Genomic DNA, 54,794 nt, shown 5'->3' with positions numbered 1-54,794 from the left:
TCGAAACGGTTTTTCGAAATCGATGAAGAGGCAGCCGATCTCGGGATTAGAGGCGATGTTGCCGACGGAATAGTACATGCCGTTGCCGTCGTAGCTCGGAAAGGCGAGCGTCCTGGAGTCGAGCGCGCGCACAAAGCCGGGGTCGCCGCCTTTGTAGGAAACCGTGGGCCGCCCGTTGTGGTCGACCGACGACAGGAAGAACATGTCCCGGCTTTCGATGAAGGCGCGCGCCATGTCGTCAAGCTCGGACTTGGCCGCGATCAGCTCGATGCGGTCGGCCATCGCGCGGCTTTCGAAGTGATTCTGCAACTCACGATGCTGGGGGCCATAAAGTCGGCTCATCCGGTTTCCTCCTCCATATCTTCGTTCTTGTTCTGCTGTTGCAGCTTTGACGGCTGCATTCGCGACGCGCGAGCGGCTATTCTAGGGGCCATTAGATCGAAGGGCACGGTCCGGATTCGGAACCGTGCCCATTATTTTGAAGCTCAACCGTGCCGGCTTGCGCCGATCCTACTTCTTGTCGTCGTCATCGTCGTCCGAGTTGCCGTATTTTGCCTCGATGGCGTCGATGCCGTCCTTGAAGATGCCGTCGATGACCTTGCGGGCTTCCTTGGCGTCGGTGCCGTCGGCCGGATCGTAGGTGGCGCTCCAGCCGACGTTGATTTCGTCGAGGTCGTCATCATCGGGCGTGACCGAGAACTGCGCCTCGTAATTCTTCACCGGCAGGGGACTCTCGATGATCTCGTAGCGGTAGCTCGTGCTGCCGGTATCGACGAGCTTCTCCTTGATCTTGCCGCCGTCCTTGAGCGTCAGGGTTCGGAAGGTGTCGTCACCCTCCTTGCTCTCCTCGCATTTCTCGACGACAGGGTGCCATTCCGAGATCGCGCACCATCCCCCGACTTTGGCCCAGAGCGCCCGGCGCTCTTCCTCGGTCTTTGTCTCGTCGACGTTGATCTCGAGCTTCTTGGCCGAGACGAGGCTCGCGGCTGATGCCGTCCCGGCTCCTACCATCAAAGCCCCGGTGGCCAGCATCAGGCCAGCAGTCCAATTTCTCATAGTGTGTTTCCTCCACGTGCCTCGTTCGGGTTTCACATGGTCCCCATGTAACACTGTAGCGTATAATTCATCACGGGTGCGGACGGGAAGTCCTGGCAATCACACATGTTCGTGTGCAGCCCCTAGGGGACTTTTCGGAAGCTCTAGAGGGCGTTGGGGAGGTATTGCGGCCAGCGGCGCCCGATCAGGAACAGGATGTCGAAGCCCAATTCGTGGGCCTGATAGCGCGGATTACGGGCGAGCCAGAGATCGGCGGCGCGGCGAATGCGGGCGCGTTGGGTTGGGTTAATTGCGGCCTCCGCCGCCTCGCGCGTTGCACGGCGCTTGACTTCCACGAACGCCAGGCGTCGGCCCCGCACGGCAATAAGATCGATCTCGCCAAGCGGGGTCTTGGCGCGCCGTGCCAGAATGCGGTAGCCGCGCAGTGAGAGCGCGACGGCGGCGATCCATTCCGCGCGTCTGCCGTCGCGGTTACGGGCACGACGCTCCGCCTCCCAGTCGCTCGGTGAGGTCGGGCGCTTTGGCATCAGAGTTCAGCTCTCGGCGCGACGCTTCAAGGCGAGGGCCACGTCATAGACCCGGGCCTTGGGGACGTTCAGCGTTTCCGCCACGACGCGGGAGGCGTCGCGCAGGCTCAGTTTTTCGAGTGCGGGTGCGAGTTCAATCTCGATCATCGTATCGTCGACCTCGGCGGGCTGTGGCGGGCCGACCACGATCACGATCTCGCCTTTCGGCGGCTCGGTCGCAAGGGCGTCGGCCAGATCGGGGAGACGACCGCGGCGGACCTCCTCGTGCAGCTTCGTCAGCTCACGGGCCACGGCCGCTTCACGTTTTCCGAGCACGGTGGCGAGATCGGTCAGTGTTGCGGCGGCCCGCGTCGGGGCTTCGAAAAAAATCAGCGTGCCGGGGACGGCGGCGAGTTCCGCAAGGCGAGACCTTCGCGCGCCTTCCTTGGCCGGCAGGAAGCCCGCGAAAAAAAAGGCGTCCGTCGGCAAGCCGGCGACGGTCAGTGCCGTCAGCGTGGCCGAGGGACCAGGGATGGCCGTCACTTGATGACCGAGCGCGCAACATTCTCGCACGAGCTTGAAACCAGGGTCGGAGACGAGCGGCGTGCCCGCGTCGCTGATCAGCGCTACGGCCCGGTCGTCGGCCAACTCTCGCAGAATGCGCGGCCGCTGCTCGTCGGCGTTATGCTCATGATAGGGCCTTAGCGGCACGTGGATCGCGTAGTGCGAGAGAAGCGTGCGGCTGTGGCGCGTGTCCTCGCAGTAAATCACATCGGCGTTCGCCAGCGTGGCGATGGCGCGCACTGTCATATCGGCCAGATGACCAATGGGCGTTGCGACGAGGTAGAGCCCCGGGGCCAGCGGCAGGCGGAGCTGACGCTCGATCTCCGAGGCGACGCGACCGGTGATGGCTGACGCGTCAGGCTGTCGGGTCTCGGAAGACTCCTTGCTCATATCTCGGCCTCTTGTGGGGGAGCTGGCGCGCCAGGGCGGGCGGGGGCGCCCCGGTGCGGAGCTTCTCTTTCACTCCATGCCCTGGTGAAAATCCAGGAGATATTGATCGGGCCTCCATATTTCACTTCACCCTCGCGGGGGGACCTTGTTACCAATCTCATGATGACGAGGGCCCGGGGCCGCAAGCCCATTTAGTGTGCGTGTCTCTAATCTGCTCATGGGGCTTTCCGCGTGACGACCTATTCGTGCCGGCTGCAAGGGGCCGCTGAAATGGTCAAAACCGGGCTTGCGCGGATGACGCAACGCGTCCGGAGCCGAGCGCGCATGATCTGCCGTCTCGGCGCGATAACGGCGGTGCCGCTGCTCGTCGCGGCCTGCGCCACGAACTTCGGCGCCTCCGAAGGGGTGACCTCGGCGTTCACCGAGCAAGAAAAGCCGGGCGCCGTTGGCCAGCCGAAGAAGCCGGTTCGTATCGGGCTCCTGCTTCCGCTCTCCGGTTACGGCTCTCACACGGTGACGGCCAAGGGCCTGAAGCAGGCGGCGGAGCTCGCACTCCTCGATCTCAACAATCCGCTTGTGCAGCTCATCGTCAAGGACGACAAGGGCACGCCGCAGGGGGCGAGCCAGGCGGCGCAAGAGGCGATCGGCGAAGGAGCCGAAATCATCGTCGGGCCGATCACAGGCGAGGGTGCGAAATCCGCGGCGGCTGTCGCGCGCGGCTCGAAGGTGCCCGTTCTCAGCTTCTCCAATGACCGCAATGCCGCCGGTGATGGCGTCTATCTCATGGGCGTGCTGCCGGAGCAGGAGGTCGAGCGCATCGTCGCGTTTGCGGCCGGTCGTGGGAAACGGCGCTTCGCGGCTCTGGTGCCGGATGACGGCTACGGTCGTGTGGTGGCTTCCCCATTCAAGGAGGCCGTCGCGCGCAATGGAGGTGCGGTAGCGGCCGTCACTTCTTTCCCACTCGAGGCCAACGCCATGCTTGAGGCCGTGCAGCCGCTTGCGGGCGAAGTGCAGCAGAGTGGGGATTCCACAACGCCGATCGACGTATTGCTGGTGGCGGCGGGTGAGACGGCGTTGCCTCAGCTCGATCCGATCCTCACCTACGCTGGTATTCGCAGCGATCGCCTTCAGCTGATCGGCACCGGCGCGTGGGATTTTCCGAGTGCGGGGCGCAGCCCGGTCTTCGTGGGTGGATGGTATCCCGGTCCTGATCCGCACGGCTGGACGGACTTCGTGCAGCGGTTCTCGCGCGCATTCGGGCAGGTACCGCCGCGACTCGCGAGCCTCTCCTACGATGCAGTCAGCATCGCCATCACGCTGTCGTCGGCGGAGCCGGGGCAGCGGTTCACGGCAGCGGCGCTGACGCGTCCGGCAGGTTTTACCGGCGTCGATGGGGCGCTGCGGTTCCGCGCCGATGGCATTTCAGAGCGGTCGCTAGCGGTACTCGAGCTGCAGACCTTCGGCGGCAACGTGCTCGAGCCGGCGCAGCCGCAGGAGGCACCGGCCGAGCGTTCGTCGTTTGGCGGAATGCGCCTTCCCTGGCAGTAGGCTTCGTATCCACTGTTCGATGAAGCGGGCGTCAGGCTGTGACGCCGGGCCGTGGCGGTGGATGGCCGAACGGGCGCACAGGCATCGTGTAGATGTCGGCGGCCGGCACCGAGACGATCTCACGCTCCGGCCAGCGAAGCGCTGTCAGCTTGCCGCCAAAGCAACAGCCCGTGTCGATGCACAACGTATTGTTGACCCAATCGGCGTCCGGTACCGGAGTATGACCATAGACGACCGACGTATGGCCCCGGTACTCGACGGCCCAGTGATACCGGATCGGCAGCCCGAACTTGTCTGTCTCTCCCGAGGTTTCGCCGTAGAGGCAGAAGCGCCGTATCTCGCCCGAGATGCGGCCGAGCATGTCTTCCTTGATACCGGCGTGGGCTACGGCGAGCCCGCCGCCGTCGAGCCAGACATAGATCGGGAGGTCCTTCAGGAATTTGCGCACGGCGATGCGGAACGCCTTCGGCTCCGGCTCGAACTGCGCGATCGTGCGGTCGAGGCCATGGCTCGGCTTGACGTCCTTGCCGTCAAGCCAGCGCTGGAACTTCACGTCGTGGTTTCCGGGCACCGCGTAGGCGGTTCCGGCCTCAACCATGCTCATGACGATGCGCAGCGTGTCCGGCACGCGCGGGCCGCGGTCGACGAGATCGCCGACGAACACCGCTCGCCGTCCGCGCGGAGGAACGACGGTCACCTCCGCCGCGCTCGGCGTACCGGTCCAACGCACGTGGTAGCCGAGGCGCGCAAGGAGCGCTTCAAGCTCGCCTGCGCACCCGTGCACGTCTCCGATGATGTCAAACGGACCGCTGTCGCTCCGCCTGTCGCAGCGGGCAAGCTCGTCCCCATCAGTGTTTGTCTGGGTCATCCTGATGGTCATTTAACGCGCTTGCGGAAAAGTGGAAGTCGGATTTGCGCCAATAACCTCATCAATTGGCATAGGCCTGTCGATTGTGTCTGGGTGGGCCCATAACCGGGCGATCTTCAGGCCTGGGGGCGTTCTAGGCATGCGGCGTGTCGATGGCGTGACGCCTATGGATCAGGTCTCGATGTAGTCTTCGATCTGGCGCTTTGGCTTCGGCACGTCCGTCACGAAGCCCGCCAGATGCTCGAGACCGGGCGGCGCAGGGCCGCCGTAGGCCCAGTCGAGAAGCTGGACGGTATGCGTGAAGGGCGTGTCGCTCGAAGGTTCGAGCTGCGTGATGCAGCCGATGTTGCCGGCGGCGACAACGTCCGCCCGCGTCGAGCGGATGTGGTCTAGCTTCCGTTTCTTGAGCTGCCCGGCGATCTCGGGCTGCAGGATGTTGTAGGTTCCGGCCGAGCCGCAGCAGATGTGCCCTTCCGGCACGTCGACAACAGCGAAGCCCGCCTGCTTCAGCAATGCGCGAGGCTCGTCGTGGATGCGCTGGCCGTGCTGCAGCGAGCATGCCGAATGGTAGGCGACGCGTAGCGACGACCAGCGCTCCGGTGCGCCCAGCTGATAGTCATAAAGAAATTCCGAGACGTCCTTGGCAAGCGCCGAGATCCGCTTGGCCTTCTCGGCGTAGGCCGGATCGTTGCGCATCAGGTGCCCGTAGTCCTTGACGGTGGTGCCGCACCCGGAGGCGTTGATGATGATGGCGTCGACCTCGCCGCGATCGATCTCCTTGATCCAGGCATCGATGTTGCGCCGCGCGTGCTTCTTTGCTTCTGCTTCCTGCCCCATGTGCTGGACGATGGCTCCGCAGCATCCGGCGCCATTGGCGACGACAACGTCCACGCCGCGCCGCGCTAGGAGGCGGATGGTGGCGTCGTTGATGTCAGGCTTCAACACCTGCTGGACGCAGCCCGTCATCATGATCACGCGCGCGCGGCGCTCGCCGTGCGTGACGGCCGTGCCGGGCCCGCCGAAGCGCGCTTCGCTCGTTATGGCCGCGGTCGGTGCCAGTTCCAGCATGGCCGCGAGCTCCTTGAAGCCGAACCGCTCCAAGAGCGGCTTGAACGGGCGTGCCAGCGGCGCGGCCTTGAGCGCGAAGCGAAAGCGGCGTGGGTAGGGGATCAGGAAGGCAAGGAGTTGGCGCAGCGCCCGCTCCTTGAAGCTACGCGTCGTGCGCTCCTCGATCTCGGCGCGCGCGATATCGACGAGGTGCACGTAGTCGACGCCGCTCGGGCATGTGGACATGCAGGAGAGGCACGTCAGGCAGCGATCGACGTGGTAACGGACCTGCTCGGACGGCGGCTGCTCCTCGCCGCGCTCGAGCATGTCCTTGATCAGGTAGATGCGCCCGCGCGGGCTGTCGCGCTCGTCGCCGAGCACGACGTAGGTCGAGCACACTGCCGTACAGAGGCCGCAATGCACGCAACGCTTCAGAATCCGATCGGCTTCCGCGAGCCGCGGGTTCGAAAGCTGGTCGGACGCGAAGTTCGTCTGCATCGTCGGTCTTTCCGTGCGGCGAGGCCGTTGCCAAGCCGAAGTCTCTACATCGTTGCGTACATGCGGCCGGGGTTCAGGAGACGCAGGGGATCGAAAGTCTGTTTGATCCCGCGCGTGATCCGGTCGATCGCGGGCGCGAGCGGCTGGAACACCTCGACGTTACGGCGCACGCTGTCGTCAGCGCGGATCAACGTAGCATGGCCGCCGTGTGTGGCGACTGCGCGGCGGATGTCCGCACTGCCGGCATCGGCCGAGGCCGGCGTTTCGAGCCAGACGAGACCGCCGGACCAGTCGTAGAACGCCTCGACGTGCATGTGGCGGCGCACGGCCGCGACGAGGGCCGGCGCCTCGCTTGGCGTCGTCGAGATGCGCCAGATGTGCGTTCCGTTCGGCGGGAAGAACGACAAGCGGCGCACCTCGCTCCAGAACTCGAGAGAGCTTTCGAGGTCGAGCTCCAGCGGTGCGCCGTAGGCCGTGAGCACCTCGCGCATCTTCTGCTTGCGGTAGGTGATCGAACGCGTGAAGTTTTCGAGCCGGATCGCCGTCAGGGACGTGGTGGCTCCGGACAGGTCCTTGTGCTTGAGGCGGCTCACAAGCGCGGGCGACAGGTGCGCCGTGCCTGACACCTCATAAGGCTGGATCATGGCGAGGCTCATCAGCTCGACGGCCAGATCCTCGGTGAGATCCGGATAGACGAGCGTTACCACGTCATCGGGCAGCGGCAGCACCTTGAAAGTGACCTCCGACAGCACCGCCAATGTGCCCCAGCTGCCGGCAAGGCCGCGTGCCACGTCGTAGCCGGTAACGTTCTTCATCACGCGGCCACCGGACTTGAAGATCTCGGCGCGGCCGTTTACGCCGCGCACACCGAGCAGAAAGTCACGCGCGGCGCCGGCCGCGATGCGGCGCGCACCCGAGATGTTGGAAGCAAATATGGCCCCGATGGTCTGCAAACCGGCTCCGGTGCCGAGCGCCGGGCCGAGATCAATAGGCTCGAACGGCAACATCTGGCCCCGTGAGGCGAGCTCGACCTCGATCTGCGACAGGGGCGTACCGGCGCGGGCACTCATGACCAGCTCGGCCGGCTCGTAGAGCGAGATGCCACGCATGGCGCCCGTTGTCAGCGCAACGGGGGCGATGACGGGACGCCCGACGCCGCGCTTCGAACCCGCGCCCAGGATCTCGACCGGGATTGCGCGCTCGGCAAGTGCCGCCATCATGCTTTTCAGCTCCCACTCGGTGGCGGGACGCATGATGTCGTTCATGGATGCTCCTTCCCGCCGAGCAGGAGTGGCGAGCGCAGGTGTGTCTCGGGGCCGCTCATCACGCTGCCTCAGCCGGATCGGCCTCCGGCCGCTTCTGGTGAGCCTGCATCTCTGCCGCGATCTTGGCCATGTATCCTTCGACCGCGTCGAGCGGGAACACCTTGCCGAAGTTCAGGAGCCAGTCCGGATCGAACACGGACTTGATGCGGAGCTGCACGGCGATGTCTTCTTCGGTGAACTGGGCGCGCATGAGGTCGCGCTTCTCGATGCCGACGCCGTGCTCGCCGGTCAGGCATCCGCCGACGGCGACGCACAGTTTCAGGATCTCGGCGCCGGCCGCTTCCGCCTTTTCGGTCTCACCGGGTGCATTCGCGTCGTACATGACGAGCGGATGCAGGTTTCCGTCGCCGGCGTGGAAGATGTTGGCGACCTTCAGTCCATGCCGATGGCAGATCTCGGAGATCTGCTCGAGGACGTGCGGCAGGTGGGCGAGTGGAATCGTCCCGTCCATGCAATAATAGTCCGCAATCCGTCCGAGGGCGCCGAAGGCCGATTTGCGGCCCTTCCAGATCTTGGCGCTCTGCTCGTCGGAGGCGCTGACGACGAGCGCCTGCGGGTTCAACTCGTGCGCAATGCTGGCGATGTAGGCGAGGCGGTCGTTGATCTCCTGCTCGGAGCCTTCAACTTCGATGATCAGCAGCGCCTCGACGTCGGTCGGGTAGCCGGCCTTGGCGAAGGCCTCGCAGACTTCGATGGCCGGCTTGTCCATGAACTCGATGGCTACCGGAATGATGCCGGAGGCGATGATGCGCGCCACGCAGATGCCGGCCTTGGCGGAGGATTCGAAGCCGATCATCATGGGGCGTGCACCCTCGGCCGCGCGCAGGATGCGCACCGTCGCCTCCGTGACGATGCCGAACTGACCTTCGGAGCCCACGATCAGGGCCAGGAGGTCATAGCCCTCAGCGTCGAGGTGCGTTCCGCCGATCTCGATGATCTCGCCGTCGATGGTCACGAGCTTGACGCCGAGCACGTTGTTCGTGGTGACACCGTATTTCAGACAATGGGCACCGCCCGAATTCATGGCCAGGTTTCCGGCCAGCGTGCAGGCGAGCTGGCTCGAGGGATCCGGCGCGTAGAAGAAGCCCTCGGGCGAGACTGCATTCGAGATCGCGAGATTGGTGATGCCGGCTTCGACGCGGGCGAAGCGGTTCTCGAAATCGATGTCGAGCACGCGATTCATTTTCGAGACGCCGATGACGATGGCGTCCTCGAGCGGTAGCGCGCCGCCGCAGAGCGAGGTTCCTGCTCCGCGCGGCACGACGCGGATGCCGTTGGCGTGCGCGTATTTGAGCGCGGTCGCGACGCCCTCCGTGGACGTTGGAAGCACGACCGCAAGCGGCATCTGCCGGTAGGCCGTCAGTGCGTCGGTCTCGAATGCCCGCCGGCCGTCCTCGTCCGAGATCACGGAGTCTGCGCCGCAGAGGGCGACGAGATCGCGCACGATCTGGTCTCGTCTCGCGACGATGTCCGGATCTGGACTGGGTAGCGCGATCGACGACATCCGTTGTTCTTTCTTTGACGGGCGGGAGCTGGCAATGTCATAACCGAACACCGACGGAAACGCGACCGCCCTCGCCGCTCGTCACACAGGACAGAGAGTCTCGCATGACGAGAGCAGCGCGGCAATATCGAGGCGCGTTTATCTCAGGTCTGGCGCCGGCGCAGACCCTGCTGGGCGGCTTGCGGAAAGCCGATATCTAGGCGGCGGGGCGCACGCGATCTTTTGGACGCGTTGCAGCATTCCTGCGCGACAGCTCAAGCAGGGCCTCGATGTTGGTGTCGAGGGCCTTTGCATCGTGCAGATGGTGCACCGTGTTATCCTTGAACGGTGCGTAGATCATCATGGACCGCAGCTCGTCGCGGATGCGCTCGAAGGCGTAGGTCAAGGCGTCGAGCTGCTCGCTGGCTGCCTGGTGCAGGGCAACGGCCGCCTCGGCCCCGGCTTCGGCCGCGACGAGCGGCTCGGTGGCGAGTGTCCATTCCTCCGGATCGTCGAGCGGCAGGACCTCCATCCGACGGGGGGGGGGGCGTGGCTGCCTGGACCGTCGGCGCTGCCTGGGGTTTGCGGCGCATCCACTCTGTGGGGTCGATGGCTCCGATCCTGTCCCTTAAGCGGCGGGTGGCGGCCATCGCTGCGGTGGCCCGGGCCGGCAGGCGGCGTACCTCGTCTACGACGAGGTACATCAGGTCTTCGAGCCAGAAGGGGCTGGGCGGGTTCAGGCGAAAGCCAAGCATTCGAAAGTCCGTGCTCAGGAGCGAATGCGAGGCGCAATGCGGTGCATTGCGGCGCAATTCGAGATTCGCAGCATTTCGGTGGGCTTGGAAAAGCTGAGCTTATTCGTGCGCGTAAGCAAGCGCATTTTTTCGATTCAGATTTTCGAGATCCGCCGCAACGCGAAATAGATCATGAAATTGCATGGCTAACATTTTATTAATGCAGGGGCATATACACGTGTAAATAAAAGACGGGTCAATAGCGCCGGTCGACGGGCGAAAGGGCGGCCGCACTGAGCGAGGCTGGAACGAAAGGCGCGCCGCGGCTTGCATTGCCCGTGGCAGTTGGACCGCGATAGCGATAGTGCCCGGTGATCTCATCGACGAAGAGGGCGTCCTCGAGCTGTGGTCCCCAACCGCGATTATGGATGATCATTGGCCGGCCGGACGGCGCCATGACCGACGATACGATGGCGATGTGAGCGCGGGTCCGCTGGTTTTGCGGGCGGTAGTAGGTGACGATGTCGCCTGGCCGGTAGTCCTCTGGGAACGTCGTCACCGGTAGGTTTTCCCCGTGGGCGGCGAAGAAGCGCCGCAAAACCTCCGTGCGGCGATGGTCGATGCTGGCATCGCCGCGGCCGGAGCGTGCCCGATGCACGAGCGCCTGCAGGTCTATCCCGAGTGCGCGGTAGGCCCGCACGACAAGGTCCGTGCAGACGCCGTAGAGATCGTGCACGTCGCCCATGGGGTAGGAGATGCTGCGATAGGTCTCGTCATAGATGACGAACCTGCCGATCTGGGATTGGGCTGCGGTCGCCAGGTGAAGGCCGAAGGCTTCGCTGTTGCGCGCGGATAGGCTGGTTGGGAGGGACGCCGTTTCGAGCCGCGGTTTCGCATCAATTGTGCAGATGCCGGGACGGATGGGATTGCCGCCCGCGTCCGCTTCAAGCGCTTCAATGGGTGCGGGTGAAACCGGCAAGAGATGCGGCGCCATTTCGCCTGCCGGTGCCAAAAGCGCGAGCGTGGTTTCGGCATCGAAGCCGACGGCGTCCGGGCGTGGTGCGGGTCTTGCAATGACTATCTCAGGATGCGCGCTCTGCAGCGTTTGCGGCCCGAGGGATTTGCTCGTCGCGATTTCGGCGAGTGGCGGCGGCGCGAGCGAGCTCTTAGGTTCTTCCTGTGGCGCGAAGACGGCGGGTAGCCTTGCGGTCACGACGGTGACGGTACCGCGGTCCGTCACTTCCGCGAGCGTCGATCGTGGCATTGCGACCGGCACTGCACCGCTCATTTCGCGGGACGTAGCGGTGCCGATCTCCTCCTCCGGCATGGCGATCGCCGCCACATAGCCATGAAGCGTGCGGGCGGATTGGTAGGCCGCGAGGACCGAAGCGACGAGCAGGACCGGCAGGAACAGAAGGGCGAGCGTCTCGCGTTCATCGCGCGCGTAGGGTACGGCCAGCGCACGCGTTCCGGTGCGGAAGCGGTGCAGGCCCGCCCCCAGATCCTCCGAGATGAGGCTACGTATAGAGTGAGCCAGAGCGGCGAAATTGGTTTTGGCGATCGCCGCGTATGTGGCCCCACGCTGCGTTACGCCCTGGACCACGTCTTTGAGGCGGACTGATTTTCGCGGTAACGGCAGGGCGCGTTTCGACGTTGGCACCGCCTTGCACGCGCGATGCCTCGCATTCGGCCGTGACTTGCGCGGCTTTTTCACGGTTTAGGGTGTCCCCCCGGAACGCGTACCCCCTTAATTATCGAATTTTACGCAACAAGCTCGTAGCTCACCATTGGAAAACGGTGTTCTGAAACGGACGAAGTGCTTGTGACGGTCAAGCGTTGCCGGAAAGGCCCACTAAGCGGCGGATCTCCTGCGGGCTGATGCCTTGCCGGCGCAGGGCGGTGAGCGAGGTATCTCCCGCGCTCTTCGAAAGCTTCAGACCATCGGCTCCGGTCAGCAGGCGGTGGTGATGATAAATCGGCTCCGGCAGGCCGAGGAGAATCTGGAGCAGGCGGTGCAGGCTCGTGGCCGCGAAGAGGTCTCGGCCTCGGGTGACGTGGCTTACACCCTGACGGGCATCGTCCACAGTGACCGCCACGTGATAGCTGGTCGGCACATCTTTGCGTACCAGGATGGCGTCGCCCCAATCGTCAGGATCCATCTCGACAGTCTCGGGCCGCCCCGTTTCGTTGAGCTCGGTGAACGTGACACGCCGTTTGCCGGTCATGCGCTCCAGCGCGTCGAGTGCACGTTCCATGTCGAGACGCAGCGCGAATGGCTCGTTGCGCGTGAGGCGTGCGGCGATCTCCTCACTCGGCAGATTCTTGTGCAGGCGGGGATAGAGCGGTGAACCGTCCGGGTCGGTCACGGCGGGTCGTGTTTCCGTCGCCTCGGCGATCTCGGAGCGCGTTGCGAAACAGGGGTAGAGGAGGCCGAGCTTCAGAAGCGTGTCGGATGCGGCGCTGTAGGTGGTGAAGTGCAGGCTCTGGCGCAGCACCGGCTCTTCCCACGTGATGCCGAGCCAGGCGAGGTCTTCGTAGATCTGCGTCACGTACTCCTCGCGGCAGCGCGTGATATCGATATCCTCGATGCGCAGCAGGAAACGGCCGCCGAACCGGCGCGCCATGTCGAACCCGACCAGCGCGGACAGTGCGTGGCCGAGGTGCAGTTCGCCGTTGGGGCTCGGTGCGAAGCGCAGGACGGGGCGCGGGCTCACGTCGAAATCTCCGGTCCTCGTTTCATTGGGCCGCGCCTTGTCCGGCAGGCATTCCATTTCATTGGGCGGCACCCTACTTTGAGCCGCACGCCACGAAAAGCGGGAGGCCTTGCCCTTTGAAGGGAGAGCTTCGTTCACCGAAAGCCAAAACGCCACGCGTGGTGGCCGTCCGGCTCATCACGACGCCGGCGGATGTGCGCGTGGGGACGCGGGCGCTGCGCAAGCTCTGCCCGACGATCAAGCGCGTGCATGACCTTGTCGGCGATCCAGCACCCCGGCGCCATTCGCCGGGGTTTGCGGGGCTGGCGCGGGTCGTCGTCGGCCAGCAGCTCTCGGAAGCCAGTGCGCGGGCGATCTGGTCGCGTACCGAGGTTGCGGTCGATCCGTTCGATGCGGCGACGCTGCTCGCCATGGACATCGCGGCGCTGCGTACGGCGGGCCTTTCGCAGGGAAAAATCCGCACGTTGCGCGCGGCAGCGGAGGCTGTCGTTTCCGGGGGGCTTTCGTTCGACGCGCGGGTGCCGCTCGACGATCTTCGCGCCAACCTCTTGGCAATCAGCGGTATCGGTCCGTGGACCGCCGACATTTATACGCTCTTCTGCCTTGGGCATGCGGACGGTTTCGCGGCGGGTGATCTTGCGCTGCAGGTTGCCGTGCAACGCGCTTTCGCGCTCGCGGAGCGTCCGAGCGCCGTCGAACTCGAGGCTCTCGCAGAGCGCTGGCGGCCCTGGCGGGGCGTCGCGGCGCTGCTCCTTTGGTCGTTCTACGCCAAGCGGAACCGTGGCTGAGCGGTCATCCAATCGTCGGATTCCCGCGTAAAAACTTCGATTATCCCGCTGATCCAGCGCCGAAATGCTGCTCCTGGACCTTGGTCTTCACAGAGCTGACATGCGTCGCTAGTATCCGGGCCCGAACCCGGGGGTGACGCCCCGATTCGCAAGAACCGACTGGAAGCAAGCTTGTGAATGCTCATGCTGCCACGCCGGAGTCTTTTCCGGCACTGGTTCTCAACGCCGACTTCCGGCCCCTGAGCTACTACCCGTTGTCGCTCTGGAGCTGGCAGGAGTCGGTGAAGGCTGTCTTTTTGGACCGCGTCAACATCGTCTCCGAGTATGACCGGACGGTCCGGAGCACGAGCTTTGAGATGCGGCTGCCGTCCGTCGTCTCGCTCAAGACCTATGTCAAACCCGCGTTTTATCCGGCGTTCACGCGCTTCAACGTGTTCCTGCGCGACCGCTTCTCGTGCCAGTACTGCAATTCGCGCGAGGACCTCACGTTCGATCACTTGATCCCGCGCTCGCGCGGCGGGCAGACGCGCTGGGACAACGTCGTTACCGCATGCGCGCCCTGCAATCTCAAGAAGGGCGGCGAGATGCCGTGGGTTGCCGGCATGAAGCCCTTCCAGCATCCTTACCGGCCGACGGTGTTCGAACTGCACCGCAACGGCCGCCTGTTCCCTCCCAACTACCTGCACGATAGCTGGCTCGACTACCTCTACTGGGATACCGAGCTCGAGCCGTAGTGCGATCGCGCAGCGATTTCCCGCTCCGCGTTCCCGCAAACTGCGCAAAAAAAAACGGGCCCCGTTGCCGGGGCCGAGACTGGAAGGTCTAACGACGCTCGTGACTGTCAGCGGCGCTCAGGCAGCGCGCTTTTCCGGCCGTGCGCACAGCACGTGGGCAATGGCTTCGACGGCCTTTCCCCAATCGGCAACGTCTGCGGTCCCCACGTCGGCGCCGAATGCGCGCATGGCGTCCTTGGCGGTGGCGCCGTCGCGGAAGAAGCGTGCGCAGGACTGGCGCGCAATGCCGACGGCCTGATGCCACTGCATCGGATTGATGTGCTCGGGGATCATCGATCGCTCCTCATGTCTACTGTAACGCGACGTATCGTGGGGCAAGCACACCGGCTCTCAGTGCCGCTACGCGCGACCGGTTCATGCGGCACCAACTGGGACTGATGTCAGGCGCCCGGTATGCTTGCCTTACCGTTGGAAGCTGAACGCGCTTCCGAATTTCGCGGCCGGGATACGCACACTTGCAGGGCCCGGCCTCAATCCTGCTCACTCGTTCGAGGGTTCGGCGGAAGGCGTCTGGCCTTTGTCGCGGGCTGCCTCGAGGATTACGCCAACAACTTCATGCAACGGACGCCACACACTCTCTTCGTGCATCGACTTCACTCACTCTCACTCACTGGGCACGACCATGCAGGCCGCGAACGCACATACGCTCACGCTTTTCCGGATACGCAGAACGAGAGTTCGGAACGCTTGAACTGGGGTGCGAGCCGCTCGGCGATACGCTGAGACTTTTTCAACCGAGCGGCCCGCTGCATTCGTTTGAACATGCTGGTCAGCATGTTCTTGGGAGAAGCAGGGGGGTACGCACTACGAACTACGTCTTGACGCCACTCACTGGTACGCAACTCACGCTTACGCAACGCAACGGCACTCGATACGCAACTGACGCAACGCTCACTCAACTTGTTCCGGTCAGCGGAACGGACATCTGTTGAAAACCTGATCTCGGCTCGGGGAGACCCCTTGTTCTGCGCCAATTCGTGGGAGGTGGCTGTCTCGGCCGGGACATCCGCGCGCTGTTGCGCGACGGACTCACATTGCTTCGACTTTCCCTCCCGACGCGGTACGCTCACAACAGAAGTTCCTTTTGTGTTCCGCGAATGAGAGCAATTAACCGTGACACTGTGGCCACGCGAGGGCGGAAAATCGACGGCCTGTTGATATGATCTTGACTCGATGCGACGCGGCCACAGGCGCGGCGCGCAAATGCTTCAGCCGGCTCGATTTTTGTTCGACCGGCGTCTGTTGTTGATAATTGGAAGGCGTTGAATCGGCCCGTTATTCCGCTCGCGACGCGGCGGAGAGAAAGGCCGCTTTCAGCGTGAACGCGAAGATGACGAGCGAGGCGACGACGTTCCAACCGGCCATCGAAAGTCCGGCGAACGTCCACGCCGCCTCGTCACAGCGGATGACGCGCGATTCGGAGAGCCCGCGCAAAAGATCGGCGGGCGAAGCGGGAAGTGTCTGCGCCGTGGCGCAGGTGTCGGGGCCCGGCCAGAACTTCCACTCCACGCCAGCGTGGTAAACGCCGAGCCCGGCGTTGGCGAGGAAGGCAAGCGCCACCGCGAAAAAGATGAAACCGGCAACGCGCGGCAGCTCGGTCGAGAGCGCCATGGCGATGAACAGCAGCGGGATTGCCGCGTAGTAGGCATAGCGCTGCAGCAGGCAGAGCGGGCACGGTGCGTAGCCGCCGAGGTGCTCGAAGCCGAGCGCGGTCAGGATGACTGTCGCGGCAAGGAACAGGGCGAGTCCGCCGTAGCGATAGGCGGCGCCGCGATCCGGGATGTCGAGCGTCAGCATGGGCTAGAGGCCTCCTAGCGTCGCCCCGATCTTAGAACACATACCTGACGGCCACAAAACCCAGCACCAATAGCACCACGAAGACCGTGGTCACGAGGCTCAGGCGTTTCTCGATGAACTCCCTGATCGGTTCGCCGAAGAAGTAGAGCAGGCCCGCGACGAGGTAGAAGCGCATGGAGCGGGCGACGATGCTCGCGATGATGAACTCGAGCAGCGGCATGTGCGTCACACCGGCGGTGATGGTCAGCACCTTGTACGGGAACGGCGTCATGCCCTTGATGATCAGGATCCAGACACCCCATTCGTTGAACCAGCTCGTGAACTCGCCGAAGCTCTCGGCCTTGCCGTAGAACTCGAGGATGGGGCGGCCGATCTGTTCGAAGAAGAAGAAGCCGATCAGGTAGCCGAACACGCCGCCGATGACGGAGCCCAGTGTGGCGACCGTGGCGTAGAACCAAGCCTTCAGCCGGTTCGCGATCACCATCGGGATCAGCATCACATCCGGCGGGATCGGGAAGAACGAGCTCTCGATGAACGAGACCCAGAACAGAGCGTGAGGTGCCCGCGATGAGCGCGCCTGCGCCATCATCCAATCGTACATGCGCCGCATGATGTGCTGGGACCTCCCCCGTTCGCCACACCTGCGTGCTTAGTGGGCGGCGCTGTCATTGTCCATCAGAGCGCGCTTATCTTGGTGAAGCGTCTTACTTACATTCAAGGCTTGCCGACAGCTCGAGCACGAGGCGGTTCAAGAGAAAGCGGCCGGCTTCGGTGGCGCGTATGCGGCTCAATGGCGCGGCCATCCTCGTCGCCGGCGCGAGGCCTGGGCCGAGGCAGGCGCGGATGTCGTCGAGACCGGATTCGTGATGGTCGGGTAAGCGTTCGATGAGACCCTGACGCATCAATCCTTCGATGGTCGACGTGCTGGGGGTCAGGCCTCCTATCGCTGCGAGCCTGTCGAGGTCGATGCCTTCTTCGAGGCGCAAGCCCATCAGCAGCATTTCGTCGGTACGGGCTTGTGGCGTCAGCACTTCGGTCTCGATGATGCCGTGGCCTCTTTCCTCGATCCGCGCGAGCCAGCGTTCTGGATTGCGTTCGGTCGAGGTGGCGAGATGCTGGGTTGGTGTCGCGACGCGGCCGTGGGCGCCGGGGCCAACGCCGGCATAGGGGCCATAGCGCCAGTAAAGCAAATTGTGCCGGCTTTCGTCGCCCGGCCGGGCGTGGTTCGAAATCTCGTACTGATGGAGGCTGGCCGCGGCCGTCATCTCCTGCGTCAGCTCATAGAGATCGTGAGCTGCTTCGGCGGCGGGGATTTTCAGGCGGCCTCTATCGTAGAGGTCGGCGAAGCGTGTGCCTGCCTCGATGGTGAGCTGATAGAGCGAGAGATGACCGCTTGCCATGGCGAGAGCTTCCGCAAGCTCGGCTCGCCAGTCTGACCCGGTCTGCTCCGGGCGCGCATAGATGAGATCGAACGAGACGCGGTCGAACGTCCTCTGTGCAAGGGCGACGGCGGCCTTGGCCTCGGCAACCGAGTGGATGCGGCCGAGGCGCTTGAGATCGTTTTCACGTAGCGACTGCACGCCGATCGAGACGCGGTTGACGCCGGCTGTGCGATAGCCGGCAAAGCGGGCGGCCTCGACGCTGCCGGGGTTGGCTTCGAGCGTGATCTCGGCGTCGGATGCAATCGACCAAAGTGATGCAATGTGGTCGAGGATTGCCGCCACCGTCGCTGGCTGCATCAGCGACGGCGTGCCGCCTCCGAAGAAAATCGAGGTGACGGCGCGCGGCCTCCCCATCAGTTGCGCGACGTGATTCAGCTCGCGCCTGTAGGCGGCGAGAAAGTGGGGCTCGTCCCATCCGCCAAAGCGCACGTGACTGTTAAAGTCGCAGTAGGGGCACTTCTCGGCACAGAACGGCCAGTGGATGTAGACGCCGAAGCCTGGCTCGTCGCTCGTATCTATGGGTATGGCGCTGGTCATTTGCTCGCTGCTAAGAGCGCCCGCGCCAGGGTCCGCCAGCGGGGCTCCTGCTCGGGGACGTCGGCCGTGACGGCGGCTGTTTCAAGAGCCTGCAGGAAGGCCGCGAGGTCGCGTGCCTGCCAAGCCGAACCATTCTCGGCGAGGTCGTCGCGCAGGCCGGTGATGAAGCGGGCTAGCTCGGCCTGTGTCGAGAGGTTGCGGGCGGCGGCTTCAAGGGCCTCGAGATCGCGGCCATCCTTCGGCGCTGACCCGCGCGCTTCGACCTTCTCGAGGCAATGGCGCTTGAAGGCCTCGAAGGCGCGCGTGCGGTGGGAGATCGCGTATTTATCAGCGGGCTCCATCTCGCCGAACGTGCGTGTGTCGCCATCTGGGACGAAGATCGGGTCGTAGCCGAAGCCGTTGCCGCCGCGCGGCGGCCAGCGCAGTGTCCCGTAGACACGGCCTTCGAAAATCCGATGCTCGCCGGTGGGCCAGGCCAGGCACAGCACGGAGATGAAGTTGGCGCGTGGCGGCAGGCCGTCCCAGGCGCCCTTCTCGGCGAGGGCGTCGTACACGCGCTCCATGGCGAGCGCGAAGTCCTTGCCGGGGCCTGCCCAACGGGCGGAGTAGATGCCGGGAGCGCCGTCGAGTGCGTCGACCTCGAGTCCCGAGTCGTCGGCGAGCGCCGGCAGGCCCGAGGGGTTGGCTGCGGCTAGGGCTTTGAGGCGCGCGTTGCCTTCGAACGTGGATTCCGTTTCCTCGGGCTCGGAAAGCGCGAGATCGGCCGCGGAGACGGCATCGAAGCCGTACGGCGCGATGAGCTCCTTGATCTCCCAAACCTTGCCGGGGTTGTGGCTGGCCACGACGAGGCGGCTGCCGGGCTCGAGCTGCTTCATGCCTCGAACCCCCAGATGCGCGGTTCGGCAAATTCTATGGAATTGCCGTCGGGATCGCGGAAGTAGATCGAGCGGCCGCCGTTCGGCCATTCGAAATCGGCTTCGATCGCAACACCCATGTCGGCAAGATGGTCGCGCCAGTGGTCGATGTCAGATGCGCTGGCGGCAAAGCAGATGTGGCCTTGGCCTTCGGCGCCGTGCGGTGGCAGAGGGAGACCGTCTTTCGCAGGCGGCTTTCGCGTGGCTTCGGGATTGAAGATCAGGAGCATCTGGCTTTCGAGTTTGTAAAAGATGTGACGGCCATCGACGCGGGCGTAGGGCTCGCGGCCAAGCAGCCGATTGTAAAATGCTTCCGCTACGCCGAGGTCACGCGTGTACAGAATGCTTTCGAGAACTGCGAGGGGTTTTGCTGTCAGCTCAGAGCCCATAGGAATATCACCGTGGCCAAGACGCCGAGAAACGTGCGGACTGCGTGCAGCCCGCCCCACTGTTCGATCAAGGCGCGCGTTTGGGGACCGGCGGCTTCCGGCGCGGTGCCCATCAGTTGATTGTTCGTCGGCATGATGCCTATCAGCGTGAAGGGCCAGTTTGCCAGCAGAACGACGCCGCCCGCGAGCCAGCGCCAATCGCTCGTGCTCCACCAAGCCGCTGCACCGAGCAGGAAGCCGATTACGGCCAAGGGAGCCTGCATGGCAAAGCCGCGCTTGTAGCTCGGTTTCCACTGGGTCAGCAACGCGCGGTCGTCGAGCTGCAAACGGGCGGGTTGCTCGGAGACGTTGATGTAAAGCGCCGCGCCAGTGAAGAGGGCCGCAACGGTCAGGGCAAGATGTCCGGTGAGCATGATCGTGCTCCATCTGTCGCTTGGGCAGGGCCGCTCTCCGTGGCGCGCTGATGCAAGTGCCGCCCGGCTACGCAACCGTGAGCTTCTGCAACTCGATCAGCTCGGCGATGCCCTTCTTCGCCAGTGCCATCAACTGGTCGAAGCTCTCCTGGCTGAAGGCGAGCGTCTCGGCAGTACCCTGCACCTCGACGATGCCGCCGGCGCCCGTCATCACGAAATTCGAATCCGCGTCGGCGGTCGAGTCCTCGGCGTAGTCGAGGTCGAGAACCGGCGCGCCCTTGTAGAGCCCGCAGGACACGGCAGCGACGTGGTCTCGCAGCACGCCCTCTTTCACCATATCGCGCAGCTTCATCCACTGGATGCAATCGTGGAGCGCTACCCAGGCGCCGGTGATGGCGGCCGTGCGCGTGCCGCCGTCGGCCTGGATGACGTCGCAGTCGATGGTGATCTGCCGCTCGCCGAGCTTTGGCAGGTCAACCACTGCGCGGAGCGCGCGGCCGATCAGGCGCTGAATTTCCTGCGTGCGGCCGGACTGGTTGCCGACTGCTGCCTCGCGGCGCGTGCGGTCGGTGGTGGCACGTGGCAGCATGCCGTACTCGGCTGTGACCCAACCGCGCCCCTGTCCCTTCAGCCACGGCGGGATGCGCTCCTCGAGGCTCGCCGTGCACAGGACGTGCGTGTTGCCGAACTTGATCAGGCACGAGCCCTCGGCATGCATGGAGACCGCGCGTTCGAGGGAGACGCGGCGAAGCTCGCCTGGCTGGCGTTTGGAAGGGCGCATATGGGCTCGCGAATTGTTGCAGATTGTCGTGCGGAGCAGGACCAGGCTCACTGCCGCAACCCCGCCGCTTTCGGCGCGACCCTACGGGAGCGGACTTGCGGGATCAACCTCAATCACGGCAGGCGCGCAGGCGTCGATCCGAGCACGGTGTCAATGGAAGAGGTCTTGTGTTTACGGAAGAAACCGCCATTTTTAGGCTTCTTGTGGCGCCGTGGTATCGTCGCCGAGAGGCATGAACAGCGATGTCCGAACCGCAATCCGAGATCAAAAAGCTCAGCGACCGTTCTCGCACGATTCTGAGACAGATCGTCGACAGCTATCTGGCGACGGGTGAGCCCGTCGGCTCGCGCAATCTGTCGCGCGTACTTCCGATGGCACTGTCGCCAGCTTCTATCCGCAACGTGATGAGCGACCTCGAGCACGCGGGCCTCATCTATGCGCCGCACACCTCGGCGGGGCGGTTGCCTACGCAATCCGGGCTGCGCATGTTCGTCGACGGTCTGCTCGAGGTCGGAGATCTGAGCGAGGACGAGCGGCGCCAGATCGAGGCGCAGCTCGCGGTCAAGCGCACGAAGTCGCTCGATCAGGTGCTGACGGAGGCGGGCGAGATGATCTCCGGCCTCTCGCACTGCGCCGGCGTGGTGCTAGCCGAGAAGCAGGTGGCGCGACTCAAGCACATCGATTTCGTTCCCATCGATCCGACGCGGGCTCTGGTCGTGCTCGTCGACGAGGATCAGAATGTCGAGAACCGCCTGATCGACATTCCGGCCGGGCTTCCGCCGTCGGCACTTGTGGAAGCGGCGAACTACCTCAATGCGCACATACGGGGCCTTACGATCGCGGAATCGCGTGATGCCGTCGAGGCGGAGCTCGGAAAGGCCAAGGCCGAGCTCGACAAGCTGACGCAGAAGGTGATCAAAGCCGGGCTCGCGGAGTGGTCCGGTACTGTCGACGACCGCAAGAGCCTGATCGTGCGCGGGCAGGCTAACCTGCTCAAGGACCTCTCCGCGGTCGACGATCTCGAGCGTATCCGGCAGCTCTTCGATGATCTCGAGACGAAGCGCGATCTTCTGCAGATCCTTGGGCTCGCCGAGCATGCGGACGGGGTGCGCATTTTCATCGGCTCGGAGAACAAGCTGTTCTCTCTGTCGGGCTCATCCCTGATCGTGGCGCCGTTCCATGATACGGACCGCAAGGTGGTCGGCGTGCTCGGCGTCATCGGCCCGACTCGCCTCAACTATGCCCGTATCATTCCGATGGTCGACTACACGGCGCGGCTGGTGAGCCGCGTGCTGACTTGATTTTTTTGTCCTAGGGGCTGATATCGGGCGCATGTTCGGGCGGCCGCCTGCGTGCGTCATCCGACGCAGGCGCGCACGCCCCGCGCCCAATTTTCACTCGACGCGGAGCAGGCATGGTTGACGAAACCTCAAGAAATCCAAGTTCACCCGGCGGAGCCCAGGGGCCAGACGTAGCTGGCACGCCCGAGGCTGCGGCTGATCCGGCGCAGGAGGCTCAGCGGCTTGCGGCCGAGGTCGATACCCTGCAGGGGCAGATCGCCGATCTGACGGACCGGCTGCTCAGGGCGCACGCCGAGATGGATAACCTCCGCAAACGGGCCGATCGCGAGCGCGAGGAGACGGCAAAGTACGCCATCACCAAGTTTGCGCGCGATGTGGTGGCGGTGGCCGACAATTTCGAGCGCGCCATTCAGGCGGTTCCGGCCGGGGCCGCCGATCAGGACGCGGTTCTGAAGAGCCTCGTCGAGGGCGTCAGCATGACCGAGCGCGAGTTTCTCAACGTGCTCGAACGCAATGGCGTCAAGCGAATCAACCCGAAGGGCGAGCTGTTCAACCCGCACCAGCATCAGGCGATGATGGAGATGCAGAACACCGACGTGGTGCCGGGCACCATCCTCGAGGTGTTCCAGTGCGGCTACGTCATCGAGGACAGGGTGCTGAGGCCGGCCATGGTGGTGATCGCCAAGGGTGGCCAGAAGCCTGCTCCTCCGGCCGAGCAGGCTGAGCCGAGCGGCGATGGCTCCGCCGAGGCGTCGGCGTCCTCCGACGCGCCGCCGGCGGGCAATGACAACGTGGTCTGACGACGTGGTACGCGAGGGGCAGTGAACCACTGCCTCGCGGGTGCCGATTGACGCAGCCCGTGATGGGGACTGATCGGTAACATCCGGCCGGCACGGTCCGGCTCATGTTGCGCTTCGGCGCTCATCACGCGCGGTTTCGGCCGAAACGTCGGCAAAGTGCTTGCGTCGGAGGACGTGAGAAGTGTTAAACCAACGGCCCCTAAATTGATCCTGAGGCGGTGGGAAGCGCCCGTTGCGCGCCGAAAAGCCCACCCTATATAACCGCCCATCATCAATTGTTCTCCTGGGGACCGTACTCCAATGCCTCCTGCCCGGAGGCCAACGGACAAAACCGGGCGCCGGCCTAACCAAGGGTCCGGACGGTCTGCCGCAACGAAGAGGATTTCGGAGACATGGCAAAAGTCATCGGTATCGACCTCGGCACCACGAACTCGTGCGTCGCCGTTATGGAAGGGGGCAAGCCCCGGGTGCTCGAGAATGCCGAGGGCGTGAACACGACGCCGTCCATCGTCGCTTTCACGGATGACGGCGAGCGCCTGGTCGGACTTCCCGCCAAGCGCCAGGCGGTGACCAACCCCACCAACACCTTTTTCGCGATCAAGCGTCTGATCGGTCGCCGCTACGACGATCCGCTGGTCGAGAAGGACAAGAAGCTCGTCCCCTACAAGATCGTTCAGGGACCGACTGGCGATGCCTGGGTCGAGGCTAACGGCAAGCAGTACTCGCCGCAGCAGATCTCGGCCTTCATCTTGCAGAAGATGAAAGAAACCGCCGAAGCCAAGCTCGGCGAGACCGTTACGCAGGCCGTCATCACGGTTCCCGCCTACTTCAACGATGCCCAGCGTCAGGCGACCAAGGACGCCGGCAAGATCGCCGGGCTCGAGGTGTTGCGCATCATCAACGAGCCGACGGCGGCCGCGCTCGCTTATGGACTCGACAAGAAGTCGGGCGCCAAGACCATCGCGGTCTACGACCTCGGCGGCGGTACGTTCGACATCTCGATTCTCGAGATCGGCGACGGCGTGTTCGAGGTGAAGAGCACCAACGGCGATACCTTCCTCGGCGGCGAAGACTTCGACATGAAGCTCGTCAGCTATCTGGCCGACGAGTTCAAGAAGGAGCAGGGCATCGACCTGCGCAGCGACAAGCTCGCACTTCAGCGTCTCAAGGAGGCGTCCGAGAAGGCCAAGATCGAGCTGTCGTCCTCGTCGCAGACTGAGATCAACTTGCCGTTCATCACGGCGGATCAGACGGGACCGAAGCATCTCACGATGAAGCTCACGCGCGCCAAGCTCGAGAGCCTCGTCGACGACCTGATCCAGCGCACGCGCGGTCCCTGTGAGCAGGCTATCAAGGATGCTGGCCTCAAGGCTGCCGAGATCGACGAGGTCGTTCTCGTCGGCGGCATGACGCGCATGCCTAAGGTGCAGCAGGTCGTGAAGGAGCTGTTCGGCAAGGAGCCCCACAAGGGCGTCAACCCGGACGAAGTCGTGGCTGTCGGTGCTGCGATCCAGGGCGGCGTCCTCAAGGGCGAAGTCAAGGACGTGCTGCTGCTCGACGTGACGCCGCTGTCGCTCGGCATCGAGACGCTGGGTGGTGTGTTCACGCGCCTGATCGATCGCAACACCACCATCCCGACCAAGAAGAGCCAGGTGTTCTCGACGGCCGAGGATGGGCAGAATGCCGTGACGATCCGCGTCAGCCAGGGCGAGCGCGAGATGGCGGCCGACAACAAGCTGCTCGGCCAGTTCGATCTCGTCGGCATTCCGCCGGCGCCGCGCGGCGTGCCGCAGGTCGAGGTGACGTTCGACATCGACGCCAACGGTATCGTGCACGTGTCTGCCAAGGACAAGGCGACGGGCAAGGAGCAGTCGATCCGCATTCAGGCCTCGGGCGGTCTCTCGGATTCCGAGATCGATCGGATGGTCAAGGACGCGGAGGCGCACGCCGCCGAGGACAAGAAGAAGCGCGAGCTGGTCGAGACCAGGAACCAGGCCGAGGCTCTCATCCACTCGACCGAGAAGGAGCTCACCGAGAACGGGGCGAACCCAGGTGTGGCCGCCGTCAAAGAGGATGTGGAGAAGGCGATCGAGGCCGCCAAGGAAGCCATCGCCTCCGACGACGTGGAGCGCATCAAGTCTGCGACCACGTCGCTGGCTCAGGTAGCGATGAAGATCGGCGAGGCAATCTATGCTGCCAAGGGCGGCGACGGCGCCGCCTCTGATGAGGCCTCCTCCGAGAAGAGCGGAGACGACAATGTCGTTGATGCGGACTTCGAAGAGGTCAAGGACGACAAGAAGAAGGCGGGTTAACGCTCGCCACGCATTCCTCTCTCCGGCCCGTTGCGGACGCTTTCCGCAGGGCCGGGGAGGGGTTTTTTATTGTTCTAGCGGCCGGGCGCTTCTAGCCCATGGCCCGGTTCCGGGTCATAAGGCTTGCTTCCCGCCTCATGCCGCCGGATAGAATGCCGCCCCATGGCAAAACGCGACTACTATGACATTCTCGGTGTTCCACGCACGGCGAGCGAGCAGGATCTCAAATCCGCCTTTCGCAGGCTTGCGAAGGAATATCATCCCGACCGCAATCCCGGCGACGCGGATGCCGAGCAGCGGTTCAAGGACCTCAACGAGGCGTACGAAGCCCTCAAGGATCCGCAGAAGCGCGCGGCCTACGATAGGTTCGGCCACGCGGCCTTCGACCATGGCATGGGCGGGCGCGGCCATCCCGGCGGCGGGTTCGGGCCGGACTTCGCCTCCTCCATGTCGGATATCTTCGACGATCTCTTCGGCGAGTTCATGGGCGGTCGGCGCGGTGGTGGCGGCCAACGGCGCGGGAGCACGCGCGAGCGCGGCGCTGATCTGCGCTACAATATGGAGATCACGCTCGAAGAGGCTTTCAACGGCAAAGCGGCCGAGATCCGCGTGCCGACGAGCGTTGCCTGCGATACGTGTTCGGGCACCGGAGCGAAGCCCGGTACCAAGCCGTCCACGTGTCCGACCTGCGGCGGCATCGGCAAGGTGCGCGCCAGCCAGGGCTTCTTCACCATCGAGCGGACGTGCCCGACCTGCATCGGCCGCGGCGAGGTGATCGACGACCCGTGCACGGCCTGCTCGGGCTCGGGCCGCGTCACGCGCGAGCGCACGTTGCAGGTCAACATTCCGGCCGGTGTCGAGGACGGTACCAAGGTGCGTCTCGTCGGCGACGGCGAGGCGGGGCTGCGCGGCGGTCCGCCGGGTGATCTTTACATCTTCCTCTCGATTAAGCCGCACGCGTTCTTCCAGCGCGACGCAGCGGATGTGTTCTGCAAGGTGCCGATCTCGATGACGACAGCGGCGCTCGGCGGGCAGATCGAGGTTCCGACGCTCGAGGGCGCCGTCAGTCGGGTCAAGATCCCGGAAGGGACGCAGAGCGGCAAGCAGTTCCGTCTCAAGGGCAAGGGGATGCCGGTGCTGCGCTCGAAATCCGTGGGCGACATGTACATTCAGGTGGATGTCGAGACGCCGCGGAACCTGACGCGCCGCCAGCGCGAGCTGCTCGAGGAATTCGAGACCGAAAGCCACAAGGAAACGAGCCCTGAGAGCAGCGGCTTCTTCGCCAAGGTCAAGGATTTCTTCGATGGCAAGAGCGGCTAGCAGAGCAGCGCTTGTGCTTTGCGAGCGGCGAACGCTTTCGGCCTGGGAGCATAGAAAAACAACGGCGATCACGGAGACCGCATGAGCCATTCGTCGACCAAGCTCCTCTTCTTTGCCGGCAGCGCACGGGATGCTTCCTACAACAAGCGGCTTGCCGTGCTCGGCGCGGAGATCGCTGAGGCAAATGGAATTGCGGCTACCTTCGCCGATCTCGGCGACTATCCGATGCCGCTCTACGACGCCGATCTGCAGGCCCTCGAGGGCATTCCCGAGAACGCCTACAAGTTCGAGGCCCTGATGAAAGTGCACACCGGCATCTTCATCGCGTGCCCCGAATACAATGCGTCCATCACGCCGTTGCTCAAGAACACGCTCGACTGGGTGAGCCGCGTGCGTATCGAGGGCGAGGAGCCGCTCGCGGTCTACAAGACGCGCGTGTTCGCGCTCGGCTCGGCGTCTCCGGGTGGCATGGGCGGACTGCGGGGTCTCAACACGGTTCGCACGACGCTCGAGCTTGGGCTCAGTGCGCTGGTTCTGCCGGGGCAGTTCGCGGTGCCGAAGGCTGCCGACGCGTTCGAGGACAACGGCCACCTCAAGAACAAAGAAGCCCAAGAAAGCTTCAAGAAGCTCATTCAGACCCTCGCGCGCGCCGCCCACGTGCTCCACGGTTGATCCCATGACCGGCATTCATCTTCAGGATCGTCTGATCGTCGCGCTCGACATGCCGACCACCGAGGAAGCCCGTCGGCTGGTGGCGGTTCTCGACGATACCGTGTCGTTCTACAAAGTGGGGCTCGAGCTCTTGTTCGCGGGCGGGCTCGATCTTGCCCGCGACCTCAGCCGGCAGGGGAAGAAGGTTTTCCTCGACATGAAGCTGCTCGACATCGGCAACACCGTCGAGCGCGCCGTCGCCAATGCTTCCGAACTCGACGTGACCTTCCTCACCGTGCATGGCCCTGATCTCAAGACGCTGCGCGCGGCCGTCTCGGGGCGGGCCGGCAGCAAGGTCAAGCTGCTCGCGGTGACTGTGCTCACCAACCTTTCGGCGGATGATCTGGCGCAGCAGAGCTCTTCGCTCTCACCGGCGGATCTGGTGTTGCGCCGCGCCGAGCTTGCTTATGCGGCCGGTTTCGACGGCGTCATCGCCTCGGGACAGGAGGCGGCGCGCATTCGTGCCGCGACAGGGCCGAACTTCCTCATCGTCACGCCCGGCATCCGCCTTCCTGGCGGTACCACCGACGATCAGGAGCGGGTCATGACGCCGGACCACGCGATCATGGCGGGCGCGAACCATATCGTCGTCGGTCGCCCGATCACCCAGGCGGACGATCCGAAGCTCGCGGCCGAAACCTTCCTGCATCACATCCGTGAGGCTGTGGCCAAATCCGCGGCCGCCCCCTCCGGTCCGCATTGACCTCATCGAACATCGCCAATCGAACGGGAAAGACACCATGGCCAAGGGTTATGTCATCGCGCACGCCATCGTGACGGACGCAGAGAAGTGGGCGCAGTACGTCGCGAAGTCGAAGGTCGCGCTCGACAAGTACGAGGGCAAGCCCATCGTGCGCGGCGGCAAGTGCCAGATCCTCGAGGGCAACGGCACACAGCGCAACGTGGTGCTGGAGTTTCCGAGCTACGAGCAAGCGATCGGCTACGCTACGAGCCCCGAGTATGCCGAGGCAAAGGCGCTGCGTCAGGGTGCCGGCAGCATCGACATCACGGTTGTCGAGGGCGTGTAACGCCCGTCGCAGCCGCTTGGCGCCAACGCCCGTTCGCGATTGCGCGGAGCGGGCGCTTTGAGCCTATAGTCAGGCAACGCATGGCAGCTTGCTGAGGCTTCACCGTCCATGGCGCATATTCCGACCAGCACGGGCAGTCCGTCGTGGCGCGCTTCCGTGCTCACGCTTTTTCCCGAGATGTTCCCAGGTCCGCTCAGCGTTTCGCTGGTCGGAACGGCACTCGAGGCGGGACTGTGGTCGCTCGCGCTGCATCAGATCCGCGATTTCGGCATTGGGCGTCACCGGGCGGTGGACGATACGCCGGCCGGGGGCGGAGCCGGCATGGTGATGCGCGCGGATGTGCTCGCGGCTACGATCGACCGCGCGCGAGAGACCGATGGCGATCTGCCGCTTCTCTACATGTCGCCGCGGGGCACGCCGCTGACGCAGGACCGCGTCCGCGAGCTCTCGCATGGACCAGGCGCGATGATCCTCGCGGGACGGTTCGAAGGCGTCGACGAACGCCTCATCGAAGCCCGAGGCGTGACCGAAGTGTCGATCGGGGATTATGTGCTCTCCGGCGGTGAGATAGCCGCGATGGTGCTGATCGATGCCTGCGTACGTCTGATCCCGGGCGTGCTCGGCGCCGAGGAGAGCCTTACGCACGAGAGCTTCGAGAACGGGCTGCTCGAATATCCGCAGTATACCAAGCCGCGAGACTGGGAGGGCCTGTCGACGCCGGAGGTGCTGATGTCGGGCGACCACAAGAAGATCGCGGAATGGCGGCGGGCCGAGGCCGAACGGCTGACGCGCGCGCGGCGCCCTGATCTGTGGTCCGCGCGGGGCAAGAACCGTTAAGGCTTTTTTGCAGCGGCCACCGCGCGCCCTCTGCGGTGAATGGCTGCTCCAATCTTGGGCATGATGCGTATGGGCTGTGGTGCGTCGCCGCGCGCGGTGGCGCGTGCCGTCGCCGCGACCGCCGATAACCTTGCGCGAGGCGGTGCAAAGGCTTTATCGAGGCAATGCAACCTTATCGTTGCGGCTCTTCAGACGCAGCTTTCCGGACAGAAGGATCCCCCATGGCAGGTGAAACGACGATAGCCGGCCTCGCTCCCGCCGTCGCGCTGCTCACTGCGAGTGTCGTGGCGGTGCCTCTGTTCCGCAAGCTCGGGCTTGGATCGGTGCTCGGCTATTTGATCGCGGGTGTCATCATCGGTCCCTTCGGCTTCGCGCTCATTAGCGATCCGGTGGCGATCCTGCATGTCGCCGAGCTTGGCGTCGTGATGTTCCTCTTCATTATCGGACTCGAGATGCGCCCGGCGAAGCTCTGGGCGCTGAGACAGGACATCTTCGGGCTGGGGCTCGTGCAGGTGCTGACTTGCGGCGCGCTGTTGTCGGCAGTCGGTATCTATCTCGGCGGGCTTTCGGTGCCGGTGGCGGTCATCGGCGCCATGGGTTTCGTGCTATCGTCCACGGCCGTCATCATGAAGATGCTCGACGAGCGCGGCGAGACGGCGACGCCGGCCGGGCAGCGGGCGGTCTCCATCCTGCTGCTCGAGGATCTCGCGATCGTGCCGCTACTCGCGTTGGTGGCGCTCTTCGCGGCCTTCAACGGCGGCACCGTGACCGATGGCGACCAGCCGGTGTGGATCAGCATTGCCATCGGCGCCGCTGCCATCCTCGCCGTCGTGGCGGCCGGCAGGTGGCTGCTCAATCCGATGTTCGGTCTCGTCGCGACCCTTGGCGGGCGCGAGATCATGCTAGCGGCCTCGCTCATGGTCGTGCTCGGCGCGGCGCTCTTCATGCAGTGGGGCGGGCTTTCAATGGCGATGGGCGCCTTCCTTGCCGGCGTTCTGCTTTCGGAATCCAGTTTCCGCAATCAGCTTGAGACGGACATCGACCCGTTCAAGGGCTTGCTTCTCGGCCTGTTCTTTCTCAGCGTCGGCATGGCGCTCGACCTTGCGCTGGTGGCAAGGGAGTGGGTTCTGATCGTGCTTGGCGTGATGGCGTTCATGGTCGCAAAGGCGATCGGTATCTTCGTCATTGCCGTTCTCTTCCGGGCAAGCCGGCAGGAAGCGCTGTTGAGGTCGGTTCTGTTCGCCCAAGGCGGCGAGTTCGCTTTCGTGCTCTATGCGGCAGCGCTGAGCCACGGCGTCTTCGACCAGCGCGTGGCTGCGATCATGAGCGCGATCGTCATCCTGTCGATGGCGCTGACGCCGCTCATCCTGCTTCTCTATGACCGTTACGCGCCGCGGGAGACGGTCTCCTTCGACGGTATCGAGAAGGCCCAGGATCTACAGAACCGCGTGCTGATCATCGGGTTCGGCCGGTTCGGCCAGCTCGTCAGCCAGCCGCTCCTGGCGCACGGCGTCGACGTGTCGTTGATCGAGATCGATGTTGACATGATCCGGGCTGCGGGCAAGTTCGGCTTCAAGGTCTATTACGGGGACGGAACGCGCCTCGACGTTCTGCGCGCGTCAGGAGCGGAGACGGCCGAGGCCATTCTGGTCTGCGTCGACAAACCCGAGACGGCGGATCGCATCGTGCAACTCGTCAAAGCCGAGTTCCCGGTGGCGAAGCTGTTCGTGCGTGCCTTCGACCGCGGGCATGCGCTGCGGCTGATCGAGGCGCGCGTCGATTATCAAATCCGTGAGATGTTCGAGTCGGCGCTGGTGTTTGGAAAGAACGTGTTGGTCGGGCTCGGTTTTGATCCGGCAATGGCAGAAGAGACCGCGCGTGACGTGCGCAAGCGGGATGAAGAGCGCCTCGCTTTGCAACTGGTCGGGGGCTTCAGCGCCGGCCGCCAGCTCCTGCGTGGCAATATGACGACCCCGGAACCCACGCCGCTGACGTTGCCGAAGAAGAAGGGCACGGCGTTGAGCCCGTCGACGGCGGAGGTGCTCGAGGAGCAGCCGGAGTCGACCACTCCTGCTCAGGTCGTATCGCCGCCGCCAGCTTGAGCCCGCTCATTACCGTAAGCGGCCAGGAAGACGCGGACTGCGGGCGTGACGACCTTATGGATCTCGTCGTCGGACGCGGGCTCCGTGGCCATCGCGTAGAGGCGGCTGCACGAGAGCGTGCCTGGGGACGTGCGGTGGCGGAGGATACGCTTGCGGGCCTCGCGCAGCAGCTTTCGGCGCAGATCCCGGACGGTGACCTCGCGGCCGTGAAGCAGCTCGCGCTCATCGTGCGGCGCAAGCCAGCGTTCTGGCGTTCGCGGATGTGTTCCTTGTGCTGACGGCGCTGTTTGCCGGCATGGCGCTTCTGGCACTGTTCATGCGCAAGCCGGCCCAGGTGGCAGAGGGGGCCGGGCAGTGAGGTTTGGGCTTGCTTAGGCCTCGACAGGGCCTTGCATTTCGGCTATAGGCCGGGCCAACAATTTCCCATTAAGGGTCTGCTCCACAAGGAGCCGCACGAGCCGTACACGCGGACTTCAGTCCCGGTGCCGCTCCTCTGCATTGATGTACAAGCAAAAAGGAATGAAAATGAACATCATTCAAGAGCTCGAGCGCGAGCAGATGGATGCCGTGCTCAAGACCCGCCTTGTTCCGGAATTCGGCCCGGGCGACACCGTCAAGGTCATGGTTAAGGTCATCGAGGGCGACGGCAAGGGTCAGTCGACCCGCCTCCAGGCCTACGAGGGTGTGGTTATTGCCCGCTCCGGTGGTGGCCTCAACGAGAGCTTTACCGTCCGCAAGATCTCCTATGGCGAGGGCGTGGAGCGCGTGTTCCCGATCTACTCGCCGTACATCGCCGAGATCGAGGTCCTGCGCCGCGGCAAGGTCCGCCGCGCGAAGCTCTACTATCTGCGCGGTCGTCGCGGACGTGCGGCCCGCATCTTCGAGCGTACGGACGCGCGTGCCCGTCGCCTCAACGCCGCCTGGAAGGGCTTCAAGAAGCCCAAGGGCGAGGCCGATGATCTGACGCTGATCAAGGGGATCGACGCCGATCTCGCGGCGCGCCTCAAGACGCTCAACTGCTACAAGTTCGAGCAGATCGCCAACTTCTCCGACGAGGATATCGCGAACGTTGACGATGCGCTGAAGCTCAACGGTCAGATCGAGCGCGACAACTGGGTCGGCGAGGCGCAGCGCCTCCTCGCGGAGGCCACCGCGGCCGAGGTTCCGGCCGAGGAAACGCAGGAATAACGACGCCGGTTTCGTCCGGTGATCGGCAACCAATGGACGGCGGGCGCTTCAGGCGGCCGCCGTTTCGCTTTGAGGGATAGGGGCAGACACTCTGTCGGCGTTGCGCGGAAGTGGATTTCGACTACATTTCCTTGCTAGCCCCTGGGCGGCACGTAAATCCAGAGACAACAAAGGCACGTACCAAGATCATGTCCAACGTCGAAGTCAGCCGCGCGCAGCTGCGCGAGACGGGTACCATCAAGCGGCATGGTCCGGAGGCGTTTGCCGCCATGCGCAAGGCCGGGCAACTTGCAGCCTCGGCCCTCGACATGCTGGCGCCCTACGTGGTGCCCGGTGTCACGACCGAAGAGCTCGACGATCGCGTGCTCGATTTCGCTCTCGAGCATGGGGCGGTTCCTGCGCCGCTCAACTACCGCGGCTTCACGAAGTCTATCTGCACCTCCATCAATCACGTGGTCTGCCACGGCATTCCGGGGTCGAAGCCGCTGCGCGAGGGCGACATCATCAACATTGATGTGACGCTGATCGTGGACGGCTGGCACGGCGACACGAGCCGCATGTACGCGGTTGGTGAGATCAGCCGCCGTGCCGAGCGCCTGATCGAGGTCACTTACGAGGCGCTGAAGCTTGGCGTCGAGCAGGTGAAGCCGGGTAACACGCTCGGCCACATCGGCGCGGCGATCCAGAAATTCGCCGAGAAAGAGCGTTGCAGCGTGGTCAAGGATTTCTGCGGCCACGGCCTCGGGCGGCTGTTCCACGACCGGCCCAACATCCTTCACTACGGCGAAGCCGGTGAAGGGGCGGTTATGGAGCCCGGCATGTTCTTCACCATCGAGCCTATGATCAACCTCGGCAAGCCGCATGTGAAAGTGCTCTCCGACGGCTGGACCGCGGTAACGCGGGACCGCGAGCTCTCAGCGCAGTTCGAGCATACGGTCGCCGTCACGGAGACCGGCGTCGAAGTGTTCACGCATTCGCCCGCCGGCCGCCTCGAGTGGCCCTCGCATTTCAACTGATCTTCGGACAGGCATGCATCCATCCGGCGCACGAGACCCGAAGGTTGCGGCTCCGGATGACGGCAGTTCGGAGCCTCACGCGGATGGCGCTGCGGCGCAGGGCTCGTTTCTCGATGCGGCGCAGCCGCTTCATCTCGGGCACCGGCAGAGGCTGAGGGCGCGTTTCCGCCAGGGCGGGGCGGACGCGTTGCCCGACTACGAGTTGCTCGAACTCGTGCTGTTTCGTGCCATTCCCCGTCGCGATACCAAGGATCTCGCCAAACGTTTGCTCGCGCGCTTCGGCTCGTTCTCCGAGGTCGTCAATGCGCCGGACGCACGGCTCAAGGAGATCTCCGGTGTTGGTGAGGCTGTGATCTCGGAATTGAGGCTCATCCGCGCGGCGGCCCTCAGGCTGGCGCGCAGCGAGATTTCGGCCGCTCCGGTGCTGTTGTCGTGGGAACGGGTGCTCGACTATCTTGTCACCGTGCAGGGGTTCGAGCATCGCGAGGTGTTTCGCATCCTGTTCCTCGACAAGAAGAACCGTCTCATCGCCGACGAGGTGCAGGGGCAAGGAACTGTTGACCATACGCCGGTCTACATCCGAGAGGTCGTCAAGCGGGCGCTGGAACTCTCGGCTACTGCAATTATTCTCGTTCATAACCACCCGTCGGGCGATCCGACGCCGTCGCGTGCCGACATCGACATGACGCGGATGATCGTTGCGGCGGCGAAGCCGCTGGGCGTTGCGGTCCACGATCACGTCATCGTCGGGCGCAACGGTCACGCAAGCCTGAAGGCTCTGCGGTTGATCTAGATCGAGCTCAACAGGAGGTCGGCGGTCGATGACACAGTTCTTCGATCGAAGGCTGAGAGCGGCGCCTATTCGTCTCGACCATCTGCCGCCCGCGCGGGCGGGTGATCTCGCCTATATGCGCTTCTGCCTGCCGAAGTTTTCGACGCGGCGCAGCCCCGACCACGTGCGGCTTGCCGAGCGGGCGCGCTTTCATTTGCGCAATGCGCGCTGGGTTCGCGTGCCGACGAGTGAAGGCGAGATTCAAGCCTACGTCTTCGAGCCGGAAGGTGAGCCGCAAGCGGGTGTTCTGATCGCGCACGGCTGGACCAGCGAAGCGTCGTTCATGGCGGTCTTTGCCGAGCAGTTGCGGCGCGCGGGGTTTCGTGTCGTTGCGTTCGATCAGCCCGGGCATGGCAAGAGCGCGCAGGAACGGGCGAGTCTCATCGATTGCGCCCGGGCGTTGCTGCAAGTCGCCCAAGCGCTGGGCCCGGTGCAGTTCGCTGTCACGCACTCGATGGGAGGGCTCGCGGCGCTGCTCGTCGGCGAGGGAGGACCACCACTCACGGGCAGCTATCCCTTCGAGCGCTATGTGCTTGTCTCGCCACCGAACCAGTTCTCGGTCGTCACGCAGGAGTTCGCGGACGAGCTCCACCTTGGAGCTGCGGCCGCGCGCAGCTTCGAGCGGCATCTCGAACGCATTGCGCATCGCTCCGTCGCCACCTTTACGGCCGCCAATCTGCTGTCAGCCACGGGCCGGCCGGCGCTGGTGATCCATGCGCGGGACGATACGGAGGTCGTGTTCCGGAATGCCGAGGAAATCGCGGCCGCGTGCCCTACCGCGGAGCTTTTGGCGGTCGATGGATTGGGCCATAGGAATATTCTTTTCGCGCCGCCGGTGATCCGGGCGGCGCTATCCTACCTAAAGGACAGTTGATAGGGTCTGCCTTGCGTCCGGTGGGGCTCGCACGGCCCGCCGTCCTTGATTATATGAGGGCAGCCGCCGCCGCGCCGGAGGGGTGCCTGCGGCAGGGCCTTGGCAAAACCAGGGGCGTAAGGGTCGATCATGAGCAAAGCTAAGCATTCACGCGTCATCATTCTGGGTTCGGGTCCCGCGGGCTATACCGCGGCGATCTACGCTGCCCGCGCCATGCTGGAGCCGGTCCTGATCCAGGGCAACCAGCCAGGCGGTCAGCTTACGATCACGACCGACGTCGAGAACTATCCGGGCTTCGCCGACGTGATCCAGGGGCCGTGGCTCATGGAGCAGATGAAGGCGCAGGCGGAGCACGTCGGCACCGAGATCATCATGGACTACATCGTCAAGGTGGATCTCGGCGTGCATCCGTTCCGTCTCGAGGGCGATTCCGGCGACCACTACACGGCGGACGCGCTGATCATCGCGACCGGCGCGCAGGCGCGTTGGCTCGGCATTCCGAGCGAGGAGACGTTCAAGGGCTACGGCGTCTCGGCGTGCGCGACCTGTGATGGCTTCTTCTACAAGGGCAAGGAAGTCGTCGTCGTCGGTGGCGGCAACACCGCCGTCGAGGAGGCGATCTTCCTCACGAACTTCGCGAGCAAGGTCATTGTCGTGCACCGGCGCGATCATTTCCGCGCCGAGAAAATTCTGCAGGATCGTCTGTTCAAGAACCCAAAGATCGAGGTGGTGTGGGACAGCACGGTCGAGGAGATCGTGGGGATGGACGAGCCGCGTTCGGTGAGCGCCGTCAGGCTCAAGAACGTCAAGACGGGCAAGGTCACGGAGCGCAAGGTCGACGGCGTGTTCGTCGCTATCGGGCACGCGCCGGCGACCGAGCTGTTCAAAGGGCAACTCGAGATGAAGCCGTCGGGCTATCTCGTGACGGCGCCAGATTCGACGGCGACCTCGATCCCAGGCGTGTTCGCGGCCGGGGACGTCAAGGACGATGTCTATCGGCAGGCGGTGACGGCGGCCGGAATGGGCTGCATGGCTGCGCTCGAGACGGAGCGGTACCTCGCGCAAGAGGCGACCACGGCTGCGGCCGCGGAGTGAAGCTCAGGCGCAGCCGCGTTGGTCGGCTGCGTCTCTCTCGGTTTGATGCTTGTCGGGTTTCGGCTCAGCAATAGTGCTCGTGGGCTAGCATGCGATCGCTCTCGCGACGGCGGACTGTACGTGCGACGCCGCCCCACGCCTTCGATCTGCCCGCATCGCCAAGCTGCCGGTGCAGAAGCGAGAAGAATTCCGCCACCTCGGCTGCGAACACACCATGCCGTCCCTCAAGCACCACGGCCATCAGCTCGGTGTCCTTGAGCGTCGACAAGCTCTCATTTTTCTTTGGGCACGCGCGGGGCATCGGGGTCCTCTGGAAATTCGTTGACGAAACCAGAGGAGCAAGTTCGGCGCCAAACGATTGCGGCCCCACGTGTCGGGTTTTCTCTTTGATATTGCGGTGTTTTTCGAGAAGAAGCGCCGGGCTGGGTCGTTTCATTTTGGCGACCTGTCCTCGGCATGGGACGTTTACTGTCCCAGCTTGAACTGACCGAGGGCCGTTCAGTTGGCAGCTGCCGAGCCGCTGTCGGTAGCTGCGGCGCCCTGTTTCCGATCGATGATGGCCTGGGTCGGCTCTGACTTCTTTTGCTTCCGCTTTTTGGCGGGTGGGCGCTTGGTTCCGCACTCGTACGAGAGCACGGCCTGGCGGACGCTGATCACGTCCCTGGCGTCGCTGGCAACGGGTATCGAGTCGATGCTCTCGGCGTGGTTGAACAGCTGCTTCCAGCCATAGATCTCGAAACCGTGCTCAAGCAGGTTTGCGGCGCGGATTGTCCGTTGCCCGCTCGTCGGCTCGCCCAATACCACGGCCATGATCTGGCGGCCGTCACGCGTGGCGCTCGCGACGACGTTGAACCCGGAATCGCAAATGAAGCCGGTTTTCATGCCGTCGGCGCCATTGAACGTGCGCAGAATACCGTTGTGCGATCCAATCAGGATCTTGCCGATCTTGGCGCTGAACATGGACCAGTACGGCATGTGCTCGGGGTAGTTCTTGATCGCCGCGCGGGCGAGCTTCGCGAGGTCGCGGGCCGTTGTCACCTGCTGAGGCGCCGGCAGCCCGTTCGGATTGACGAAGATGGTGCGGGTCATGCCGAGGCTCTGCGCCGTGCGGTTCATGCGCGCCACGAACTCCCGCTGCGAGCCGTCGATGGCTTCGGCCAGCATCACCGCGACGTCGTTAGCGGATTTGATGATCAGCGCCTTTAAAGCTTGGTCGATGGTCAGCGTGGCGCCGACGTGCAGGCCGAGCTTGCTCGGCGGCTGGCTCTGCGCGCGCTCGCTATACGGGATCCGCTGCTCAAGCGTGAGCTTGCCGTTCTTCAAAGCCTCGAACGTGACGTAGGCCGTCATGATCTTGGTCAACGAAGCGGGGTGCCAGTGGTCATCGGCGTCCTCGGCGTAGAGGACCAGTCCGTCGGATGGGTCGAACACAAGTGCTGGGCCGCGGGCGAGGGCTTCTGCGCCGGAGAGAAGCGTCAGTGCCGCCACGGCGACCATAAACCATCGAGCTCGCATGGCTGTCCTGCTGATGGCTAATCCCACACGGCACCTAACATATTCGGGCGGCCGGCGCCAATCCGGGCGGACTCTTTTGGTGACGGTGTGGTTACAGGGAGTCGCGCCCGAGGTCGTGCCTGCGGTCACGCCCAGGGGCGCGCTGTCGCGAGCCGGCCCTCGTACTCCTTGATGGCCTGCTCTTTTTCGAGCGTCAGGCCAATGTTGTCCAAACCGTTCAGCAAACAGTGCTTGCGGAACGGATCGATGTCGAAGCGGATGACGCCGCCGTCGGGACCGCGAATCTCCTGCGCCTCGAGATCGACCGTCAGCGTGGCGTTGGCGCCGCGCTCGGCGTCGTCCATCAGCTTGTCGACCTGCTCCTGGGGCAGCTTGATGGCCAGGATGCCGTTTTGGAAGCAGTTGTTGTAGAAGATGTCGGCGAAATCCGGCGCGATCACGCAGCGGAAGCCGAAGTCCATCAGTGCCCAGGGCGCGTGCTCGCGCGAGGAGCCGCAGCCGAAGTTCTCGCCTGTAACGAGGATCTCTGCCTTCCGGTAAGCCGGCTTGTTGAGCACGAAATCCGGGTTCTCCTTTCCGTCCTGGTCATAGCGCAGCTCGTAAAAGAGCGCCGTGCCAAGGCCCGTGCGCTTGATCGTCTTCAGGAACTGCTTTGGGATGATCATGTCGGTGTCCACATTCCGGAGGGGGAAGGGAGCGGCGACACCCGTCAGCTTGGTGAATTTCTGCATTTTTGGTTCCTGAGATCTAGACGCGCAGGCTGTCGGCCAGCGCCCGGAAATAGCCTTCGGCAGCGAGTAGACGATCGGCCCGGATTTTCGCCACCGTCGCGTCGCTTGCGGCAAGCGTTCCGCACGGGCCGAGCTGTTCAAGCCGCCTTTTAACGCCAGCCAGCTTTCGTCCGTCAAGATGGTGCTGCAGCACGCCGACCAGGGTTTCCAGATAGCCGGTGATGCGCCCGAACTCGCGAACCAGCCCCCGCTCGGCCATTTTGTCGTTGGGGGCGGCCATTAACCGGGCCGAATGGCGCGCGGCGCGGGCCAGGGTCTCGGCTATTGTCTCAGCGTAACGGGCGACTTTGGCGCGCCGGGTGCGGTCGAGCGCCGCCAGAGCGCCGGCCCATCGGTTGACCGTCTCAGCGATGGAAAGGAGGCGCCTCGGGTAGTCCAGGAGGTGCATGGGCGAGCCGCCAGCGGTTCAAAGCCCAGAGCATAGGGCCTGCGCGTCCGGCGGGGATAACCCTTCAGGATCCGGCAGCTCTTTAGCGGATCGCTGGGTCAGCGAAGCACTTGCGCATGTATTCGCAGCGGTGCGAGCCGGCGAAGTGCATGCTGTCGCCCTTGGACGGCGAGATGAACGCGCAGACCTCCTCGAGGCCGTTCTCATCGAGCCAGCCCTGCCGACGCCCGCGCTGGACGGCGAAGCAATCGGCGGTCTCTTCGTCCGGGCCGCGGAACTGGTGGCCGCATTCGTGGGCGAAGATCCAGAGCTTGACCGGGGTCGAGACCTTGTTCAGCAGCCGAGGATTGAGGATCAGGAAGCCCGGATAGGCGGCGCCGTAATCGTCGAGCTGACTGTCGATGACGGTGGGGCGCCGGCCGCAGATCTGCTGGCGACCGTCGAGCTTCAGCTCGCCGGGTGCCACTACGTGCGCATCGCCACCGACGTGCTCGACGTATTCGTCGGGGGTCGGGATATCGTCGGCCGAGGCGGTCGTGGGCGCGAGCGCAATTGTGGCGAGAAACAAGCCGAACGAGGCGTTGAGCAGACCTTGCAAGGCCGGACGGAAGACCCTCGTCAAATGATCACCCCTACGCGACACCCGCGCGCGTCCCACAGTATCGATAGCAGGGCCAACATGGCCTGCAAAAGTTAACATTCGCTCAGATCATGCGTAAGTCGGGGAGCGTGATAAACCTGTTGCGGGTTTGTCGCCTCGTGTCTCGACGGATGGTGCTTTCCGATCCCCAGCTATTGCGCGACCTGCGCCTCGATCTCCTCCATATCGGCGTCGGAAAAGCCGAAATGATGGCCGATCTCATGCACAAGCACGTGGGTGATGATCTCGCCGAGCGGCTCGCCGCTTTCGGTCCAATAGTCGAGGATTGCGCGCCGGTAGAGGAAGACCATGTCGGGCTCGCGCGGGGCGTCGAGCACGCTCTTCTTGTCGAGGGAAAGCCCCTGGTAAAGGCCCATCAGGTCGAACGGGCTGTCAATGCCAAGCTCGTCCAGAACTTCGTCGAGGGCGAAATCCTCAATACGGACGACGACATCACCGCAAATCTCACGGAACTCGGGCTCGATGCGCTCCCAGGCCGCTGCCGCTACGACCTCGAAGTCAGCGAGCGTGGGTGGTGTGGCCGTTCTCCAGTCCCGTTCTGCCGCCATGCAGTCATCTCTCCCGCCGAAGTTGTCGCGACGGGAGAGATAGGTGCTTCGGAGCCTGCCCGGCAAGTGCGCATGCGCCTTGCCGGGTCTCAGACCACTCAGGAGGAGGGCTGCCAGGCGCGGATGTCGACGAAGTGGCCTTCGAGCGCGGCGGCAGCTGCCATGGCAGGGGAAACCAGATGCGTGCGGCCTTTGTAGCCCTGCCGGCCCTCGAAGTTGCGGTTCGAGGTCGAGGCACAGCGCTGGCCTGGTTTCAACTGGTCCGGGTTCATGCCAAGGCACATAGAGCAGCCCGGCTCACGCCATTCGAAGCCGGCGGCTGTGAAGATCTTGTCCAGGCCTTCAGCCTCGGCCTGCTGTTTCACGAGGCCCGAGCCCGGCACGATCATAGCGTAGGCTAGGCTGCTCGAGATTTTGCGGCCCTCGACGATCTTCGCGACCTCGCGCAGATCCTCCATTCGCCCGTTGGTGCACGAGCCGATCCACACCACGTCGAGCGGAATGTCGGTCATCTTGGTGCCTGAGGTCAGACCCATGTATTCAAGCGCGCGTTTCATCGAGGCGCGCTTGTTCTCGTCGGAGAGGTTGTCAGGGTTCGGCACCACGCCGGCGACCGACACCACGTCCTCCGGGCTCGTGCCCCAGGAGACGATCGGCGGCAGCTTGGTGGCGTCGAGCTTGACCTCGCGGTCGAAATGAGCGCCCTCGTCGGAGTAGAGCGTCTCCCAGTACTTCATCGCCATGTCCCAGGCGGCACCCTTCGGCGCCTTGGGACGGCCCTTGATGAAGGCGTATGTCTTCTCGTCGGGTGCGATCATGCCAGCGCGTGCACCACCCTCGATCGACATGTTGCAGACGGTCATGCGCCCTTCCATGGAAAGGTCGCGGATCGCTTCGCCTGCATACTCGATCACGGAGCCGGTGCCGCCTGCCGTGCCGATCTCGCCGATGATGGCGAGGATGATATCTTTCGCGGTGATGTGGGCCGGCAGCTTGCCATCCACACTGACGCGCATGTTCTTGGCCTTCTTCTGCACCAGCGTCTGCGTGGCGAGAACGTGCTCGACCTCGCTCGTGCCGATGCCGTGCGCGAGCGCGCCGAAGGCGCCGTGTGTCGAGGTGTGGCTGTCGCCGCAGACGATCGTGGTGCCGGGCAGCGTAAAGCCCTGCTCGGGGCCGACCACGTGGACGATGCCTTGCCGCTTGTCGAGCTCGTTGTAGTACTCGACGCCGAAGTCGCGGGCGTTGGTGGCCAACGTCTCGACCTGGACGCGGCTGTCCTCGTCGGCGATGCCACGGGTGCGGTCTGTCGTTGGAACGTTGTGGTCGACGACGGCCAGTGTCTTCTCCGGTGCGCGGACCTTGCGGCCGGACATCCTAAGCCCTTCGAAAGCCTGAGGACTCGTGACCTCGTGAACCAGATGGCGATCGATATAGAGCAGGCAAGTTCCGTCCTCTTGCCGGTCAACGACGTGGTCGTCGAAAATCTTATCGTAAAGCGTCTTGGCCATGGTCCGGGGCTCGATGTTTAAGGGCAAGGTGCCGCCGGAAAGCGGCAGCCGCTTTCCGAGGAAAGGCACGACAATCAGTTGGGACCCATCAGATAGCGTTTCGCCGGACAGGTTGCAAATCAGCCGGGCTTCAATAGGCCATAAGCCGCCGCGCGACTTTTTGGCCGGTCTCGTCAGAGATGTGGGCCGACTCCCGGATATGAGAGCCGACCCACAAGGTAACGACGCTTGGCCCTCGGGTGGTGGCAACTAACCCTAGAGCCCAACGTTCTGGATAACATTATTACATCGCAGATCGGACTTTGTCTCATCCGCGCCAAAAAAATCCGCACCCGCTCTATTCGCGCCAGTGGCGGGCCTTGGCGACCAGGAAGTCGCGCAGAACCTGGACCTTCTTGGAGCTCTTGAGCTCCTCCGGGTAGACAAAGAGGACCGGAAGACTCGGCTTTTCGACGCCGCACTTCATGAGCACGGGCACTAGGTCGGTGTCCTGCTCGCTCATGTAGTCGGGGATCATGCCGATGCCGATTCCGGACATCACGGCCTGCTTGATGGCGACGACGCTGTTGGTGCGCAGCACCGGCTCGCGGACACCCTTGCCATCGCGCCCGGCCGTCTCCAGCCAGCTGATGGCCGGAAGGAGCTGTGCGGTCTGCCCGCTGTAGGACAGGATCCTGTGGTTGTTGCCGTCGAGATCCTCAAAGGTTTCCGGCACTCCGAAGCGGCGGGTATATTTCGTCGAGGCCATCGGACGCACGCTGGCGGTAAACAGCGGGCGGCGGATCAGGTCCGGCTGCTCGGGCTCGCGCGTCCAGATGGCGACGTCGGCAGCCCGCATGGCGATGTCGACCTGGTCATCGTCGAGCAGCAGCTCGATGCGGATCTCGGGGTAGAGATCCATGAACTCCCTCAAGCGCTGGGAAACCCAGATGGTGCCGAGGCCCACAGGGGCCGCCACGCTCAGGATGCCTGAGGGTTTGGTCGTCGTGTCGGCAAGCAGCGTCTCGGCCGTCTGCAGCTTGCTCATGACCTCGGCCACGGTGGCATAGAGCAACTCGCCCTGCTCCGTCAGCACGAGGCCGCGGGCGTGGCGATGGAAAAGCGCGACTTTGAGGTCCTTTTCCAAGGCCGAAACCTGCCGGCTTACCGCCGACTGGCTCATGTGCAGCGCCTCGCCAGCGTGCGTGAAGCTGCCAGCAGCTGCAGCGGCGTGAAAAATCCTGAGCTTGTCCCAATCCATAAGGCGATCCCGCGGCGCTCACGTGCCCGATTCCACGCGAATTGCACGCACACGCATTATTATCTGAGCGTTGCGATTATTTGGTATCTGAAAGTGGGAAGCCATCGAAAAACGCATACCAGCGCCGTTCGACCGCAGGGAAAGCCCTAGGTGGCCAGGCCGGGGTCGATTGCCTATAAGTCAGCCGCCTGTATCGCGGCCCGATTCTAATCGGCCCCCGTTAACCGCTCGTCTCTCACAATCATAAAAAGGTCCGTGGAACTATGAGGTTATCCCATCTTCCTGCTCTCGCCCTGGCAGCGGTCCTCGCGGCATGTGGCAGCGCCGGGCAGCCCACGAAGCTTTGGGAAGCCACAGGGTTCGCGCAGCCGGAAACGGTGCTGCCGGATCTGGATGCCGGGGTGCTTTATGTCAGCAACGTGGCCGGCGGGCCGGGCGACAAAGATGGAAACGGCTTCATCTCAAAGCTCACGCTCGACGGCAAGGTGACCAACCTCAAGTGGGTGACCGGCCTTGATGCCCCGAAGGGGCTCGCGCTCAACGGCGGAAAGCTTTACGTCGCAGACCTCGATCAGCTGGTCGAGATTGACGTTGCAAGCGGCGCAATCGCAACCCGCCACCAGGCGCCTGGCGCTAAGATTTTGAATGACATAGCCATCGACGGTGAGGGACGCGTCTACGTCACAGACTGGCCCGGAAACGCCATCTGGCGCTTGGTCGACGACACCTTCGAGAAGTGGGTGGAGGGCGATGTCCTGAAGGCTCCCAATGGCCTTCTGGTCGAAGGCGACAGCCTGGTCGTTGCTGCATGGGGCACCGGAATGAAGCCCGATTTCTCGACCGAGACGGCAGGCAATCTGCTCACGGTCGGTCTCGAAGACAAAGCCGTCGCCAATCTCGGCAGCGGTGCACCTGTCGGTCATCTGGATGGCCTCGAGCCGTTCGATGCCGACAGCTACCTCGTGACCGATTGGGTCGGGGGTAAGGTGTTCCAGATCTCGCGCACGGGCGAGGCGAAGGAGTTGCTCAAGGTTTCGCAGGGCACGGCGAACCTCGCCTTCATCGCGAGCACGCGCACCGCCATCATCCCGTTGATGGTGGACGGCAAGGTCGTCGCCTATCAGTTCTGACGAAGACCGGCTCTGAAGGCCGCGGCGGCGATCAGTTGGTGGCGGCTTTGGTCGGTGTTTTCTTCGCGGCGGGCGGGGGCGACGGGGCCGCGGTCCGGACGGTCATGTCCTTCACCGGCCCTGCGTCTTTGCTGCGATCAACGATCACGGCCGGCTCGGTCGGTGGCACGTGGCCACCTGCTGTCAGCACAGTCGAGCAATCTGGGGGCAAATCGGCCAGCGTCATCTCCGGCTTGGGAGGCGCGGGTTTTGCGGGCTTCGCTGGTGGTTTCTCAGCCGTTGCCGGAGGCTTTGGCTTCGGCTTCGGTGCCACGCGCTTCAGCCAATCCGTCAGCTCCTGTCCGCAGCCGTCGCCGTCGGGAACCGGCGGCTGAGCCCGGCAATTGTCAGAGCCTTTCGGGCAGCCGATGCGCACGTGGAAGTGGTAGTAGTGGCCGAAGTACGGGCGAACCTTGCCCAGCCAGGTGCGGTTGGTGCCTGCCGCCTCGCACAGCGCCTTCTTGAGCGCAGGATGAACGAGGATGCGTTCGACCGCAGGGTAGGACGCGGCGCGCTTTATCAACTTCACCTGCCCGTCGCCCCATACCTTGGGGTTCACCTCGCCGGCGTTCTTCAACATCGAAACCGCCGACATGTCCTCGCGCTCGCGGCGGGTCAGCGTGCGATCGGGCATCGGCGTCAGCCAGATGTCGGCGTCGAGGCCGACCTGATGGCTGGTGTGGCCGGAGATCATCGGGCCGCCGCGCGGTTGGGACATGTCGCCGACCAAGAGTCCGGGCCATTCGCCAGCCTTGGTCGCCTCGCGCGCGAGGCGCTCGATCAGCGCCACGAGATTCGGATGTCCCCAATTGCGGTTGCGCGAGAGGCGCATGACCTGCCAGCCTGGGCCGTCGACGGCGATTGGCTTGCCGCCGGCGAGGCAGCCTTTAGCGTACCATCCCACGGCGCGGGCTGTGAGCGGTGCTGCTGACTTCACGGTGCCGAAAAGTTGCTTGGCGGTCAGCGCCTTCTTTTTGGGTGTGTCCGCGTTTTTGTTTCCGCTGGCCTTGGTGTCCGCCTCGTCGGTTGGCGGCGTTGCGGCAGTCTTTTCGACGGGCTTGGCCGGCTCGGCCGGTTTTGCCGCGTCGGGAGCGGATTCCGTGACAGGTGGCCGTGCCGGCTTTGGGAGCGGCGGCACGATGGCTTCCTTCGCCGCTTGCTTGGCGGCGGCCTCAGCGGCCATGGTTGCTGGCCCGTGCCACGTGCGGCCGAGCTCCGCCTCCGTCTCGGCCGCCACGGCAAGCGAGGCTGGAGCGGCGAGCACAGCTAGAGCAGCCAGATGCGGCCATCTCACGTTGCGTCGGGCGAAGGGCATGAGTCCCCGCGGAGAATTCGATAACGCATCATACTCCAGTGAGGGGCCAAAATGCGACCTTTGCGCCTAAGTCCTGGCAAACGTCGTTTAGTTTGAGCGGAGCCTTCAGGTCATGACCGCATTCCTTTCAACGGGTTCACGCGATGCGAAAATCATATTGGTGCTCGCGCCGGGGGCAGGCGCGCCGGCGTCGAGCCCGTGGATGAGCAAAGTGGCGGAGTTGCTCGCGGAGGTTGGGCTCGGTGTCGTGCGATTCGATTTTGCGTATATGGCGGAGCGGCAGCGGACGGGGGTGCGGCGGCCGCCGCCGAAAGCGGAGGCGCTGGTTGGCGAATACGAGGCCGCGGTCGAGGCGCTGCGGGCCGATGGTGCGGGTCGGCCCGGATCGCGGCTGCTTATCGGCGGCAAGTCGCTCGGCGGGCGCGTCGCCAGTCTCGCGGCGCAAGGCCTTTTTGACCACGGGCGTATCGCGGGGCTCGTTTGCCTCGGGTATCCGTTCCATCCCCCGGACAAGCCGCAGCAGCTACGCACAGCGCATCTCAAGACGCTCTCCTGCCCGACCCTGATCGTGCAGGGTGAGCGCGATCCGTTCGGCGGACCTTCGGACGTGGCAGGCTATGATTTATCGCCCGCGATCTCCGTTCATTGGGCGCGCGACGGAGATCACGACCTCAAACCGCGACGCAGCTCGGGCGCGACACTCGACGGAAACCTCGCGGAGGCGGTGCAGGAGATCATGCGGTTCGCAGGTCGCCTCGTTTGAGGTGGCTTGCGGTTTAACCCCGCTGGTGGCGGGCGCGGGCACCGCGCTCGAGTGCGGCGCAGGTTTCCTTGTCGAGGCTCAGCCGTTCCGCCAGCAAGTCCATGAAGTGTGTCTCGTCCGTGTGTACGGAGAGGTCGGACGCGGCGACCTCGGCGCAGAGCACATAGGCCGTTTCGTAGAGTCGCGACGGCAGCGTGGCTTTGATCAGCGCCAGAACCTGCTCGATGCCGCCCTCCTTCCTCAGGATCTTGCCGCACTGCTGCGCGGCATCGGCCAGCCAGTCGTTCGTGTAGCCATGGAACGGCGGCAGCTCGCGCACGATGGAGCTGATGCGCGCCAGCTCATCCGTGTTGATCGTGCGGTCGGCGGCGGAGACGGCCACCATAGCGTAGATCAACGTTTCGGCGTTCGAAATACGGTCGGACATGTGTTCCTCTGTTTTGGCGGAAGCGTCCGCTCGAAATGGACACACTCAAGGCGAAGCGACGCCGGCCAGTGCTTCAAGAAGAGTGGCATTAAACTTCTCGGGTTCCTCAACCTGCGGAGAATGCCCCAGCGTGGGGAAAGTGATCAGTCGCGCGTTGGGGATGCGGCGCTCGGCCTCGTGTGCGAGTTCGGCGTAGCGGCCGAGCTTGGCGGCGACCTCGGGAGGTGCGCGGTCCTTGCCGATGGCGGTGGTGTCGCGCTCGCCGATGATCAGCACGACGGGCGGGATGAGACGCGGGAACTCGTGGACGACGGGCTGCGAGAAGACCATGTCGGAAGCGCGGGCCTGTGAGAGTATCGCCAACTCGCTTCCCTCGCCGCGATAGGTCGAGGCCAGCATCTCCACCCAGCGATCGAAGTCGGGCCGCCAGCGGCCGTCGTAGTAGGTCCTTTGCTGATAGGTCTTGATGCGCGCTGAATCGGTCTTGCGCTCACCCGCGATCAGCTCGTCGATGGTCAGCGCCGGTACGCCCTTGGCGCTCCAGTCCTCGAGACCGATCGGGTTCACGAGCACCAGAGCGGCTGTGCTCTCGGGGAAGCTCAAGGCGTAGCGGGTTGCGACCATGCCGCCCATGGAGTGAGCGACGAGCGCGGCGCGCTCTATGCCAAGGCTTTGCAACAGGGCGCGGGTGTTTGCGGCGAGCTGGTGAAAGCTCATCTGGTAGGTGGTGGGCTTCGTCGATTTGCAGAAGCCGATCTGGTCCGGCACGATGACGCGATAGCCGGCTGCTGCGAGAGGCGTGATCGTTGATTCCCACGTTGCGCCGCAGAAGTTCTTGCCGTGAAAGAGTACGACGGCTCGGCCGTTCGCTGGTGCCGTCGGCTGAATGTCCATATAGGCCATGAAGAGCGGCTGGCCCTGCGACGTGAAGGCGTACTGCCTGACCGGATGCGGGTAAGGAAAATCGCTCAGCATGCCGTCGGCATAACCGGTGCCCGTCGTCAGCATGGTTACAATCGCTGCCGCGATCGCGCCGGCTCGCTGCCACATGGCATCCCTCCTTTTTGTCCCAGGGCGGATATCGGGCTCGGCCGTGCGCTGCACAAGATCGTGGCGCGCTGTCGCGGGGCGCATTAATCATGAGTGGCGGCGCTGGGCGCTCGCTCCTCAACGCGGCGTTTCTTCCCTTCCGTCTCGGCGACACTATGTTAAGGGAAAGCCCCTAGTCGGGCTTTGTCCGCTGGCGTCCCATATGGCCGCCCTTCCCCCAATTGCTGATCCAAGGTCGCTCGGGGCCCGTATCTTTCTGCGCCGTATCAACAAGGTTGCACGCGATGAGCCATTCGTCTTCTTCCGACCACGACAAGCCGACGCGTAAGGAGGCCGAAGCTGCCGTGCGCACGCTGCTCCACTGGGCTGGCGACAATCCGGAGCGTGACGGGCTTCTCGAGACCCCCAAGCGGGTCGCCAAGGCGTTCGAAGAATACTTCCGTGGCTATAAGCAAGATCCCGAGGCGATCCTGCAGAAGACCTTCGAGGAGACCGAGGGTTACGACGAGATGATCGTGCTGCGTGGCATCCGGTTCGAGAGTCACTGCGAGCATCACCTGGCGCCGATCGTCGGGCGGGCCTGGGTCGGCTATATCCCGAACGGCCGCGTGGTCGGCATCTCGAAGCTTGCGCGCGTGGTGGATGCCTACGCGAAGCGGCTCCAGATCCAGGAGAAGATGACGGCGCAGATCGCAAACGCGATCGAAAGCGCGCTCAAACCGCAGGGTGTCGCCGTGGTGATCAAGGCCGAGCACCACTGCATGACGACGCGCGGCGTGCATAAGCCGGGCACCGACATGGTGACCAGCCGCATGCTCGGCGTGTTCCGCGACAGCGCCATCACGCGGCAGGAATTCCTGTCGATGATCGACTAGCTCAGTTTCCTTTACCAGTGCGCCCCCGGGGTGCCAGCTCGGCGGCATTGTTTTGTGGAGTATCGCGTTTGCCTTCCGAAAAGACTGTTTTGATCACCGGTGCGTCTACCGGCATCGGGCGGGTAACGGCGGAGTTTTTTGCAGCCAAAGGCTGGAACGTCGCTGCAACCATGCGATCGCCCGAGAAGAGCGATCTCGCGAGTAAGTCCGACCGCATCAAGCTGTTCAAGCTCGACGTCACGGATCAGGTCTCGGTCGATCGGGCGGTCCAGGACGTGATCGGGCACTTCGGTGGCATCGACGTTCTCGTCAACAACGCGGGCTATGGGCTGTTGGGGCCGTTCGAGGCGCAGACCGACGAGCAGATCCGTCGGCAGTTCGAAACAAACGTATTCGGCGTCATGAATGTCACGCGCGCCGTGCTACCGCACATGCGTGAGCGCAAGCAGGGCCGCATCGTCAACGTCGGCTCGGCAGCGGGGCGTCTGACGTTACCGCTCTATTCCATGTACTGCGCGACCAAGTGGGCGCTCGAAGGCTTTTCGGAAAGCCTCTGGTTCGAGCTCCGGCAGCACAACATCAAGGTCAAGATCATCGAGCCCGGCATGATCAAGACTGACTTCTTCGAGCGCTCGCGCGAGGTGGCGACGAAAGAGGGCCTCACTGCCTACGACGAGTTTGTCTCGCTCGTCATGCCCAACCTCAAGGCCTGGGAGGACGCAGGTGCGGAGCCAGTGGTTGTGGCGCGCAGCATCTGGCGTGCCTCGACCAGCTTCTGGCCGCGGCTCCGTTATCAGCCCAACGCCACGCTTTCTGTCTGGGCGCGGGGGTGGGTTCCGGGCCATCTCTCCGTGCGGCTCGTGCGGCGCTTGTTCAACGCTTGGTAACGGCCGTTGTCGGTGAATTCCCCAGCTCTGCCGTTACTTAAGTAATCAATCATTGGTCGGACCTTGCTGGAACGGGTTTGAGTTCGCGCAATGTCCCGTGCGTTCCTGCATGGGATGACTTTGCCCGAAGTGAACAAAAGTCCAACAAACGAGGGTGGAGATGACCAAGATCCTGTGCGCCATCGACGACACCGACCATAGTTTGCCGGCCATTGCGCACGCGGCAAAGCTTGCCAGTGCTCTCAACGCAGAGCTTGCGCTTGTCGCCGTCAATCAGCTGATCGGCGGCTACAGCCGCGGCGGCTCGCCCGTGCTTCTTTGGACCGACAGCGATGCGCAGCGCGTTCTCGCCAATGCCGTTGCCGAGGTGCAGAAGATCGGCAAGATCAAAACCCGAGGCGTGACCATCGAGAGCCGCGACCCCGCGCAGGCGATCATCTATTTCGCCGAGCAGGAAGGTTTCGACCACATCGTGCTCGGAACGGGCGGTAAGGGTGCGGTGCAGCGTCTGGTGCTCGGATCGGTCTCGCGCGACGTGGTCTATCGCGCGCACTGCCCTGTGACTGTCGTCAGATAGTCGGCAGTCAGGCAGTCTGTTCGGGATTGCCGGGCGAAGGCGGATAGTCGACGGCCATCAGATAAAGACCTGAGGCGGGCGCGACCGGCCCGCACGCGGTGCGGTCGCGCGCCTCGAGGGCGTGGGCGAGATCGTCCCTGGTCCATCGTCCGTCTCCGACGAGCCGCAGGCTGCCGACCATCGAGCGCACCTGATTGTGCAGAAACGAGCGTGCGGAGGCATATACGCGGATCTCGTCGCCCTCGCGCGTGACGTCGAGGCGATCGAGCGTGCGCAGCGGCGACTTGGCCTGGCAAGCCGCGGCGCGGAACGTCGTGAAATCGTGGCGGCCGACGAGCACGGAGGCGGCGTCACGCATGGCGTCTGCGTCGATGGCGCGGGGGATCCACCATACGCGATGGCGTTCAAGGGCCGGCGGGGCGCGGCGTGTCAGGATGCGATAGAGATAATGGCGCGCGGTGGCGCTGAAGCGCGCGTCGAAATCATCGGGTGCCGGGCGGGCCTCGAGAATGACCACGGGAAGCGGCTTCAGGTAGTAGTTGAGTCCGTCGCGGATCTTGTCCGCGGGCCATTCCTTCTCGAGGTCGAAATGCGCGACCTGGCCGCGGGCGTGGACGCCGGAGTCGGTGCGGCCAGCGCCGCGGATGCCGACCTGCTCGCCCGTCAGCTTCGTGATCGCGGATTCGAGCGCGCCTTGCACGGAGACGCCGTCGGGCTGGACTTGCCAGCCGACGAACGGGGTGCCGTCGTATTCGATCGTGAGGCGGTAGCGGGGCATTTTCCTTGGGGCGTTCTTGGGCGCGGTGCTTTTTCCGAAGGGCCCTGCCTAGCCCGCTCCGCGGAGCGCCTCAAGCGCGGCGTCAGCGCACGCCGGGCTTTTCTGCTTTAGCGGCGCGGCTCGCGCACGAGGGGGACGCCCGGCTCGTAGACGTTGAGGCTCAGTGGCGTGCGGTTGCCCGGGTTGACGATCACGTGTCCGTCGGGCGGCAAGGGGCGCGTCACGCGCACGCCCTGCTCGACGGTGACGGTCGCGCCATAGACGTTGTAGGGCACGATGCGCGTCGTCGTGGAGTCGCCAGCGCTGGCGGGTGCTGCGGCGAGCGCGAGGGCGGCGGCCGAATAAGCCATGAGCGTGCGGGGCATTGGTCGTCTCCTGGGCGCATGAGGCGCCGGACCGGATTGCTTGTCGGGCGCACTCTAGGAGACAACGAACCGCCTGGACGCGGCGTTCGGTGGGGATGCTTAACGCGGCGCTGACCGTCCGAGGCGGGTGCCGGGGGGCATGGTAAAGCCGCGTAGAAACTCCTCCGCGCTCATGGCGCGCTTGCCGGCGCGCTGCACCTCGACAAGGCGGATCGCGCCTTCGCTGCAGGCAATGGTGAGCGTGTCGTCGAGAACCTCGCCGGGGACGCCGCGGCCTTCCGAGCGTGTCGAGCGCAGCACCTTGATGCGCTCCGGCTTGCCGCCCGCAGGCGTCGCCTCGAACCACGCGCCCGGAAACGGCGACAGGCCGCGGATGTGGTTATGCACTTCAGGAGCCGGTTTCGCGAATTCGATCTCGGCTTCTTTCTTGTCGATCTTCGCGGCGTAGGTCACGCCGTCCTCGGGTTGCGGCACGGGAACAAACTTGCCGTGCTCGAGCTCGGTCAGGGCGGTGACGATCAACTCGGCGCCGCGGCGCGAGAGCAAGTCGTGCAACTCGCCGGCAGTCATATCGAGGCCGATGGGGACGCGCTTCGTGAGGCCGACGGGGCCGGTGTCGAGCCCTTTGTCCATCTGCATCACCATGACGGCGGTCTCGGTGTCGCCGGCCATGATGGCGCGCTGGATCGGCGCGGCGCCACGCCAGCGCGGCAAGGCGGAGGCGTGCACGTTGAAGCAGCCGAGGCGCGGTGCGGCCAAGACAGCCGACGGCAGGATCAGGCCATAGGCGATAACGACGGCGGCATCGGCGCCGAGGTCGGCGAATAGCGTCTGTTGCTCGGCGTCCTTCAGTGAGCGCGGCGTGCGCACGGGGAGGCCCAGGCTTTCAGCGTGCGCATGCACGGGCGAGGGACGCCCGGCCATGCCGCGCCCGGCCGGACGCGGCGGCTGGCTGTAGACGGCGACGATGTCGTGACCGGCGTCGTGGATCGCCTTGAGTGCCGGCACGGAAAAGTCCGGTGTTCCCATGAATACGATCTTGAGCGGCATGGGCCCTTCCAGCGGCTTTGCTTTCAGCGGGGAGGCGAGGCGTCTCAGGCCGAGGCTTCGCGCGCCTGCTTCTTGAACCGGCGCACGACCATGTCGCGCTTCAGCCGCGATAGGAAGTCGATGATCAGCTTGCCGTTCAGGTGGTCGATCTCGTGCTGGAGAGCGGTCGCGAGCAGACCGTCGGCGGTGAGCTCCTGCGGTTTGCCCTCGCGGTCGAGATAGCCCACGACGATATTGGCTGGGCGCTCGATCTCGATGTGGAAATCCGGGATCGACAGGCAACCTTCCTCGTGCACGCGCGTGGTGTCGCTGACGACCTTCAGGATCTCGGGATTGATCAGCGTCAGCGGCGTCGGATTGTCGTCATCATCCGAAACGTCGAGAACGATGAGGCGCTTCGGCACCGCCACCTGGATCGCCGCCAGGCCGACGCCCGGTGCGTCGTACATCGTCTCCAGCATATCGTCGGCGAGCTTCAGCAGCTCGGCGTCGACCCGCTCCACAGGCTCGGAGACCTTGCGCAGCAGGGGATCGGGAAGGGTGATGATGGGCAGCGTCGACATGGCCATGAAATAGGCAAGTCCGGTTCTGCGGTCAATCGCGGTGCGGCGAACGCATGGCACGGGAGCAGTTAACGACTACGTACTATTACCAGGACTGCACTGAACGCACTGCAATCCGGCGCTATTCTATTGTAAGATCATTGTCATTTGCGGGGAGTCTTTTCGAGAGACCGACGCATGAAGCCTGACCTCGACCCCCTGATCCTCGGCCGCCGCGAGTGGGTGGCACTGCCCGACCTTGGGCTGTTTGCCATCAAGGCGAAGGTCGATACCGGGGCACGCACTTCGGCGCTGCACGCCGAACAGGTGGAGATAATCGGCCCGGCCTCGGCGCCGCGGGCGCGTTTCCTCGTGCGGCCGCTGCTCGAGGCGCCGGAGATCGCCATCTGGTGCGAAGCCGAGTTGCTCGGTGAACGGGACGTGACCAGCACCAGCGGCGAGCGGGAGTGCCGCTGCATCATCTCGACGACGCTCCGTGCCGGCGGGCAGTCGTGGCCGATCGAACTCGGGCTCACGAATCGCGAGGGGCTCGCGAATCGCATGCTGCTCGGCCGCCAGGCGATCCGCCCCGGCATGTTGGTCGACCCGGCGCGCTCGTTCCTGCTGCCGAAACTCAGCACGCGGCGTTATCGCGTGACGGCCTGACATTAGTCATTTTGGTTGCGATCAAGAGCTCAAGTGACGCCGATGACGCGTGCGAGGGCGGCGTTGACTGGCTTCACGTCGAAGCGACGCTCGGCCTTGAGGCGGGCGGCACGAGCTCCGACGGCAAGCTGCTCCGGGTTTCGGAGATAGCTTTCCAAGGCGATGGTCAGCGCCTCGGCGTCAGCAGGTGGGACGAGGCAGCCCGAGACCTTCTCATCGACGACGTCGGCACAGCCCGGCGCGTGTGTCGTGACGACAGGGCGGCCGGTGGCCAAAGCTTCGAGCGCCGCGCGCGGCATGCCTTCGCCATAGGATGGGTAGACGAAGACGTGGCAGGCGGCGAGCGCCGGGCGCACGTCCTCGAGGTCGCCGAGGTATTCGACGGCGCCGCCTTCAGTCAGGGCGTCGGGCGTGACGGCGTCGGATCCGCGGCTCGGCTGGCCGGCGAAGCGGAACTGTGCGTCCAGCCATTGTGCCTTGAGGCGCGCGGCGGCGGCTTTGTACTCCAAGACGCCGCGGCGGCGTTCAAGCCTACTCAGCATCAGGAAGACGAGGCCGTCTGCATGTGGCGGCATCGGTGCTGCCTTGAAGCGCTTTAGGTCGATGCCGCTGCCGGGAACGACGAGTGTGTCGATGTTCGCAGGAAGCAACCCGAGACGCGTTAGCGTGGCGCGGTCGTCGCGGTTGTGAAACACCACGGCGTCGCTCGAGCGGATGGCCTGCGCGACGCGCCGGCGGCCCAGGCTTTCGACACCTTCGCTCGGCAGCGCATTGACGAGGCTCACGACGCGGCGGACGCCAGCACGACGCGCTGCAATGGCGGCGAGCGTCAGCGTGTGCAACCCATAGCCGAGCACGATGTTCGGCTGCCAATCTTTGAACTGTGAAACAAGGGCCGCGATCTCCTGCCAGTCGTCCAGGATGCGAAAGCGTGCCCGCGGCGGGTCAATCACGCGGTGCTGGGCGCCGATGCCGCGCAGGGTGAGCACATGGCGGCCGGGTCCGGGCGGCGTGAGGCAGAGCACGCGGTGGCCTTTTCGCGTCAGCCATCGGATCAGGTCATGGCGCAGGATAGCGGCGGACTCGACCGAGGGCGCGACGATGGCGATCCGTTCGGAGACTGGGTGGGTCACGCTGCGAGGCCGATGTTGAGGGTTCCGTTGAGCCGATTCGATCGGCAGAGCCTATCGTAGCGCGCTGCCGGCCAACAGGGATGCTGACTCCGCCGCGCCCAGCATGCACAGGTTCAGTACGCTGGATTTTGTGCCGGTTGCTGGTCCTTCAGCAGGCGATCGAAGAGACGCAGGCACAGCCAAACGGCGAGGCATCCGAAGAGGATGCCGCCCGCGAGGTGCGCGGCGAGCACGCCCTCGGCGCCAGCCAGCCAGCTCCCGAGATGCACGAGCGGAATGGTGCCGATGGTGGCGCGGCCCCAGTTGAGCAGTGTGGCGTAGTGGGGAAAGCTCAGCGTGTTGAAGACGGCGTTGACGACGAACAGCGCCCCCATGAACGCGAACAGCGGCGCGAGCCAGAGGTTGAACAGGCGGATCAGCGTTGCCGCTTCGCCCGTGGCGCCGAAGGCGTTGACGAGGCTTGGCGACAGGAGCGCCAGTGCGATCCAGGCTACGGCCGTGAAGGCGACGTTGACGCCGAGCGCCAGCTTGAAGGCCTC

Annotated in this window: 60 protein-coding genes (2 of these 60 only partly in view); 24 read left to right on the top strand and 36 right to left on the bottom strand. The window is 64.4% G+C overall.

Annotation, left to right across the window (positions count from 1 at the left end; genetic code table 11):
- From CS1GBM3_RS12045 to rsmI, 4 genes are all read right to left on the bottom strand, one after another.
- On the bottom strand, positions 1-342 hold the 5' portion of the coding sequence (locus tag CS1GBM3_RS12045) for a pyridoxamine 5'-phosphate oxidase family protein (RefSeq protein WP_072395579.1). 318 nt of this gene lie to the left of the window's left edge; only the first 342 of its 660 coding nucleotides appear in the window; it begins with the start codon at positions 340-342; its stop codon lies off the left edge, out of view.
- A gap of 168 nt (positions 343-510) precedes the next feature.
- On the bottom strand, positions 511-1,056 hold the full coding sequence (locus tag CS1GBM3_RS12040) for an SRPBCC family protein (protein ID WP_244534638.1): 546 nt from the start codon (positions 1,054-1,056) through the stop codon (positions 511-513).
- Between the two features lie 143 nt (positions 1,057-1,199).
- Positions 1,200-1,583, bottom strand: a complete 384-nt coding sequence (locus CS1GBM3_RS12035) for a YraN family protein (RefSeq protein WP_072395575.1) — start codon at positions 1,581-1,583, stop codon at positions 1,200-1,202.
- 6 nt (positions 1,584-1,589) lie between these two features.
- A complete protein-coding gene (gene rsmI / locus CS1GBM3_RS12030) occupies positions 1,590-2,516 on the bottom strand; it encodes a 16S rRNA (cytidine(1402)-2'-O)-methyltransferase (RefSeq protein WP_072395573.1) in 927 nt (308 codons plus the stop codon).
- Positions 2,517-2,840: 324 nt separating this feature from the next.
- Between rsmI and CS1GBM3_RS12025 the strand changes: the two genes are divergently transcribed.
- Positions 2,841-4,064 carry a penicillin-binding protein activator gene (locus tag CS1GBM3_RS12025; RefSeq protein ID WP_171946486.1) on the top strand — a complete coding sequence of 408 codons (1,224 nt, stop codon included), beginning with the start codon at positions 2,841-2,843 and terminating at the stop codon, positions 4,062-4,064.
- Positions 4,065-4,095: 31 nt separating this feature from the next.
- On the opposite strand, the gene CS1GBM3_RS12020 is transcribed toward CS1GBM3_RS12025, so the two are convergent.
- The 7 genes from CS1GBM3_RS12020 to gluQRS all read right to left on the bottom strand — a co-directional run bounded on the left by CS1GBM3_RS12020 (position 4,096) and on the right by gluQRS (position 12,733).
- On the bottom strand, positions 4,096-4,932 hold the full coding sequence (locus CS1GBM3_RS12020; RefSeq protein WP_244534637.1) for a metallophosphoesterase: 837 nt from the start codon (positions 4,930-4,932) through the stop codon (positions 4,096-4,098).
- 171 nt (positions 4,933-5,103) lie between these two features.
- A complete protein-coding gene (glcF, locus tag CS1GBM3_RS12015; RefSeq protein WP_072395567.1) occupies positions 5,104-6,477 on the bottom strand; it encodes a glycolate oxidase subunit GlcF in 1,374 nt (457 codons plus the stop codon).
- Between the two features lie 44 nt (positions 6,478-6,521).
- Positions 6,522-7,742 carry an FAD-binding protein gene (locus tag CS1GBM3_RS12010; RefSeq protein WP_072395566.1) on the bottom strand — a complete coding sequence of 407 codons (1,221 nt, stop codon included), beginning with the start codon at positions 7,740-7,742 and terminating at the stop codon, positions 6,522-6,524.
- A gap of 58 nt (positions 7,743-7,800) precedes the next feature.
- On the bottom strand, positions 7,801-9,306 hold the full coding sequence (locus CS1GBM3_RS12005) for an FAD-linked oxidase C-terminal domain-containing protein (RefSeq protein ID WP_083567506.1): 1,506 nt from the start codon (positions 9,304-9,306) through the stop codon (positions 7,801-7,803).
- A 196-nt stretch (positions 9,307-9,502) separates the two neighbouring features.
- The gene (locus tag CS1GBM3_RS12000) at positions 9,503-9,817 is read right to left on the bottom strand and encodes a hypothetical protein (protein WP_072395565.1); all 315 of its coding nucleotides are present in this window, start codon (positions 9,815-9,817) and stop codon (positions 9,503-9,505) included.
- 458 nt (positions 9,818-10,275) lie between these two features.
- Positions 10,276-11,679, bottom strand: a complete 1,404-nt coding sequence (locus CS1GBM3_RS19960; protein WP_210186215.1) for a DUF1287 domain-containing protein — start codon at positions 11,677-11,679, stop codon at positions 10,276-10,278.
- A 169-nt stretch (positions 11,680-11,848) separates the two neighbouring features.
- Positions 11,849-12,733, bottom strand: coding sequence for a tRNA glutamyl-Q(34) synthetase GluQRS (gluQRS, locus tag CS1GBM3_RS11990; RefSeq protein WP_072397451.1), 885 nt, complete (start codon positions 12,731-12,733; stop codon positions 11,849-11,851).
- A 116-nt stretch (positions 12,734-12,849) separates the two neighbouring features.
- Here gluQRS and CS1GBM3_RS11985 point away from each other — a divergent pair, with 116 nt between their 5' ends.
- The gene (locus tag CS1GBM3_RS11985) at positions 12,850-13,521 is read left to right on the top strand and encodes a DNA-3-methyladenine glycosylase family protein (protein ID WP_072395563.1); all 672 of its coding nucleotides are present in this window, start codon (positions 12,850-12,852) and stop codon (positions 13,519-13,521) included.
- Between the two features lie 173 nt (positions 13,522-13,694).
- Complete coding sequence (locus tag CS1GBM3_RS11980) at positions 13,695-14,255, top strand: HNH endonuclease (RefSeq protein ID WP_072395562.1); 561 nt, start codon at positions 13,695-13,697, stop codon at positions 14,253-14,255.
- 117 nt (positions 14,256-14,372) lie between these two features.
- On the opposite strand, the gene CS1GBM3_RS11975 is transcribed toward CS1GBM3_RS11980, so the two are convergent.
- The 8 genes from CS1GBM3_RS11975 to rph all read right to left on the bottom strand — a co-directional run bounded on the left by CS1GBM3_RS11975 (position 14,373) and on the right by rph (position 20,588).
- A complete protein-coding gene (locus tag CS1GBM3_RS11975; protein ID WP_072395561.1) occupies positions 14,373-14,588 on the bottom strand; it encodes a hypothetical protein in 216 nt (71 codons plus the stop codon).
- 1,002 nt (positions 14,589-15,590) lie between these two features.
- Positions 15,591-16,112, bottom strand: a complete 522-nt coding sequence (locus tag CS1GBM3_RS11970; RefSeq protein ID WP_072395560.1) for a disulfide bond formation protein B — start codon at positions 16,110-16,112, stop codon at positions 15,591-15,593.
- Between the two features lie 31 nt (positions 16,113-16,143).
- Positions 16,144-16,725: a YqaA family protein gene (locus CS1GBM3_RS11965; protein WP_072395559.1), complete on the bottom strand. Its 582-nt coding sequence runs from the start codon at positions 16,723-16,725 to the stop codon at positions 16,144-16,146.
- Between the two features lie 91 nt (positions 16,726-16,816).
- The gene (hemW, locus tag CS1GBM3_RS11960) at positions 16,817-18,091 is read right to left on the bottom strand and encodes a radical SAM family heme chaperone HemW (protein WP_072395558.1); all 1,275 of its coding nucleotides are present in this window, start codon (positions 18,089-18,091) and stop codon (positions 16,817-16,819) included.
- On the bottom strand, positions 18,088-18,966 hold the full coding sequence (gene rdgB / locus CS1GBM3_RS11955) for an RdgB/HAM1 family non-canonical purine NTP pyrophosphatase (RefSeq protein ID WP_072395556.1): 879 nt from the start codon (positions 18,964-18,966) through the stop codon (positions 18,088-18,090). The genes hemW and rdgB overlap by 4 nt, the downstream gene beginning before the upstream one ends.
- Positions 18,963-19,394, bottom strand: coding sequence for a VOC family protein (locus CS1GBM3_RS11950; RefSeq protein WP_072395554.1), 432 nt, complete (start codon positions 19,392-19,394; stop codon positions 18,963-18,965). Before CS1GBM3_RS11950 ends, rdgB begins: the two co-directional genes overlap by 4 nt.
- Entirely contained in the window at positions 19,379-19,807 is a 429-nt protein-coding gene (locus tag CS1GBM3_RS11945; protein WP_072395552.1) for an anthrone oxygenase family protein, read from the bottom strand. The genes CS1GBM3_RS11950 and CS1GBM3_RS11945 overlap by 16 nt, the downstream gene beginning before the upstream one ends.
- A 67-nt stretch (positions 19,808-19,874) precedes the next feature.
- On the bottom strand, positions 19,875-20,588 hold the full coding sequence (rph, locus tag CS1GBM3_RS11940; protein ID WP_072395550.1) for a ribonuclease PH: 714 nt from the start codon (positions 20,586-20,588) through the stop codon (positions 19,875-19,877).
- A gap of 242 nt (positions 20,589-20,830) precedes the next feature.
- Here rph and hrcA point away from each other — a divergent pair, with 242 nt between their 5' ends.
- From hrcA to trxB, 15 genes are all read left to right on the top strand, one after another.
- On the top strand, positions 20,831-21,889 hold the full coding sequence (hrcA, locus tag CS1GBM3_RS11935; protein ID WP_072395548.1) for a heat-inducible transcriptional repressor HrcA: 1,059 nt from the start codon (positions 20,831-20,833) through the stop codon (positions 21,887-21,889).
- A 113-nt stretch (positions 21,890-22,002) separates the two neighbouring features.
- A complete protein-coding gene (gene grpE / locus CS1GBM3_RS11930) occupies positions 22,003-22,689 on the top strand; it encodes a nucleotide exchange factor GrpE (RefSeq protein ID WP_072395547.1) in 687 nt (228 codons plus the stop codon).
- A 392-nt stretch (positions 22,690-23,081) separates the two neighbouring features.
- Positions 23,082-25,001: a molecular chaperone DnaK gene (gene dnaK, locus CS1GBM3_RS11925; RefSeq protein ID WP_072395545.1), complete on the top strand. Its 1,920-nt coding sequence runs from the start codon at positions 23,082-23,084 to the stop codon at positions 24,999-25,001.
- Positions 25,002-25,163: 162 nt separating this feature from the next.
- A complete protein-coding gene (gene dnaJ / locus CS1GBM3_RS11920; protein WP_072395543.1) occupies positions 25,164-26,321 on the top strand; it encodes a molecular chaperone DnaJ in 1,158 nt (385 codons plus the stop codon).
- Positions 26,322-26,402: 81 nt separating this feature from the next.
- A complete protein-coding gene (locus CS1GBM3_RS11915) occupies positions 26,403-26,993 on the top strand; it encodes an NADPH-dependent FMN reductase (RefSeq protein ID WP_072395541.1) in 591 nt (196 codons plus the stop codon).
- Between the two features lie 4 nt (positions 26,994-26,997).
- Complete coding sequence (gene pyrF, locus CS1GBM3_RS11910) at positions 26,998-27,735, top strand: orotidine-5'-phosphate decarboxylase (protein WP_072395540.1); 738 nt, start codon at positions 26,998-27,000, stop codon at positions 27,733-27,735.
- A 37-nt stretch (positions 27,736-27,772) separates the two neighbouring features.
- Complete coding sequence (locus tag CS1GBM3_RS11905) at positions 27,773-28,060, top strand: DUF1330 domain-containing protein (protein ID WP_072395539.1); 288 nt, start codon at positions 27,773-27,775, stop codon at positions 28,058-28,060.
- Positions 28,061-28,168: 108 nt separating this feature from the next.
- On the top strand, positions 28,169-28,897 hold the full coding sequence (gene trmD / locus CS1GBM3_RS11900) for a tRNA (guanosine(37)-N1)-methyltransferase TrmD (protein WP_072395538.1): 729 nt from the start codon (positions 28,169-28,171) through the stop codon (positions 28,895-28,897).
- A 221-nt stretch (positions 28,898-29,118) separates the two neighbouring features.
- Positions 29,119-30,999 (top strand): monovalent cation:proton antiporter-2 (CPA2) family protein, encoded by a 1,881-nt coding sequence (locus CS1GBM3_RS11895; protein ID WP_072395537.1) that lies wholly within the window; start codon positions 29,119-29,121, stop codon positions 30,997-30,999.
- Positions 30,996-31,277 (top strand): hypothetical protein, encoded by a 282-nt coding sequence (locus CS1GBM3_RS19955; RefSeq protein ID WP_210186214.1) that lies wholly within the window; start codon positions 30,996-30,998, stop codon positions 31,275-31,277. The genes CS1GBM3_RS11895 and CS1GBM3_RS19955 overlap by 4 nt, the downstream gene beginning before the upstream one ends.
- A gap of 247 nt (positions 31,278-31,524) precedes the next feature.
- Positions 31,525-32,187, top strand: coding sequence for a 50S ribosomal protein L19 (rplS, locus tag CS1GBM3_RS11885; protein ID WP_072397450.1), 663 nt, complete (start codon positions 31,525-31,527; stop codon positions 32,185-32,187).
- 188 nt (positions 32,188-32,375) lie between these two features.
- Positions 32,376-33,203, top strand: a complete 828-nt coding sequence (map, locus tag CS1GBM3_RS11880; protein ID WP_072395535.1) for a type I methionyl aminopeptidase — start codon at positions 32,376-32,378, stop codon at positions 33,201-33,203.
- Positions 33,204-33,216: 13 nt separating this feature from the next.
- Complete coding sequence (radC, locus tag CS1GBM3_RS11875; RefSeq protein WP_072395534.1) at positions 33,217-33,996, top strand: RadC family protein; 780 nt, start codon at positions 33,217-33,219, stop codon at positions 33,994-33,996.
- Positions 33,997-34,024: 28 nt separating this feature from the next.
- Positions 34,025-34,909, top strand: coding sequence for an alpha/beta hydrolase (locus CS1GBM3_RS11870; RefSeq protein WP_072395533.1), 885 nt, complete (start codon positions 34,025-34,027; stop codon positions 34,907-34,909).
- 129 nt (positions 34,910-35,038) lie between these two features.
- A complete protein-coding gene (gene trxB / locus CS1GBM3_RS11865) occupies positions 35,039-36,004 on the top strand; it encodes a thioredoxin-disulfide reductase (protein ID WP_072395532.1) in 966 nt (321 codons plus the stop codon).
- A gap of 64 nt (positions 36,005-36,068) precedes the next feature.
- Here the strand turns inward: trxB and CS1GBM3_RS11860 are convergent, their stop codons facing one another.
- The 8 genes from CS1GBM3_RS11860 to CS1GBM3_RS11825 form a co-directional block, all read right to left on the bottom strand.
- Positions 36,069-36,272, bottom strand: a complete 204-nt coding sequence (locus CS1GBM3_RS11860) for a hypothetical protein (protein ID WP_139247900.1) — start codon at positions 36,270-36,272, stop codon at positions 36,069-36,071.
- A gap of 230 nt (positions 36,273-36,502) precedes the next feature.
- A complete protein-coding gene (locus tag CS1GBM3_RS11855) occupies positions 36,503-37,519 on the bottom strand; it encodes a D-alanyl-D-alanine carboxypeptidase family protein (protein ID WP_072395530.1) in 1,017 nt (338 codons plus the stop codon).
- Positions 37,520-37,644: 125 nt separating this feature from the next.
- Complete coding sequence (gene leuD / locus CS1GBM3_RS11850; RefSeq protein WP_072395529.1) at positions 37,645-38,250, bottom strand: 3-isopropylmalate dehydratase small subunit; 606 nt, start codon at positions 38,248-38,250, stop codon at positions 37,645-37,647.
- A 16-nt stretch (positions 38,251-38,266) separates the two neighbouring features.
- The gene (locus CS1GBM3_RS11845; RefSeq protein ID WP_072395528.1) at positions 38,267-38,698 is read right to left on the bottom strand and encodes a hypothetical protein; all 432 of its coding nucleotides are present in this window, start codon (positions 38,696-38,698) and stop codon (positions 38,267-38,269) included.
- Between the two features lie 82 nt (positions 38,699-38,780).
- Positions 38,781-39,320, bottom strand: a complete 540-nt coding sequence (locus CS1GBM3_RS11840) for a hypothetical protein (RefSeq protein WP_244534636.1) — start codon at positions 39,318-39,320, stop codon at positions 38,781-38,783.
- 170 nt (positions 39,321-39,490) lie between these two features.
- Positions 39,491-39,907, bottom strand: a complete 417-nt coding sequence (locus tag CS1GBM3_RS11835; RefSeq protein ID WP_072395526.1) for a metallopeptidase family protein — start codon at positions 39,905-39,907, stop codon at positions 39,491-39,493.
- A gap of 98 nt (positions 39,908-40,005) precedes the next feature.
- The gene (gene leuC / locus CS1GBM3_RS11830; RefSeq protein WP_072397448.1) at positions 40,006-41,418 is read right to left on the bottom strand and encodes a 3-isopropylmalate dehydratase large subunit; all 1,413 of its coding nucleotides are present in this window, start codon (positions 41,416-41,418) and stop codon (positions 40,006-40,008) included.
- 337 nt (positions 41,419-41,755) lie between these two features.
- Positions 41,756-42,658, bottom strand: coding sequence for a LysR family transcriptional regulator (locus CS1GBM3_RS11825; RefSeq protein ID WP_072395525.1), 903 nt, complete (start codon positions 42,656-42,658; stop codon positions 41,756-41,758).
- A gap of 263 nt (positions 42,659-42,921) precedes the next feature.
- On the opposite strand from CS1GBM3_RS11825, the gene CS1GBM3_RS11820 reads away from it, so the two are divergent.
- On the top strand, positions 42,922-43,788 hold the full coding sequence (locus CS1GBM3_RS11820) for an SMP-30/gluconolactonase/LRE family protein (RefSeq protein WP_072395524.1): 867 nt from the start codon (positions 42,922-42,924) through the stop codon (positions 43,786-43,788).
- A 31-nt stretch (positions 43,789-43,819) separates the two neighbouring features.
- Here the strand turns inward: CS1GBM3_RS11820 and mepA are convergent, their stop codons facing one another.
- Positions 43,820-45,142: a penicillin-insensitive murein endopeptidase gene (gene mepA / locus CS1GBM3_RS11815; protein ID WP_244534635.1), complete on the bottom strand. Its 1,323-nt coding sequence runs from the start codon at positions 45,140-45,142 to the stop codon at positions 43,820-43,822.
- Between the two features lie 112 nt (positions 45,143-45,254).
- Here mepA and CS1GBM3_RS11810 point away from each other — a divergent pair, with 112 nt between their 5' ends.
- Positions 45,255-45,905, top strand: coding sequence for an alpha/beta family hydrolase (locus tag CS1GBM3_RS11810; RefSeq protein ID WP_072395522.1), 651 nt, complete (start codon positions 45,255-45,257; stop codon positions 45,903-45,905).
- Between the two features lie 13 nt (positions 45,906-45,918).
- Here the strand turns inward: CS1GBM3_RS11810 and CS1GBM3_RS11805 are convergent, their stop codons facing one another.
- Positions 45,919-46,332: a tellurite resistance TerB family protein gene (locus CS1GBM3_RS11805; RefSeq protein ID WP_072395521.1), complete on the bottom strand. Its 414-nt coding sequence runs from the start codon at positions 46,330-46,332 to the stop codon at positions 45,919-45,921.
- Between the two features lie 45 nt (positions 46,333-46,377).
- Positions 46,378-47,382, bottom strand: coding sequence for an alpha/beta fold hydrolase (locus CS1GBM3_RS11800; RefSeq protein ID WP_083567502.1), 1,005 nt, complete (start codon positions 47,380-47,382; stop codon positions 46,378-46,380).
- A 284-nt stretch (positions 47,383-47,666) separates the two neighbouring features.
- Between CS1GBM3_RS11800 and folE the strand changes: the two genes are divergently transcribed.
- The 3 genes from folE (at position 47,667) to CS1GBM3_RS11785 (ending at position 49,721) form a co-directional block, all read left to right on the top strand.
- Positions 47,667-48,257 carry a GTP cyclohydrolase I FolE gene (gene folE / locus CS1GBM3_RS11795; protein ID WP_072395520.1) on the top strand — a complete coding sequence of 197 codons (591 nt, stop codon included), beginning with the start codon at positions 47,667-47,669 and terminating at the stop codon, positions 48,255-48,257.
- Positions 48,258-48,325: 68 nt separating this feature from the next.
- The gene (locus CS1GBM3_RS11790; protein WP_072395518.1) at positions 48,326-49,144 is read left to right on the top strand and encodes an SDR family oxidoreductase; all 819 of its coding nucleotides are present in this window, start codon (positions 48,326-48,328) and stop codon (positions 49,142-49,144) included.
- A 160-nt stretch (positions 49,145-49,304) separates the two neighbouring features.
- Positions 49,305-49,721 (top strand): universal stress protein, encoded by a 417-nt coding sequence (locus CS1GBM3_RS11785; protein WP_072395516.1) that lies wholly within the window; start codon positions 49,305-49,307, stop codon positions 49,719-49,721.
- Positions 49,722-49,728: 7 nt separating this feature from the next.
- Here the strand turns inward: CS1GBM3_RS11785 and truA are convergent, their stop codons facing one another.
- The 4 genes from truA to def form a co-directional block, all read right to left on the bottom strand.
- Positions 49,729-50,499, bottom strand: coding sequence for a tRNA pseudouridine(38-40) synthase TruA (truA, locus tag CS1GBM3_RS11780; RefSeq protein ID WP_072395514.1), 771 nt, complete (start codon positions 50,497-50,499; stop codon positions 49,729-49,731).
- A gap of 107 nt (positions 50,500-50,606) precedes the next feature.
- Positions 50,607-50,864 (bottom strand): hypothetical protein, encoded by a 258-nt coding sequence (locus CS1GBM3_RS11775; protein WP_072395512.1) that lies wholly within the window; start codon positions 50,862-50,864, stop codon positions 50,607-50,609.
- 99 nt (positions 50,865-50,963) lie between these two features.
- Positions 50,964-51,914, bottom strand: coding sequence for a methionyl-tRNA formyltransferase (gene fmt / locus CS1GBM3_RS11770; RefSeq protein WP_072395510.1), 951 nt, complete (start codon positions 51,912-51,914; stop codon positions 50,964-50,966).
- A 44-nt stretch (positions 51,915-51,958) separates the two neighbouring features.
- On the bottom strand, positions 51,959-52,477 hold the full coding sequence (gene def, locus CS1GBM3_RS11765) for a peptide deformylase (protein WP_072397446.1): 519 nt from the start codon (positions 52,475-52,477) through the stop codon (positions 51,959-51,961).
- Positions 52,478-52,654: 177 nt separating this feature from the next.
- Between def and CS1GBM3_RS11760 the strand changes: the two genes are divergently transcribed.
- A complete protein-coding gene (locus CS1GBM3_RS11760) occupies positions 52,655-53,122 on the top strand; it encodes an ATP-dependent zinc protease family protein (protein WP_072395508.1) in 468 nt (155 codons plus the stop codon).
- A gap of 29 nt (positions 53,123-53,151) precedes the next feature.
- Here CS1GBM3_RS11760 and CS1GBM3_RS11755 read toward each other — a convergent pair whose 3' ends face one another.
- Positions 53,152-54,255 (bottom strand): glycosyltransferase family 4 protein, encoded by a 1,104-nt coding sequence (locus tag CS1GBM3_RS11755; protein ID WP_072395506.1) that lies wholly within the window; start codon positions 54,253-54,255, stop codon positions 53,152-53,154.
- Between the two features lie 113 nt (positions 54,256-54,368).
- Positions 54,369-54,794 carry the end of an MATE family efflux transporter gene (locus tag CS1GBM3_RS11750; RefSeq protein ID WP_072395504.1) on the bottom strand. Its footprint extends 960 nt past the window's final position, so 426 of the gene's 1,386 nt are visible here — the last part of the coding sequence; the start codon falls outside the window, past its right edge; the stop codon is at positions 54,369-54,371.

Origin of the sequence: Hyphomicrobium sp. CS1GBMeth3, from assembly GCF_900117455.1 — a bacterium.
Taxonomy (GTDB): domain Bacteria; phylum Pseudomonadota; class Alphaproteobacteria; order Rhizobiales; family Hyphomicrobiaceae; genus Hyphomicrobium_C.
Note: the sequence above shows the minus strand (reverse complement) of the source record. Positions and strands in the feature narration are given on the sequence as shown.

Bases quoted from the DNA above. Each gene is read 5' to 3' on its own strand.
- CS1GBM3_RS11835 (WP_072395526.1), bottom strand. From the start codon at position 39,907: ATGGCGGCAGAACGGGACTGGAGAACGGCCACACCACCCACGCTCGCT.
- CS1GBM3_RS11855 (WP_072395530.1), bottom strand. From the start codon at position 37,519: ATGCGAGCTCGATGGTTTATGGTCGCCGTGGCGGCACTGACGCTTCTC.
- CS1GBM3_RS11970 (WP_072395560.1), bottom strand. From the start codon at position 16,112: ATGCTGACGCTCGACATCCCGGATCGCGGCGCCGCCTATCGCTACGGC.
- pyrF (WP_072395540.1), top strand. From the start codon at position 26,998: ATGACCGGCATTCATCTTCAGGATCGTCTGATCGTCGCGCTCGACATG.
- trmD (WP_072395538.1), top strand. From the start codon at position 28,169: ATGGCGCATATTCCGACCAGCACGGGCAGTCCGTCGTGGCGCGCTTCC.
- CS1GBM3_RS11895 (WP_072395537.1), top strand. From the start codon at position 29,119: ATGGCAGGTGAAACGACGATAGCCGGCCTCGCTCCCGCCGTCGCGCTG.
- dnaK (WP_072395545.1), top strand. From the start codon at position 23,082: ATGGCAAAAGTCATCGGTATCGACCTCGGCACCACGAACTCGTGCGTC.
- CS1GBM3_RS12010 (WP_072395566.1), bottom strand. From the start codon at position 7,742: ATGAACGACATCATGCGTCCCGCCACCGAGTGGGAGCTGAAAAGCATG.
- CS1GBM3_RS11950 (WP_072395554.1), bottom strand. From the start codon at position 19,394: ATGGGCTCTGAGCTGACAGCAAAACCCCTCGCAGTTCTCGAAAGCATT.
- CS1GBM3_RS12025 (WP_171946486.1), top strand. From the start codon at position 2,841: ATGATCTGCCGTCTCGGCGCGATAACGGCGGTGCCGCTGCTCGTCGCG.
- mepA (WP_244534635.1), bottom strand. From the start codon at position 45,142: ATGCCCTTCGCCCGACGCAACGTGAGATGGCCGCATCTGGCTGCTCTA.
- CS1GBM3_RS11800 (WP_083567502.1), bottom strand. From the start codon at position 47,382: ATGTGGCAGCGAGCCGGCGCGATCGCGGCAGCGATTGTAACCATGCTG.
- rph (WP_072395550.1), bottom strand. From the start codon at position 20,588: ATGCGCCCTTCCAAACGCCAGCCAGGCGAGCTTCGCCGCGTCTCCCTC.
- CS1GBM3_RS11975 (WP_072395561.1), bottom strand. From the start codon at position 14,588: ATGATCCCCGAGCACATCAATCCGATGCAGTGGCATCAGGCCGTCGGC.
- CS1GBM3_RS12035 (WP_072395575.1), bottom strand. From the start codon at position 1,583: ATGCCAAAGCGCCCGACCTCACCGAGCGACTGGGAGGCGGAGCGTCGT.
- CS1GBM3_RS11775 (WP_072395512.1), bottom strand. From the start codon at position 50,864: ATGCCCCGCACGCTCATGGCTTATTCGGCCGCCGCCCTCGCGCTCGCC.
- CS1GBM3_RS12005 (WP_083567506.1), bottom strand. From the start codon at position 9,306: ATGTCGTCGATCGCGCTACCCAGTCCAGATCCGGACATCGTCGCGAGA.
- dnaJ (WP_072395543.1), top strand. From the start codon at position 25,164: ATGGCAAAACGCGACTACTATGACATTCTCGGTGTTCCACGCACGGCG.
- map (WP_072395535.1), top strand. From the start codon at position 32,376: ATGTCCAACGTCGAAGTCAGCCGCGCGCAGCTGCGCGAGACGGGTACC.
- CS1GBM3_RS12000 (WP_072395565.1), bottom strand. From the start codon at position 9,817: ATGGAGGTCCTGCCGCTCGACGATCCGGAGGAATGGACACTCGCCACC.
- CS1GBM3_RS11785 (WP_072395516.1), top strand. From the start codon at position 49,305: ATGACCAAGATCCTGTGCGCCATCGACGACACCGACCATAGTTTGCCG.
- CS1GBM3_RS11810 (WP_072395522.1), top strand. From the start codon at position 45,255: ATGACCGCATTCCTTTCAACGGGTTCACGCGATGCGAAAATCATATTG.
- hemW (WP_072395558.1), bottom strand. From the start codon at position 18,091: ATGACCAGCGCCATACCCATAGATACGAGCGACGAGCCAGGCTTCGGC.
- CS1GBM3_RS11760 (WP_072395508.1), top strand. From the start codon at position 52,655: ATGAAGCCTGACCTCGACCCCCTGATCCTCGGCCGCCGCGAGTGGGTG.
- def (WP_072397446.1), bottom strand. From the start codon at position 52,477: ATGTCGACGCTGCCCATCATCACCCTTCCCGATCCCCTGCTGCGCAAG.
- leuC (WP_072397448.1), bottom strand. From the start codon at position 41,418: ATGGCCAAGACGCTTTACGATAAGATTTTCGACGACCACGTCGTTGAC.
- rplS (WP_072397450.1), top strand. From the start codon at position 31,525: ATGAACATCATTCAAGAGCTCGAGCGCGAGCAGATGGATGCCGTGCTC.
- CS1GBM3_RS11915 (WP_072395541.1), top strand. From the start codon at position 26,403: ATGAGCCATTCGTCGACCAAGCTCCTCTTCTTTGCCGGCAGCGCACGG.
- rdgB (WP_072395556.1), bottom strand. From the start codon at position 18,966: ATGAAGCAGCTCGAGCCCGGCAGCCGCCTCGTCGTGGCCAGCCACAAC.
- leuD (WP_072395529.1), bottom strand. From the start codon at position 38,250: ATGCAGAAATTCACCAAGCTGACGGGTGTCGCCGCTCCCTTCCCCCTC.
- radC (WP_072395534.1), top strand. From the start codon at position 33,217: ATGCATCCATCCGGCGCACGAGACCCGAAGGTTGCGGCTCCGGATGAC.
- folE (WP_072395520.1), top strand. From the start codon at position 47,667: ATGAGCCATTCGTCTTCTTCCGACCACGACAAGCCGACGCGTAAGGAG.
- CS1GBM3_RS11870 (WP_072395533.1), top strand. From the start codon at position 34,025: ATGACACAGTTCTTCGATCGAAGGCTGAGAGCGGCGCCTATTCGTCTC.
- trxB (WP_072395532.1), top strand. From the start codon at position 35,039: ATGAGCAAAGCTAAGCATTCACGCGTCATCATTCTGGGTTCGGGTCCC.
- CS1GBM3_RS11820 (WP_072395524.1), top strand. From the start codon at position 42,922: ATGAGGTTATCCCATCTTCCTGCTCTCGCCCTGGCAGCGGTCCTCGCG.
- fmt (WP_072395510.1), bottom strand. From the start codon at position 51,914: ATGCCGCTCAAGATCGTATTCATGGGAACACCGGACTTTTCCGTGCCG.
- CS1GBM3_RS12020 (WP_244534637.1), bottom strand. From the start codon at position 4,932: ATGACCCAGACAAACACTGATGGGGACGAGCTTGCCCGCTGCGACAGG.
- CS1GBM3_RS11945 (WP_072395552.1), bottom strand. From the start codon at position 19,807: ATGCTCACCGGACATCTTGCCCTGACCGTTGCGGCCCTCTTCACTGGC.
- grpE (WP_072395547.1), top strand. From the start codon at position 22,003: ATGGTTGACGAAACCTCAAGAAATCCAAGTTCACCCGGCGGAGCCCAG.
- CS1GBM3_RS12040 (WP_244534638.1), bottom strand. From the start codon at position 1,056: ATGAGAAATTGGACTGCTGGCCTGATGCTGGCCACCGGGGCTTTGATG.
- glcF (WP_072395567.1), bottom strand. From the start codon at position 6,477: ATGCAGACGAACTTCGCGTCCGACCAGCTTTCGAACCCGCGGCTCGCG.
- CS1GBM3_RS11805 (WP_072395521.1), bottom strand. From the start codon at position 46,332: ATGTCCGACCGTATTTCGAACGCCGAAACGTTGATCTACGCTATGGTG.
- hrcA (WP_072395548.1), top strand. From the start codon at position 20,831: ATGTCCGAACCGCAATCCGAGATCAAAAAGCTCAGCGACCGTTCTCGC.
- CS1GBM3_RS11845 (WP_072395528.1), bottom strand. From the start codon at position 38,698: ATGCACCTCCTGGACTACCCGAGGCGCCTCCTTTCCATCGCTGAGACG.
- truA (WP_072395514.1), bottom strand. From the start codon at position 50,499: ATGCCCCGCTACCGCCTCACGATCGAATACGACGGCACCCCGTTCGTC.
- CS1GBM3_RS11825 (WP_072395525.1), bottom strand. From the start codon at position 42,658: ATGGATTGGGACAAGCTCAGGATTTTTCACGCCGCTGCAGCTGCTGGC.
- CS1GBM3_RS11905 (WP_072395539.1), top strand. From the start codon at position 27,773: ATGGCCAAGGGTTATGTCATCGCGCACGCCATCGTGACGGACGCAGAG.
- rsmI (WP_072395573.1), bottom strand. From the start codon at position 2,516: ATGAGCAAGGAGTCTTCCGAGACCCGACAGCCTGACGCGTCAGCCATC.